Source organism: Corynebacterium sp., from assembly GCF_030532195.1.
Taxonomy (GTDB): domain Bacteria; phylum Actinomycetota; class Actinomycetes; order Mycobacteriales; family Mycobacteriaceae; genus Corynebacterium.
This window is the reverse complement of sequence record NZ_JAUNLP010000001.1, coordinates 525161-582831: the sequence shown is the minus strand read 5'-3', so window position 1 is coordinate 582831 and position 57671 is coordinate 525161. Positions and strand designations below refer to the sequence as shown.

The window sequence follows — 57671 nt, the reverse complement described above, 5'->3', positions numbered from 1 at the left end:
TCCATAGGCATCAACCATGACAGCAGTACCACGTTGCAGCACAGCCTGAAACGGCACCGCATGGCCATTGTCGTAGCCGTGATTGGTAACCCATGTATCCTGCCGCAGAACCACAGGCGTGAGCGAGGTGACATACCGCGGCACGTCAGCTGCATTGATCCCGATACCCTCGGCAAACGCGGCGTTGAGGTCGCTGTTGTTCTGGAGATTGGAAACCAGCGCTGCGGCATCGCAAACGCTGAGCTCACCGGTTCCGCCGTAAATATTGGGATCGCTACCGGCAACAGCTCCCTGAGGAGACGTGTTAACCAGATAGGGATTGTCCGAGGATGGAGCCGCATCGGTATTGACCGTGGAATCCATAAATGGATCCGGTCCCGGGTCTTCGCTGGAGATATACGACATTGCGGCAAGGCTCTTGCCGCCACCGGTGACGAAATATGCAGTGGTGCCTCCGGCAATTACCACGACAATAACCGCGACTATTGCGAGTACTTTGCCATTGAAGTTGAACTTCTTCTTACCGGACGATGGCTTTGATGATGCCAGCTGAAAACGCAGGGGATCGAATTGCGAAGATTCAGGTACGGCTGGACCAGGGCGATTCTCACTTTCCGCGTTTGGTGGAAGCGTCCACGCATCGGAATTGTTCTGCTCCGGTGGTGGGAGCTCCCAGGGGTTGTTACTCATTAAGGTGCCTTAAATCCGTTAAGAAAAGTTGATTCCTTAATGGAGTTTACCGACTACACCATCGGCCAGATACACATAACCTGCGTAAATACCGCTACAACGACGGAAGTCTAGGCGCAATGGCCGTCGTAAAGCGCGAAAGCGAAAGCGCCGAAGCTACAGCCACTTGTTGCGGCGGAGCAGCCAAATCAAGAACGCGACGATCGCAAACATGATGGCGAGCACGATGAAATAGCCGTACTCCCAATGCAACTCGGGCATCTTGTCGAAGTTCATGCCGTAGATACCAGCCAGCGCGGTGGGCACAGCCAGAATCGCCGCGTATGCCGAGATGGTACGCATGTCCTGGTTTTGCTGGATTTGGATTTTGACGGCGGCGGCGTCGATGAGGGCGGAGAGGCGCTCATCAAGTCCAGCGACGAGGTCCGCGGCGACCAGCTGGTGGTCAAGCACGTCGGAAAGGTAACGGCTGATTTCCTTCGGCATCATGTCCTCACGCAGATTCATCAGCGAACGCAGCGCGGGCGTCAGCGGCATGATAGCGTGGCGCATCTCCAGAATCTCACGCTTGAGGATGTACACCTCCTCAATATCCGACTCCGACTTCACTTCGAAGACGGCGTCTTCCATAATTTCAACGCGGTCTTCCAGCTGGTAGGCAATGCGCAGGTACGCGTCCACGAGGTTGTCCGTCAGCGCCCACAGCACACCGGCGGGGCCGTAGTCGATGGCGTCGGTGGTGTTTTCCACGCGATTGCTAATCCGCTGCATATCCGAGCTGGGCATGCCCATACGGATGGTAATCACGTACTCCGGGCCGATGACAATCATCAGCTGACCAGAGCGAATGATCTCATTTTCGTCATCCGCGAGGCCCTCCGGAGAGTAGTGGATAGAGCGGACCACGAACACCACGTGATCTTCGTGAATCTCAATCTTTGGGCGCTGACGATTGGTCAGCGCGTCCTCCACCGTCAGGTCATCGAGGCCGTAGAGCTCCGCAATGGCATCCATCTGAGTGGCGTTCGGGCGCGATAGCGACAGCCAGGTAAAGCCCTCGCCGAAACGCCGTACCTCCGCCAGCCCCGAACGATGATCGTACGTGCCGGGCAGACGCTTGCCGCCGATGTACACACCGCAGTCACGCAACGCGCTGCGTACTGTTTCAGCAGTCGGCGTTACTTCGCTTGACGACGAATTGTTGCTGCGCGTCACCTTCGAGACAGCAGTCTTCGCCACTGTCTTTGCGGCCGTTGTCGCTCGGGCCGTTTTGCTGGGCTTTGCAGCCTGCGTAGATCGCGGATTGCGAGCTTCATTAGCGGCATTTTCGCTGCTGTTATTCTCCGCTGTCATTGGGAGACCTCACAATCCGTTCGTAGGTTACGCTGTATATCGATGATTAATTCTAGACGTGCTCACGCTCGACTCCACTTTCGCCTGGGAAAGGTGGGGGAAAGGGGTAAAAACAGCCCCTCTACCTGGGGTTTTAAAGTGGTAATTAGCGGTCTTGTGGCCGGGCTAAGCCTCGGGGCTGGACTAACGGCGTGCGCGTCTCAAGATCCGCAGATGCCTGTGCCTTCGCAACAGCAGGCTGTCGTTACCGTTGGGGCCGATTTGAGCGATCCCGAGCAGGCAGTGCTGGCCGAGGTGTATGCGCAGAGCTTTGCCAACAGTGGCCGTGCTGGAAAGGTCGTCGGCCTCAAGGATGGTGTGGACCGTCTGACAGCTGTTCGTAATGGGGCAGTGCTGGTCTCATTTGGCTGCACCGGAGAGTTATTAGGCCTCAGCGATCCCGCCTCAGCCAGGGAACTGGCGCAGGAATACGCCGCTGATACCACTCCGGACAAGAAGTACAGCCCCAAGTGGCGTGACCGCGTCTATGATGCTTTCTCGCGCTCCCTGCCAGGCGAGGTCATGGCCACCGATGCCGGCATGGCTCAGGCCTGCGCGGATGTGCCATCGTCTAATCCTGGGGCTGACCTGCCGCAATGGTTGGTGCCTTTCTACATTAAGCCGGCTCTTGACCGCGATGATCGCGTGAAGGTCCTCAATGAGATTGCTGGATCGCTCAGTACTGAGGACTTGAAGGAGATGACCAGGTTGGTTGCCAGTGGGGAAGATGCCACAGCTGTGGCTAACCACTGGACGATGCAGCAGTATTTAGTAGTTTTAGCGGGGGAGGTTTCGTTGATTGTGACTTGCAGCTTGTGACTTGCAGCTTGTAACTTGTGCGGCCTGCAACCGGTGGCTGCCGGTTCCCGGCTCCCGACTTTCTCGCTGCCCTAAGCAATAAAAAGGCTCCCACCATGTGGTGGGAGCCTTTCGTGGCTTACGACTCTAGGTAAGCATCAGACTGCGGGGCTTAGCCGAGGTTAGCTGGGTTTAGCTGAAAGCCTCTTCCAGCAGCGCCTTCTCCTCAATCTGGTGGACCTTGGCCACACCAGTTGCGGTGGAGGACTGAGCACGACGGGAAACGCGAGTCAGCTTCGGCATATCCGGCAGAACCTCTGGGAGGTTCAGAGCCAGGAACGGCCATGGGCCCTGGTTAGCTGGCTCATCCTGAACCCAGCGGACTTCCTCGAGGTCCGGGTAGGACTCGAACAGCTCACGCAGACGGTTGTGCGGCAGCGGGTGCAGCATCTCCAGGCGAGCGATAGCGATATCGTCGCGCTTTTCCTTCTTGCGCTTCTTCTCCATCTCCCAGTAGATCTTGCCGGAGCAGAGCAGTAGGCGCTTGATGCCGGACTTGTCCTTGGAGGCAAAGTGCGGGTCATCAATGACGGAGCGGAACTTGTTCGGGTTGGTGAAGTCCTCGACAGAAGAGGTTGCCAGCTTGTTGCGCAGCATCGACTTCGGCGAGAACACAACCAGCGGACGGTGCAGGTCGGACAGAACGTGGCGACGCAGCAGGTGGAAGTAGTTAGCCGGTTCAGACGGCTGAGCCACCGTGTAGGAGCCCTCAGCAGCAAGCTGCAGGAAGCGCTCAATGCGTGCCGACGAGTGGTCCGGACCCATGCCCTCGTAACCGTGCGGCAGCAGGAGGATCAGCTTGGAAGTCTGACCCCACTTGGCCTCACCGGAGGCAACGTACTGGTCAATGGTGGTCTGAGCACCGTTGGCGAAGTCACCGAACTGTGCCTCCCAGAACACTGCTGCATCCGGGTTACCCAGGGTGTAGCCGTATTCGAAGCCCATGCCTGCATACTCGGTCAGTGCCGAGTTGTAGATCATGAAGCGGCCGCCATTCTTGGACTTACCGTAAGCGTCAATTGGGTTGTACTCCGAGCCGTCTTCGGCATCGACAAGCACTGCGTGGCGAGACGTGAAGGTACCGCGGCGGACATCCTCACCAGCGAAGCGGACGTCGATGCCGGCACCGGTGAAGGAACCGATAGCCAGCAGCTCGGCCATACCCCAGTCGATGCCGCCTTCCTGCGTCATCTCAGCGCGCTTCTTAGCGACCGGCGCAACACGCGGGTGAACCTTGAAGCCCTCTGGGACGTTGACGTAGGACTGGCCGATTTCCATGATCTCGGCCTTGTCGATGCCGGTCTTGAGACCGTGCGGCAGCGGCTGAGAACCGGCGATACCGGTCTGGTCGCCCGGCTTGGCATCCTGAGCAGCACGAACTTCGTTGAAGACGGCTTCCATCTGATCGTGGAAATCGCGGCGTACTGCCTCGTACTCCTCTTCGGAGATATCACCACGACCGATGAGGTCCTCGGTGTACTGAGCGCGGACGCTTTCCTTATCATCGATGATCTTGTACATCAGCGGCTGAGTCATCGACGGGTCGTCGGCCTCGTTGTGGCCGCGCTTGCGGTAGCAAACCAGGTCGATGAAGACGTCCTTGCCGAAGCGGTTGCGGTACTCCACAGCCAGCTGGCCAACCCAGACAACAGCCTCTGGGTCGTCGCCGTTGACGTGGAAGACCGGGCAGCCGTAGGTCTTGGCAATGTCGGTTGCGTAGTAAGAGGAGCGACCGGAGTCCGGGGAAGTGGTGAAACCAATCTGGTTGTTGACCACGATGTGGACGGTACCGCCGACCTTGTAACCACGCAGGGCCTGCAAGTTCAGGGTCTCCTGGACGATGCCCAGGCCAGCGAAGGAGGCGTCACCGTGCAGCAGCAGCGGCATGACGGAGTAGCCCTCTTCGCCCTTGTTGATCAGGTCCTGGCGAGCACGTGCCAGACCCTCCACAACTGGGTTAACAGCTTCGAGGTGAGACGGGTTAGCGGTCAGGGTGACGTCAATCTCGCCATCGCCGAACATCTGCAGGTGACGGCCGGTAGTACCAAGGTGGTACTTAACGTCGCCCGAGCCACCGATCTGAGCTGGGTCGATGTTGCCTTCGAACTCAGTGAAAATCTGGCGCAGCGGCTTGCCGACGATGTTTGCGAGAACATTGAGACGTCCTCGGTGCGGCATACCGATGACAACCTCGTCCAGACCAGCGCCAGCGGCGGTGTCAATGACGGAGTCCATCAGCGGAATCATTGCCTCAGCACCCTCAAGGGAGAAGCGCTTCTGGCCGACGTACTTGGTCTGCAGGAAGTTCTCAAAAGCCTCAGCAGCGTTGAGCTTCTGCAGGATGTACTTCTGCTCAGCGTGAGATGGCTTCGGCTGACCGCCCTCAATACGGGCCTCCAGCCACTCGCGCTCTTCGCGGTCGAGGATGTGGGTGTACTCGGAGCCGACCTTCAGGCAGTAGGCGTTGCGCAGGCGAGAGAGCACCTCGCGCAGGGTCATCTTCTCCTTGCCACCGAAACCACCGACGTTGAAGGTGCGGTCCAAATCCCACAGAGTCAGGCCGTGCTCGTGGATATCCAGGTCTGCGTGGTTCGGAGCAGCCATATTCGGCTGGTCATAACGCAGCGGGTCGATGTCAGCCAGGAGGTGACCGCGGGAGCGGTAAGCCTCAATCAGGCGCATAACGCGGGTGTTCTTATCGATGCCCGTGTTCGGCAGATCCTGTGCCCAACGAATTGGGGTGTAAGGAACCTGCATGGTCTGGAAGATGTGATCCCAGAACTTGTCATCAATGAGCAGGTTGCTCATGGTGCGGAGGAATTCACCGGACTCCGCGCCCTGAATAATGCGGTGGTCGTAAGTAGAGGTGATGGTCACCAGCTTGCCGATGCCCATCTCTGCCAAACGGTCCGCGGAAGCACCGGCGTACTGTGCCGGGTAATCCATAGCGCCGACACCGATAATGGCACCCTGGCCCTTGGTCAGACGCGGGACAGAGTGGCGAGTGCCGATACCGCCCGGGTTGGTCAGGGAAATGGTGACACCCTGGAAATCCTTGCCGGTCAGCTTGCCGTGGCGAGCACGAACGACAATGTCTTCGTAAGCGTCAACGAATTCCTTGAAGGTCAGGTTCTCACACTCGCGGATAGCAGCAACCACGAGGGAACGAGAGCCGTCCTTTGCTGGCATATCAATTGCCAGACCCAGGTTAATGTGTTCCGGCGTAACCAGAGTCGGCTTGCCGTCAACAACCTTGTAGTTGTTGTTCATGTCCGGGTGGAGCATGACTGCCTTCACCATGGCGTAGCCAATGATGTGGGTGAAGGAAATCTTGCCACCGCGGGTACGCGCCAGGTGGTTGTTCACCAGGGTGCGGTTTTCGAACATAAGTCGAGCCGGCATGTCGCGGACCGAAGTTGCCGTCGGCATCTCCAGCGAGACATCCATATTCTTAGCGATAGCTCGGGCAGCGCCCTTCAGCTGAGTTTCGCCGGATTCAACTGCCTCGGCCTTCGCCGCGGCATCCATCGGAGATTGCTTGGGCTTACGCGTCTTGGACTTGTTCGGGTTCTTAGGACCGTCGACGCCCTTGGACTCGCGGCGCCCAGTGGCCTGTGCTTCCTCCTTCGTGGCTGCTGCGGGCTTTGCCAAAGCGGAAAGATCCTCGCCCTTTTGGGACGGAGTATAGGTTGCGAAGAATTCGCGCCATTCCTGACCCACGTTTTGTGGATCCTTCTGGAATTGCTGGTACATCTCGTCGACCAGCCATTCGTTCTGGCCGAAGCTCATGTCGCTGCTCACGGCAGGTACTCGCCTCTTTTCGTCGTAGTTTTACTAACTCACGTTTATTCTAATGAGCGCAAGCTTTGAAGTGTCATTCAAGGATAACGAAGATTCTGAATTGCTACACCACAGCGCTCCCCATATGGTACTTGCTCCACAGCTCAGAGTAGTGGCCGCTTGCCTTTAATAGTTCATCATGGGAGCCATCTTCGACAATACGCCCGTGGTCGAGAACCAAAATTCGGTCGGCCCGAGCTGCGGTTGCGAGTCGGTGAGCCACGATAATTGCAGAGCGTTGGCGCGAAGCGCGGTCGGTAGCTTCCAGGATTGCCAACTCAGTTGCGGGATCCAGGGTCGCGGTGGCTTCGTCGAGAAGCAGCAGCTCAGGGCGCATCATTTCGGCTCGTGCGAGGGCAATTAGCTGGCGTTGGCCGGAGGAGAGACCGCGTCCGTCAGGGCCGACTGGGTGATGAAAACCACCCGGCAAGCTGGCGATGGTGCTCAAGGCGCCGACGTTTTTAGCTGCGCGCTGGATGTCAGCGTGGCTGCTGCCCGGCAGACCGTAGGAAATATTTGTTGCTACTGTCCCCGAAAATAGGTGTGATTCTTGGGGGACATAACCGAGGGTGCGTCGCCAATCGGTCAGCGGGAAGTCTCGAATGTCGGTTTCTGACGCGCGAACGGCGCCGTCGACGGGGTCGTAGAAGCGGGCGAAGAGCTTGATGATGGTGGACTTACCGGCACCGGTAGATCCTACGATGGCAACTGTTTCACCCGCAGTAATCGTGAGGTCCAACTCGTCGAGGACTTGTGGACGCTTCGTGGCTGCATCCGTTACGGGGTACGTGAAGGTCACCTTGTCCAGGCGAAGATCGCCCGCGGCGGCGTCAGCGGCACCGGTTAAAGTGCCGTGGTCGGGCATCGGCTCAGTCTGCAGCAAATCGCTAATGCGGTTCAGACCGACCTTGGCCTGCTGATAACCATCGAACACCTGTGACAGCTGCTGCACGGGGCCAAAGAGCATTCCCAGATACAAAGTGAAGGCAACTAGCACGCCAGCACTAGTGGTGCCAGCCGCCACTTGGCCTGCACCCACAGCCAACACTGCAGCTGTGGCAATTTCAGAGACGAAGTTGATGCCGGGGAAGAACAGCGCCACAGCGAACTGAGCGCGCTGCCTGATGCGACGGTACTTGTTGGATTCATCGGCGAAGGACTGTTCAATATCCTCGACGCGGTGGTACATCTGAATCTCGCGCAGACCACCGATAGTTTCCTGGAAGTCCGCGTTGACCAACGACAGCTGCTCACGGGCGGCCTTGTACAACCGCGAGGAGACTCGCCGGAAAACCAGAGTGGCGACCACGATAATCGGCAGCGTTAAAAGTGCGACGGCGGCAAGGGAAAGCTGAGTAGCAATAAGCAGACCAGAGACACCAATAAGCGTAAAGGTGGCAATGGCGCCTTGCGCAAGGCCCGTTTGCAGGAACGAGGACAGAGCATCAATGTCCGTCGTCATGCGCGTCATTATCGCGCCCGACCGGTTTGCCTCGAAGTAGTTGATGCCCAGTGATTGCAGGTGGCGATAGCAGCGCACACGCAGGGCATAGAGAAGCCGCTCGCCGGTGCGGGCGGTGACGACGGCATTGGTGGCGACAGCGAGCCAACTGATAAGCACCGTCGCCAAACCGCCAGCTGCGCAGGCCCACAAAATAGCCTCGTTGCGTTCACTAATGCCGTGGTCGATGGCGTAGCGGACAAGCATGGGGAAGGCCAGGTCCGCAACGGCAATGAGAGCCAGCAGTGCGATGACAGCGGCAAAGAGGCCACGGACGTAAGAAAGCAGCCGAGTCAGAGAGAATGCCTCGGAATTGTCGATTGCAGCTGCGGGAACTCGTGGCTTCTCGTCAGCCGGTGGGAGATTCCGGACGCGCTCGAGCAGTTCTGGCGTGGCCGGAGCATTGGCCAGGGCTGCGCCCATGCCGCCACGACCACCGCCGGGACGACGGCCATGACCTCCACCATTGCTGCTGGGACCGCCTGCGTTCCTGACCCCCGCACCGTTGCGGCGTCGTAAAGCAGATGCGTCAGTGGTGTCTGCGTCATCGTTGCTCGGCCAGAGTTCCTCGACGCTGGGCTCTTCGAAGTCGATGGGGTCGAGGACGAGGTTTTCGATCTCGGGGTAGTCGTTGCGGTCGATGTCCATGAGCTCGGTGAAGCGTGGGTGAGTGGCGATGAGCTCGTTTTTGGTGCCGATGCCGGTGATCGCGCCGTCTTCAAACACAGCAATTTCGTCAGCCTGCTCCAACGTGGAGGAACGGTGCGCGACGATGACAATCGTGGTGTCGGCAAGATCTCGCGACAGAGCGTTAAAAATATTCAGCTCGGTGGCGGCATCAATCGCGGAGGTGGCATCATCGAGAACCAAGATGCGTGGCTGGGCGAGGAAAGCGCGGGCAAGCGCCACACGCTGTGCCTGACCACCGGAGAGATTGTGACCGCGCTCGCCAATGGCGGTGTCCCAACCCTGTGGGAGTTCATCGATGAAATTGACCTGCGCTGCTGCTGCCGCGGCGGCAATCTCCTCGTCGGAGGCTTCTGGATTGGCAAAAGCGATGTTTTCGCGCAGTGTGCCGGCAAACAGATATGGCGTATCAGGCACGACAGTAATGGCCTGATATACGTCATCCGACAGCATCTGCGCGGTATCGGCAGAAGTGTCCTGACCAGGTGCATCGATGGTAATCGTGCCGGAATCGGGCAGGTAGTGCCGTGCCAGGAGCTCGGTTGCGATGGTCTTGCCGGAACCTGGCGGGCCGATGAGAGCCAACGTGGATCCCGGGGCGACGGTGAAAGAGACATCATCAATCAAGACCCGGCCACCGCGGTGGTGCGTGACGTTGTTGAAGCTCACGCCGACGGGGCCCTGCGGAAGTGGCAGAGGGCTGGTGGGCTCGGGGTTATCCGGACGTGCGTCGATGACCTCGCTGATGCGGTCGATGCTGGCGGATGTCAGCTGCATCGAAATCACCATGTTGGATACCAGGCGCGACAGTGTGGTCAAGCTGGTCAAATAAGTCGCAAATGCCACAAACGTGCCTATAGTGATGTGTCCGTGAATGGCCAGCCAACCACCGACAGCAATGTTTCCAACCAGCGAGAGTTGTGGTAGCGACTGCAGCGCCGGTTGGAACCGAGCGCTCAACTTCGCAGCTCGCAGACGCAGCGAGTAGAGCAGGGAGGAGTTGCGCTCCATCTTCGCAACTTCATTGTCTTCCTGCGCAAACGCCTTGACTACACGAACCCCCGACACCGTCTCCTCGACATGCCCGGCAATTTCGCCAGCCTGCTGCTGAGCGGACCATGTTGCCGCATGCAGTTTGTCGCGCGAGCGCACGGCAATCGCCACAATTACAGGGGTCACGGCGAGCCCAACCAACGTCAGCGGCAGCGACAGAGCAATCATGATGCCGACGGTGATTACCAGCTTTACGACGGACCCAAGTGTCAGCGGCAACATTGCCAACAAGCCAGACACCGCTTGCAGATCCGAGATAGAGCGGGACACGACCTGGCCTTTATTGACACGGTCTTGAGCAGGGCCGTCCAGCCTCTGGAGTGAGCTCAGGATTTTTAAGCGCAGGTCATGCTGAACATCAATGGACAGTTTGCCCGAGAAAAAGCGGCGACCTGCCTGAGCTGCAAATCGTGCCACTGCAACAATCAGGAAAACCGTAATAACAGCCTGAAGCGGAGTCAGGCTTGGCAATAGGCTAGCGGGAACTCCACCATCAGAAGCGCCCGTTGCCACATCGATGGCATCACGGGTGAGCAGCGGCAGGACAGACTCCAGGCTCACAACAATCAACGCCGCGACTATGACGCAGTAGAGCGGCAGCGGTCGCTGCTGAGACTGCTTCCACAGAAACCTCATGGTTGAAGGTTGTGAGGTGCGAGTTTTTGCCATGTGATTATCGCTCTTCCGTGGAGTTCGTCTCTAGTGAGCCGAATGTCTGTTACTTATTCTTCTCGGCCTTGTTCTTTGACCGCTTCAGTGCCTTGGGCAGCGGGAATCCAGATGATTTCTTGGAGCCATCGGCAGTGGCGGGAAGCTTGCGCTCAAATTCTGTCCAGTCACCTGGCAGCGGCCCCAGAGAGGCACGCGTCGAGTTAATCAAAATGCCACCGAGCTTTCGGTTTGCCGAGGCGCCGACAAAGGCGCCGACACCGAAGGGCAGCAGCTTACCGACAAGTGCCAGGCGAGCATTCTTCATAATGCGCTTCTGTGCCTGCTTAATCAGCATTCGATTGGCAGCGCCCAGCTGAGGCAACCCCAGACGGGGAAGTACAGAGCTCACAGACGTCTGCGAGCGCTTTCGCAAAGACTCTTCCCCGAGAAGGGAGGCCATGATTGCGGTGCCCTCGGCGCCACTCATGGCAGCAAGAATAAGAGTTCGCCGCCTGCGGGGATCGGTGATATCGATATTGCGCAAGGTAGCGGACGCCAGTGTGTGCCAAGCGGCAGCTTCTAAGAACACCAGTGACTCACTTGTCACTGCAGCCAGGCCGGTAATGAGGCCGACTCCAGGCAGGATGGCACTGCCGCCAGCGGCGCCACCAGTGCCTGTGACCAGGTTGATGAAGTGCTTATCAATACGCTTTTGGACTTCTGCAGGGGTGTCGTCCTTCTTATTTTTGTGAAGACCCTCTACGTATGCCGTGATAGCGGAGGATTGCCAGCGCATGGTCTGGTCAAGGGTCTGAATGAGCAAGGTTCCCAATTTGCCGGCGTCTCGCTCGATTGCTTCGGGAGTCGAGTTCACCGCATCGGTTACGGTGTGATTGGACTCATTCTTCTTCTTGCGGAACAAAGTGTTAAACCTCCTGCGCAGGTTACTGTGAGGTATCGGTGCCTATTCAAACAAATTTGAAGTGCGGAACATTCCGTCGCTATCTGTAACGGACGAGGTCGGCATCGAGTGCCGCAGAGTTGGAGTGAATTGGTGCACATGCTGCTTTCGCACGGCGGCAGCGCTATTTTCAGAAAAGGATCAAACCTGTGAATGACATCACCAGTGGTGCTCAACTCGCACCCGAATATTCCCACATGATGTCGGAGTTTCCGCGGTTTTCGGCTGACTTGATTCCACATGATGGAGCCCGAGAGTGGAAGCCCTCAGCCGATGCGGTCAATGAGGGGATCATTGCTGGACGCAAGCTTTTTCCTATGCCTGAAGTCGAACGGGATATTCGATTCCAGGCGCAGCTGTGGTGGTGGTCCATGTGCGGAGTATTGGTGGGGCCGTCGCTTGCGTGCATTCTCGTCACCGATCGAGGTCCCGTATGGCAGTGGGACAAATGGAACGCATTTTCTCGCGACGACTATTGGGTCGGGTTTCAGGCACAGGAATTTGTCGATGTTGCTGCAGATGATGCCGACCAGGTGCGAGATTGCGGTGAAGCACTGGCAAGATTCTTGGTGCCTTTGGCAGATGCCGTGGCCGAGGTAGGAGACATCAAGCCTGCGCCACTGTGGGCGGTAGCCGCTGATGCTATTGCCAATGCCGCTATCGCCGCCGGGAATGAATTGATGGAGCCTTGGCGTGGGGCGCTTCTGGGCACATGGATGGTTGAGGGCATGCAGCGCGTGCATAAAGTTCCGCTGCCACGATATGTCGATGCTTGCGACGGCGAAGTGCGCCCGTGGAACGAAGATGCTGCAGCCGCTGGGGAAGAGCCTGACTTTGACCTGGTGACGCATTTGGAACGAACTACGTGCTGCATGATTTTGCATAGTCCAGTAGCCGATCTGTGTGTCTCGTGTCCTAAGCGCTCGCGCGAGGAGCGGCATCAACTGTGGGCTTCCAGCTACTAGACGCATGTTTGCCGGGGGCATAGCCAGCCCCACCCGAGTGCATTTGTGGTTACGATTGGCTGCGGGTAGAGGTGACTTATCTTTAAAGGGAGGATTCCACCCATGAGCTTCTTCGAGCAGATTGCTGCGGCGTTGGACCGCGAGGGCATCGAAAGCCGTGTCAACGATGACACCCTTTTCGTTCCCATTACCTCTGATTTGGAAGTCCAGTTCGTCACTATCGACGAAGACATCCCGGCAGCTGAGGTCTACGTAGCTGCGGCTGATGTGGATGATGAGGATGACGAATTCGAAGCTGTCCTGGTCTCCGCCGTGTTCTCTGTCGAAGATGCTGTCGCTGCAGTTGCACACCATGTGGCTACCGACCAGGTGGTTGGTCTGCTGCGAACATTGCTGGATGGAGATGATGACCGTCTCGCAGATCTCGAATTTGAGCAGGACCCGGAAGAGGCAACTCTGGTAACTGCCGAGGTGGGGCAGTCCTCCCTGGTACAGGTGCTTGTCACCGCCCACAATAACTCGCCGAGTGCGCATGTGCGCTTCATCTCGCAGGACGCAAACTTGGACGACATCGTCGACCAAGCAATTGCGGAGTTCTGGGATTCTGACACCGAGACCGTCTTGACCGACGATGATCGCCGCAAGATGTTCGCGGACCTCTACGCCGATGTTCAGAGTCTCCGAAATGAGATTCTGGCACTGGGTGCCTTCACTGACTTTGACAAACTTCTCGACGTGCTTGCACTCGTTGTCGACCGCGCGGAAGAGTGGGAAGACCAGCTGGCGCCGGTTGATGATGGGTATGCGGAGTACATCTATTCGGATCACGTTGCCGCCTTGGGGGATGAGGATGAGGACGATGATGACGAGGATGATGATGACCTCTACGACGAGGGCGACTACGACGACTATGATGACGACGACGAAGATGCCGCCGACGCCGAGGAGTAGTATGACGGCGACGCGGACGACGAGGACGAGGATGACGGCGACGACGATGAGGATGATGACTCCGAGGAAGACGACTAGTCTGTCGTAGTCCGTCCTGCGGAGCTCCTTAAAGTAGTGCTATGCCGCCGATGACCGCGGCGAGAAGAGCTCTGCTGGGCACGGCAGTGGCTTTATATTCTGGGTGCCGAGCCAACTAAAACGGCGCCCAGGAAGGGTCAGGTCCGTGCCATTTTCGTATATATTGTGCGCATCTTGAGGTCGGTGCAGAGCTTCTGCCACCGCCCGAGTGCGCCGCCTGTTTTGCGCACGCGTATGGTTCGTACCACCAATCCCGCGGACAACTACCTCTGAGGTGGAATCCACCTTGATAGAGACGGAGTACATGTAAATCGGCTTGTCCTTCAGGATGAAGTACTCCACGTAGTCGTCGGCAAGCTGATTGATCAATGCGTGAGGCACCCTGATACGAGATGCACGGACGGTGACCCCGTGCCCGTCGGGAAGCGTGAAGCTGTGGTCGAGCGCGCCTGGACTGCGCCGTCGCCCGATGCTCGGATGATAGAGGATTGCGCGGATGAGGCCGAGATCCTCGGCACAATATGCGCGATATTGCGCTGACAGTGGGGGAAGCGGACGGTGGAGATTGGTGCGGAAGTCGTGTGTGTTGGTCATGGCCCGTAATTTATCGAACACGTCGGATGAGCAATTCGAAAAGGCGAACACGTGTTCGAATGTCTGTAATAGTCCTCCCAGATAGGGGTAACCCTTTGGTGCAGGTGATCTGTTAGTGCAGGGGATAATGGGGTAGTTGAAACGATTTGATAACAACTTTTTTAAAAGGCCAGGACGTTCGAAAAACTGCAATTCAGAGGATGGGTAAGTGCGTTAGGGTATGGCGTAGACCCCACGTAAAACTAATAATTTGAAAGAGCTATCTTATGAGGCACACTCGAAGCCGGGTTTTGACCGCGGCTTTCGCAGCGCTTTTTGCAATGGTGACTCCGGCGGTGGCAAACGCAGTGGTCGTTGGGCCGGGAGATCCTATTCGTACTCCGATGGAAGCAAGCCCGTGGAATGGCTTTCGGCATGTAAATTCGCCGATGTGCTCAGCTGGCGTTCCTGGTACGGTCACTGATTACTACGGTCAGGAACATCGGGTGATGTTGACCGCGGGGCACTGCCTGAATTCGGATCCGGTGCCTGGGCTGCCAATCGTCACTGGTGAAGTTTATGTACCGACCACGGAGGGCGATAAGCATATCGGTACAGCGGGTGCGCACCGCTGGGAAACGCCACCGGAAGATGGTGGGCTTGAAATGATTCCAGCTGCGTTCAATGGTGCTGACTATGGAGTTATTGTCCTTGATTCGGATGTGGAAACCACCGCAGCCAGCTATTCCATCGACGAGTATGGTCAGAGTCGCGGTGAGCCTGTAGTGATGACGGGCATCCAAGACAATCCGGATCTTGAGCGGGGAGAGGTTTCCTTCGATAACCTCGGCAAACCTATTTGCAAGGATGGAACCCGTACCGGTCGTGCCTGTGGCTACCAGGTCTTCCGCGCTCGTAACGGAATTTGGACGGTTGGAATCGGGGTGGATCACGGAGACTCCGGCGGAAACGCCTATGACCCGACCACAAATGAGGTTATCGGTATGAATTCGATGGTCATCGGCCCAGTCTCTCGTGTTCAGCCGGCCGATATTGCTATTGAAGAGGCCTATGGAATTCCGGACGGAGAGGTTAACGATCACTTCCAAGTTTCGGATTCGACCGCTCAGCGTGACTCTACTTACCGCACGCTGGATGAGGATATGACGGCCGATCAGGAATACTACGAGCAGAATAATCCTCAGCCGACGCTTGAGGATGTTGTCCCAGGATTGGGGGAGCTGAAAGAGCAGCTGCCAGAGTTACCAGAGGGGCTAGAGTCACCACAGGTTCCAAAGTTGCCAGAGTTGCAGGAGTTGTCAGAGTTTCCGCAGGTAAATGACCTAAAGCTGCCGGAGCTCACAGTGTAGTTAGCGCTACCCCCGAAATCCGTAAAGTGCCGGAATCATCAGTATTTGATGGTTCCGGCTTTTTCATTGCAGATGAGTCGGGGTTTTTCGTTAACTGCGATTGCAGTACGCATCGTTGAACAAAACTGAACAGCCGTGAAAACTCCCCTCACTTCCAAAAAAGAGACGCATTGATAAGCAGTCACTAATACACTGTGCCGTACACACTTTCTGTTCGAAATGGAGTACCGCACGATATGAAAAATTCGAAGAAGGCCGTCGTCCTAACCACAGCCCTGGCGGCCGCTGCGGGTGGCTTCGTACCGGGATTGGCGCCTGCCACCGCAGCACCGACGAGCTCGGATGTGGTAGTTGGTCCAGGCTCGCCGATGCGTATGCCGTTCCCCAGCAATGAGAAGGTCGAAGGCCGCCACGTGGGAACGCCAATGTGTTCGCTGGGCGTTCCGGGAACAATCGTGGATCAGAACGGCGTATCTCACCGCGTGATTATGACCGCTGGTCATTGCGTCATGGCTGAGGACATGGAAACCGGTGAGAAGGTCACTGGCCAGTTCTACATTCCCACCAAGGATGGCGACAAGCTGCTGAGCAAGGACTGGGTCGGAACCGACATCATGCCGAGTGAGTCGGAAATTGAGGCAACCGAAGACCCGGCAGAGTTCTTCAACATGCTCTTCAACAGCCCAGACTACGGTGTCATCGAGGTTCAGGATGATGTGAAAACCACCTCGATGTCTCACTCCGTTGACGAATTCGGTGGTGTCCACGGCGAGCCAGTGCAGATCGTAGGCATTGAAGATAAGCGCACACTGGAGCCGATGGAGATTTCCATCGATAACCTCGGTGAGCCAGTGTGCACCGATGGTTCTCGCACTGGTCGCGGCTGTGGTTTCCAGGTATTCCGCGTTCGCAATGGCGTGTGGGCAATCTCCCCGATTGACCACGGCGATTCCGGCGGAAATGCGTACAACCCGGAAACCCGCGAGGCCATTGGCGTCAACTCCATGGGCATTGGTCCGCTGAGCCGCTTCCAGCCAATCGATGTCGCGCTGGAGGAACAGTACGGTATTCCAGATGGCCAGGTCAACGACCACTTCAAGGTGGAAACCGCCACCGAGCCACAGTCTGAGTTCCGCACCATCGAAGAGGACTCGCAGTTCACCCTGGAGCACACCAAGCCGGAGATGCCGGATCTTGGTCCAATTGGTGATTTGATTCCGGAAAGCCCAGCGCTTCCGGAACTGCCGGAGATTCCGGAACTCGATTCCCCGAATCTGCCGATTGCTGGCGCTGAGACCGCTCCGCAGCTCAACGTCTCCAACGTCCGCCAGCAGGCTCACGACACCGTCAACAACCTCACCTCTCAGGCAGGTCTGCCGAGCCTGTTCTAGTCGGCTCGCCGTAGTCTCACAGATACGGTCTTTGCTTGACGACGAACCCAGCAACCCCCTTCTCGCCAATGCGGCGGGGAGGGGGTTCGTAGTTTAAAGTTTATTTATGCAAAATACTTTGAATGGTTACGATCCTGAGGTTGAAAAGATACGGTCGCTAATCCGTGAAGCTGACCCTAATGGGGATCGATTCGCCAAAGTATTTAGGGAGACCTACTACCTGCTATATAACGGCCAGAAAACGGGCCGCTATCGTTGGGAGCAGCTGTACAAGACTGAGAAGACTCATTTCGGCACATTAATTGAAATTGCTATCCGGCATGAGTTTTCAGATCTGATTGACGACGGTATACAGAAGCACCTTGATTATCGGATCGGTGGAATCGATGTCGACTGCAAGTTCTCGATGAACAAGGGGGCCTGGATGATCCCTATTGAAGCCGAGAATGAGATCATTATTGGTTTGCATTCGTCTGATGAAGATTCCTGCTTCAGTGTTTGTGTCGAGCGAGCGTCTTCGGACAAATTAACTAAAGGTGGGAATCGAGACAGAAAGCGTACGTTTACTCAGGCGGCAAGATCTGGCATTGAATGGATTTTTGACGATGCCCCGCTTCCTGTCAATCAACTGCTTCATTTGTCTGATGGAGCACGTGCGAAGATTTTTGCTAATCGTTCTGGCCAGGCGCGTGTTAATGAGTTTCTTCGACAGGCGCTGGGGCTGGTTATTAATAGAGAAGAAATTGCGACTGTAGCTCAACAACGTGACTATATGAAACGAGTGCGTGGCAATGGTGGTGCGCGAACTGCTCTGGCTGCTGAGGGGGTAATAATTTTGACGGGGGCGTACAAGCGGCAGATGGAAATTGCGCAGCAGTTGGCAGGGGTGTACTTGTGCACCGATGAGCTGATTGCACTGAGGGTTGTGCCGGTTGATGATGTATCTAGCCATGGGGCCACTGCTCAGATTGACGGGCAAAGCTGGCGTCTGGCATCGAGTGCTGATCCAGTGGTGCAGGCACCTGTAACCTTCTAACCAGGGGTGTTGACCTGTAGGTCAATTGGGATAGTAGGGTAGATAACGCTATCAAGCATGGTGTCGAATGGGTGTTCGAATAGCATCTCTTGGTGAATCCGAACCATCAGATAGCTTCCAGTTCGAAGGACCATTGGCTGGCGATGTAGGAGGTGGCGTTAGAGATGAGTGGATTCACATCGCTAGAGATTTGCGCCGGTGCTGGCGGCCAAGCTTTGGGGCTTGAGCAAGCCGGTTTCCATCATGTTTGCACAGTGGAAAATGACCCTGATGCCTGCAACACACTTCGTCTGAATAGAGATAACGACCTCGTTCCGGTGAAAAAGCGTTGGAACGTTCGCGAAGATGACGTTCATAATCTAAACGGTGCGGATTTCAGAGGTATTGATTTAGTAGCCGGTGGTGTGCCATGCCCGCCGTTCTCAATTGCCGGAAAACAGCTTGGTGCCGATGATGAGAGAGACCTTTTTCCGAAGGCGCTTGAAATCATTGCTTTGGCAGATCCGAAGGCTGTGCTGTTGGAGAATGTGAAGGGACTATCGCAGCCGCGATTTAAGACGTACCGTGCATCAGTGTTGAGTGAGCTTCATAGGCTCGGGTATGAGCCGCATTGGCGGTTGATCTATGCTTCGGAGCACGGCGTGCCACAACTTCGTCCTCGATTCGTGCTGGTTGCCGTAAAGCAGGAGTTTGCTCCGTTTTTCCATTGGCCTGAGCCACAAGGCCAAGCGCCGACTGTTGGTGAAACATTGTATCCGGAGATGGCTTCTCGAGGTTGGCCAGGCGCGGAGAGCTGGGCTGAGAATGCGAATAAGATTGCGCCTACTCTAGTAGGTGGCTCCAAAAAGCATGGTGGACCGGACGTAGGCCCCTCGCGTGCAAGAGAAGCTTGGGCCAAACTGGGAGTTAAGGGATCATCTATTGCAGAGCATCCACCTGCAGCCGATGATCCAGTTGATCAGCCCCCAAGGCTCACAGTAGCTATGGGTGCACTGATCCAGGGCTTTCCCCCGGAGTGGAAAATTTCTGGAAAGAAGACTGCTGCTTGGAGGCAGGTTGGCAACGCGTTTCCTCCGCCAGTAGCAAGGGCTTTGGGCAACTCAATTTCGAATGCGTTGAATAAGACTGCAGTACCGGTGTCGATTCAAGAGGTCATCGCCGTTTAAGGTTTTAGTCTTTTGATGATTTCGGTCTGCTAAGCAAGAAAGGACCGTTACCTTGTCACCTTCCCGTTCGCGCGACATGCTTCGTCGTAAAGCAAAGTGCGAATCTCAGCCAGACATTTCGTCCGAGGTGGGAAGTAAAACACAAGTTTCGGCACCTGAGCCGACCGCGCCGGATCCGAAGAAGCAGCCAATTCCTCGGGAAATCTGGATTTTGGTCAGCGCGGCGTTCATCATCGCCCTGGGCTTCGGTCTGATTGCACCGATTCTGCCGCAGTACGCGCGCAGCTTCGATGTGGGCGTGTTCGCGGCCAGCTTCGTGGTCAGCTCGTTTTCCATTTTCCGGTTGATCTTTGCGCCGGCGTCGGGCTCGTTAGTAGAGAAGATTGGATACCGTCGCACGTATCTAACGGGCATTAGTATCGTCGCTATCTCGACGTTGCTCGTGGGCGTTGCGCAAACGTATTGGCAGCTGCTGGCGTTCCGCGCGCTCGGTGGCATCGGTTCGACGATGTTCACGGTCTCGGCAATGGGGCTAATCGTGCGCATCTCGCCACCGGCGATTCGTGGTAAGAGCTCGGCGGCCTATGGTTCGGCATTCCTGCTTGGCAATATCTTCGGGCCAATCATCGGCGCTGCAATGGGTGCGTGGGGTATGCGCGTGCCGTTCTTTATTTACGGCGGTGCGTTGATTATCGCGACATTCGTGGTGGGCACAATGCTCAGCGCTGAGCATTTGCGCCACGTTGTGCCCAAGCGCACCTCGCCGGTGCTGCGCTTTAGGGAGGCAATTAAGGACTCCGCCTACCGCAGTGCTTTGGTCTCGGCGTTTGCCAATGGTTGGTCCAACTTCGGTGTGCGCGTGGCAATTGTGCCGCTTTTCGCTGCGGCAGTACTCTCTAGCGCCAGCACTCCGGAGCCGGGCAGTGATGGGGCAGTGGCGGCAACTGCGACAGCAGGTTTTGCGTTGACGGCCTTCGCAATCGGTAACGTCACGGCACTGCAGTTTTCCGGTCGTCTGTCTGACCGCATTGGCCGTCGCCCGCTGTTGATTACGGGCTTGCTTATCAACGGTGTCTTCACCGGTGCCATTGGCTTTAGCAGCGGCGCAGTTCCGCTCCTCGTTCTGTCCGTTCTCGCGGGCTTCGGCGCCGGCATGATTAACCCGTCGCAACAGGCCGTGCTTGCCGATGTCATCGGTGCTAACCGTCAAGGTGGCAAGGTGCTCGCCAATTTCCAGATGGCGCAGGATCTCGGAGCTATCTCGGGCCCGCTGATTGTCGGCGCAATTGTGGACGCAGCTGGATTCAAGGCAGGTTTCGTGGTCTGCGGTGTGATCTCGCTAGTTGCGATGGTCGGCTGGATCTTTGGTCGAGAGACGCTACCGACGCATTCGTCCAACCACGTGTTGAAGCCGTAGACGGCGCTAGGCGTCCAACTTTTTGTCTTCATCCAGCTTGCGGCAAATGGCTACGTAAATAGCGCCGGTGATGTTGTGCACCACGGCGGCCACCGCACCCGGCAGCGCCGCTTCAGGAGTAAAGAACTTCGCAGACATACCAGAAGCCAAACCAGCGGACTGTGTGCCCACTTCTACTGCGAGAGTGCGCTTGCCGGAGGTAGGCATACCCACCAGTCGGCCCGCGAGGAAGCCCAGCACATAGCCCAGAATGTTTTGGACAATCACTGCGACAAAGACAATCAAACCAATGTGCGCCAGGCTCTCGGCATTTTTGGCGACAGCGCCGAAGACGACGCCACCGATTCCCAGGATGGAAATCCACGGCAGAATCGGCAGAATCTTGTCAATAAATTTGTCCGCCACAAAGCGAATTGCCAGGCCACCAATCACCGGCAGTAGGACAGTCTGGCACAGCGACCACGCCATCCCCAGTCCGTCGACCTCCGTGTGCGCGTCGGCAAGCATGAGCATGAGAAACGGCGTCATGATTGGCGAGACCAGCGTCGACACACTGGTCATGGCGACGGACAGTGCGACGTCGCCGCGCGCGAGGTACGCGATGACGTTCGAGGACGTACCACCGGGGACGGATCCGAGCATCAGCAGACCGACGGCGAGTGCCGGGTTGAGCCCCAGCATCTTCGCCACGGCGATGGCCAGCAGCGGCATAATCACAAACTGTGCGATGACACCGAACAGAATTGCCAGCGGACGCTTCGCCACTTGCTTGAAGTCCGGGATGGTTAGGGTCAGTCCCATCGCGAACATGATGATCATCAGGAAGTAATTGATGTAGTTCGTCAGCGGCGTAAATAGCGCGGGGAAGAAGAATGCCAATGCCGAACCCGCCAGAATAAAACCGGGGAAACCGAGAACTTCAATCAGTGCCGAGGCTTTGGACGGCTGATTTGGGGTCTCGTGAGTTCCCATGTCATTCCCAGATGGAATCTGGTTGGAATGTGGGTTTTGTGGGCAGCTCTCGGGGGATGGTGACTTTGCTGAAGAAGGTGGGGTAGTGCTGGACATGTTTTCTAAAAGCCTTGTGTCGTTGGGTTTTAGCGCCAGATGGTGGGTGTTCCGAAAGCGGCAAATAATTGATATGTGTACAAATCTGTAAACAAAATGTTAACTGCGTCACCCCCTGTATTTGCAAGGCGATTACCCTGAAGTGGGTGCATTTTCATCGCTTTACGACGGCTGTAGCGTTTCAGCCGGGTTGCGTCAACCGGTAACCCTGATATGTGACATTGCCTACCTGGAATGGTTTTTTATGCGGTGGTGGCGTAGCCTAACAAGTCGGTGTTTAATGCTGTCGACTATGTCGCAGAGATTCTGACAGCGGTAAAAATGTGCTGGTGAAACGCTAGATAGTGCATAGTGCATGAGCGCGCGTCCGCCGTGAGTGGCAGACAAAATCTGGGAAGCGATGCGGACGCGAATTTTTTGAAATATGTGCAGTTAGCGATGTCATCGCTGTACCGATGTGTGAGCACTTAGGAAAAATAACTATCGATTGGGCGGGTCAAGATGTGCGACCCATTTGTGAGTAAAAACTGTGAGTAATGAGTGTGCGGGCAATAAGGCCCAGGAAGAGCCCCAAATGGCCAATAATGAAATGAATGACAGCGTCGACGAGGTCCGCGAGGAAAACCGCGAAGAAAACCTCACCACAAAAAATGAGGACGTAAACGCCAAGGTCGACGAAGTGCAGGCCAAGGCCAAGAACAACAACGCTGAGAACAACAACGCTGGCGATGCCAAGGAAACCGAAGAACGAGTCGGTTTTGAAGACCTCAACCTGCCAGAGGACATTGTCAATGCTGTCCGCAAGGTTGGATTTGAGACTCCATCGCCAATTCAGGCAGCAACTATCCCGACTCTGATGACCGGCCGCGACGTTGTCGGCCTGGCTCAGACCGGTACGGGTAAGACCGCGGCTTTCGCGCTGCCGATTCTGGCTCGCATTGACCGCTCCGTGCGTGCACCGCAGGCACTGGTTCTGGCTCCGACTCGTGAGCTGGCGCTGCAGGTCGCGGACTCTTTCCAGTCCTTTGCAGACCACCTGGGCAAGATTCACGTCCTGCCGATCTACGGTGGTCAGGCATACGGAGTACAGCTGTCGGGTCTGCGACGTGGCGCGCAGATTATCGTCGGCACGCCTGGTCGTGTCATCGACCACCTGGAGAAGGGTTCCCTGGACATCTCGGACCTGCGCTTCCTGGTGCTGGATGAGGCCGATGAGATGCTGCAGATGGGCTTCCAGGAGGATGTCGAGCGCATTCTGGCCGACACTCCGGATGAGAAGCAGGTGGCACTGTTCTCCGCAACGATGCCGGCTGCCATCCGCCGCCTGTCCAAGCAGTACCTGTCGGAGCCGGAAGAGATTACCGTCAAGTCCCAGACTCGCACGGCCGACAACATCCGTCAGCGCTTCCTGATGGTCAGCCACCGCAACAAGCTGGACGCTCTGACCCGAATCCTCGAGGTCGAGGAATTCGAAGCGATGATTATGTTCGTGCGCACCAAGCACGAGACTGAGGAGCTTGCCGAGAAGCTGCGTGCCCGTGGTTTCTCCGCAGCCGCCATCAACGGTGATATTCCGCAGACCCTGCGTGAGCGCACCATTGACCAGCTCAAGGACGGCCGCCTGGACATCCTGGTGGCAACTGATGTCGCCGCTCGTGGCCTGGACGTCGACCGCATTTCGCATGTGGTCAACTTCGACATCCCGCACGACACCGAGTCCTACGTCCACCGCATTGGTCGTACCGGTCGCGCTGGTCGCTCCGGTGAGGCGCTGCTGTTTGTCACTCCGCGCGAGGGCCGTCTGCTGCGCCAGATTGAGCGCGCCACTAAGTCCCAGCTGCACGAGATGAAGCTGCCGACCGTGGACGAGGTCAATGAGTCCCGTAAGCAGAAGTTCTCCGATGATCTGACCGAGGCCCTGGCCGATCCGCAGGTGCCGGTGTTCCGCGAGCTCATTGAGGAGTATGCAGAGGAGCACGACACTCCGCTGGTGGACATTGCCGCTGCAATTGCCGCACAGGCACAGTCCGGTGACTTCCTGATGAAGGAACCGCCGCGTGGTCGTCGCAATGACCGCGACCGAGACCGCTTTGAGCGCGACCGCAACCGTGGTCGTGACGGTCGCTCCCGCGGTGAGCGTGGGCAGGGCAAGCGCGCTGATCTGGTCGAGTTCGATCGCGAGGGCACTGCCACCTATCGCATCAACGTCGGTCGTCGTCAGCACGTCCGCCCGGGCGCTATCGTCGGCGCGATCGCCAACGAGGGCGGCCTGTCTTCCAAGGACTTCGGTCACATTGACATCCGCGGCGATCACACGCTGGTCGAGCTGCCGGCAAACCTGCCGCAGGAAGTCATTGACAACCTCGCCGACACGCGCATCTCCGGTCAGCTGATTGGTCTGACGCTTGACGACGGCACCTCAGTTGATGACGGCGATGGTTACCGCGGCGGCCGCGGTGGATACCGCGATGATCGTCGAGGTGGCCGTGGCGGTTACCGTGGCGGCCGTGGTCGTGGTGATCGCCGTGGTGGTCGTGGCGGTCGCGGTGGCTACCGCGGAGACCGTGATGGCTTCGGTGACCGTGACCGTGGAGACCGCGGCGGCCGTGGTCGCGGCGGATACCGCGGCGGCCGTGATGACCGTCGTGGTGGCTTCCGCGGGGGCCGTCGCTAAGCCTTGCCTGCCCGAGGCCCTGACGCAGAGTCTCGATTGCGCATAGCAAAACTGCCGGTGTGTAGGAACGTCGAGCCGTGATTTCTTGGCTTTATAGTTCCGTCCACACTGGCAGTTTGTTTTTTATGTGCCGCAAACCGGCTGCGGCACAAACGCTCTATTGCGCGCTGATTAGATGAAGAACATCAAAATGCCGGCGATAACCCACAGCAGGGAGAAGATGCCGGAGAACATAGCCAGCTGGCCCTTCTGCTTCTCCCAGTCCAGCTCCTCGGCCTTCTTGCGACGCTCAACGAACTCCGGATCATCCAAATCCTCGTCCTCACCAGCGATGCCGAGACCAGCCATCATCAGACGCTGACGCGGGATGACCAGGAAGAACAGCAGCGCCCAGGCAATGATGGCCAGCAGGATAGCGGCGTGCATTGCGCCGGACTTCATGTAGGTGGACACATCGGTGAACATGACACCGAAGCCGAGCAGCGGCACCAGCAGCGACCACATACCGTACGTGCGCGAAATGGCGTGCATGGTGCGAGCGGCGCCGACTGTTCCAGCCTCTCCGCCGCGGGCTGCAAGCGCGAGCTTCGGGAACATCGAAATTGCGACGGTCACCGGTCCCAGCAGCAGAATTGCCGCCAGAACGTGAACCATAAGAACTACGTTTTGCACGTATAACCTTTCCACGTCTATCAATGAGCCCCGAGTAAACGGGGTAAAAATAGCCTTGTTAGCGAAAACAAAGGCCCCACCTAACTTAACGCGCTGCGTCTGCTTTTTCTATTCCGCATGCTGTGGCTATGGCCTCCCAATCTGCAACGGAGACTGGTAAGTCCCACTTAATCGCCACGGCCAAATAGCGGTGCGAATAGTTGCAGGCTTCGTCAGCTTCGGGGAGCCATTCCGCAGGGCTGGCATCGCCCTTGTCACGATTGACCGCGCTTCGAGTGGGAACGAGGTTTGCCGCCATGTCGTTGCCAAATTCTCGACGCCGCGAATTGTCCCAAGCGTAGGCACCAAAATCCCACGCGGCCGCCAGCGGATAGATGTGGTCGATATCGACCTCGTGGGATCCGACCGGGTCACCGGTATAGGGGTCTGGGATGTCGCGCTGGGTGCCGTCGTCAAGCGAACATGCGGTGCCCCCAAACCACGTCGCCAGTACCTTGTCGCGCGTATCGCAGTCGGCGGGACCGTCCCAGACGGAGAAACGCTCGCGTTTGTAACCGGTAACGGTGGGGCGCGCGGTGACGACGCGAACTCCGCGTAGCTGCTTTACGACGGCTTCTGCGTCGGCCTGGGCAGGGGAGTGGACCAGGGCGCGCGTAGCCGAAAAGGAGAGGATGAACAGGGCGAGAATGAGAGTGGAAAATAAAAAAGAGCGCATATCTAGTTGGGCGCGAAACTTGCCGTTTCGGTTCCCTTTTAGATATGCGCTCTACAAGCGTTCGGGGGTAGCGAACTAGGTCTTAAACAAGAGCCTCAGTCGCTGCGCGATCGAACTCTTCGCGAATCTTCTGACCCGGCTCCTTGGTTGCCAGGGTGACAACAACCATGACGATGGTGGCTGCCAGGAAGCCCGGAACAATCTCGTAGAGAGTGTCGGTCAGCGGGCTCATGCCCCATGCGAAGGAGACAACTGCACCGGTGATCATGCCGGCAGCAGCGCCCGGAACGTTCAGGCGTGGCCAGTACAGAGCGGCCAGCAAAACCGGACCGAATGCGGAGCCGAAGCCTGCCCAGGCAAAGCCGACCAGATCCAGAATGGAGCTGTTCGGGTTAGCTGCGATGAGTGCGGCGATAACAGCAATCAAAGCGACCGCCACGCGGGAGAGCGTCATGTAGGTCTTCGGACGCAGGGACTTATTGACCGTTGCCTTGAACAAGTCCTCAATCAGCGCGGAGGAGGACACCAGCAGCTGCGAGGAAATCGTGGACATGATGGCAGCCAGAACTGCGGTCAGAATCAGACCTGCAATCAGCGGGTGGAACAGGACGCGAGTCATGTCCAGGAAGATGGTCTCGTAGGACTGAGCGTCGGTGACGGACGCATCCGGGTTGGTGGTGAAGAAGACCGTCGCAGTCAGCGCCACGAAGACGGAGCCGACCATGCACAGTGCCTGCCAGCCGACGCCCCAACGGCGTCCCTCGGTTGCGTCCTTCGCGCTACGCAGGGCCATGAAGCGGACAATAATGTGCGGCTGACCGAAGTAGCCGAGGCCCCAGCCCAGTAGACCGATGATGGTAATCAGCGGAATACCTGCAAATGGGTTGAAGAAGTCAGGTACCGGCTGGCCTTCGCTACCCGGGTACGGGTTCTCAGCGGCGAAGCTGAAGATCTCGGAGAAGGGCGTGCCGTTGCTGGTCAGGTAAATGATGCCGGCAATCGGGACGGCCAGCAGCGCGATGAACATGATGATGCCCTGCACCGTATCGGTGTAGGACACTGCCAAAAAGCCGCCGAACAGGGTGTAGGCGACGGTAATAGCAGCTACTAGCAGCATGCCGGTCAGGTAGTTGCCCCCGAAGGTGGACTCCCAGTAGCGACCGCCAGCGACCATACCGGAGGAGACATAGAAGGTGAAGAACAGCAGAATAATCAGGCCAGCGGCAACGCGCAGGACCCTGGACTTATCGTGCAGGCGGTTCTCCAGGAACGACGGCACGGTAATCGAGTTACGAGCAATCTTGGTGTAACTACGCAGACGCGGGGCAGTGAACTTCCAGTTCATCCAAGCTCCCACTACCAGACCGATTGCAATCCAGGTCTGGTTCAGGCCGGACAGGTAGATGGCACCTGGCAGACCCATCAGCAGCCAGCCGGACATGTCTGACGCGCCTGCTGACAGCGCCGCGACAAATGGGTGCAAGCCACGGCCGCCAATCATGTATTCGTCATACTCTGCGGTCTTCTTCCACCCGGTCCAACCGATGTAGATCATCAACAGCAGATAAATGACTAGCGCGATAATGAACCATGTGTGTTGGTCCACAGGGCAACTCCTCATTCATTGTTGTGTGGTCATTTCGGACTCGCGCTCTCACATGGCACACCGACGGCACACCAGCGCATAGCATTTTGCTTTACGACGTAAATTGCGCTCTCATAGCTGCCCTTCACACGGTGGCGGACAGCATTTATCGCGGTCATCACCTGGTGGGTGCCTGCAGATGCCTGCGGCGAATGCCGACCTTTGGGCGACTCCAGGCGACATCCGGTGATTTCCAGCGACTTTTGGCGACCGTTGGCTAGGCCGCTGTTAGTCCGTAATCCGTACGTGGGCCTGGCCAACCTGAAGGGGGACAAAAGCCCACCCTGAAAGTCAACCGCGAGAGCGAAGTATTACGCGAGTCACACAGATTTACTTTTCGTAGCTCATAAGACGTTTGCATGTGACGCGCTGCATTGCAAGGTAAACGCCGAAGAAAGTTCGCATAAAAATCGGTTAAGAGTGGCCAAACATCGTGTAGAAGCGGGGTTTTGGATATTTTTGAAAATTTATCGAATTGGCATCAAATTATCAGGAAACCCCATAAATACTTTTAGTGGCGAAGGTAAAAACACTGGTACTTAGCGATGTCAATTCGAACATGTGTTCTAGTATTGGGGGTGTGATTACAGGCGGAGTCCGGGGTGCGTGGCACAATCATCATGGAATCGAAAGCGTCCCCGTGGCGCTGTAGAAGCTACCTAGTTAATTAGTCACCAGTAAGAGCACGGCAGTGGGGGAGGAAGTAATGGAAGAAGTTGCTCAGCCAGCGGCACCGTTGCTACTGCATGCGGTCTGGAAGGAGGATTCGGGTCTCCACCTATGGGTAGAGCGGCCGGAGGGGCACCGCATTATTTCAGAAGTGGACTTGTTGGAGGTCCCGGCTCATCAGCGGCGGCTTTTTGCTGTCCTCGACCAGGGGCAGAGGGCGCAGCTGTCTTTAAAGCTGCGAACGCCGAAGGGGCGGCCGGTGGAGAAGGTTGTACCAACCTGGTCATTTCCGCCTTGGTCGGCGGTGAAAGTGCTGGTTTCTCTCCAGGAAGATGTCACGTCTGCTGCCATGGCACCGGACTTGCGCTTCTTCGTTGACGTGGTGCGTGGGTTAGATGTTTTCGCACGCTCTGGACGGGCATTAATTGCTCTGACGTGGGAGGACAATCAGTGGTGGCCAACGTGGCGGATGTCGGAGGGGCTTGCTGAAATTGGTTGGCAGACTCAGGTGATTTCTCGGACGCCACCGGTATTGATTGATAACGGGGGCGCGACAATCGCCGAAGACTTCATCAACCGGATGTTCCATTGGGTGACTAATGCCCTGTTGTCAGATCTCGATGAACCAGCACCGCAACGCCAGAACTTTGTGCGTGCGCTGCTGCAGTCGGAGGCACTTGACCGTGCGGCACCTGGAATTGCTCAGGCTCTTGCTCGTTGGCGGCTGTCAGCTGACGGGGAAGATGTCCGCCTGCAGTTTATGATTCAGGAACCAGTTGGTTTTGAAGGACAATTGGAAAACCTGCCAGATGCGGATTTGCCACAGCTGCTTGATATTCGTGGCCGCGAAGACGAAGCGGACCAGGCAGTAACGCGCTTTCACCCGCGTGCTGCTGTAGCGGACCATGAAACGCTATGGCCACTGCGTATGTATTACCGCGTAGGCGTCGCAGCTCCGGAGCGGCTCAATCCGGATATGTGTCGGCGTTCGGTACTGTCGCTGCTCCGCCCCCAATTGCTCGATGCCCAAGAGGCATTCCCACCGTTGAAGGAAGCCAAATCTGCTGGTCCTGGGGCTGGGCTGGACTTGTTGCTGACCTCGGAGCAATTGGTAGACCTCATGAGTAACGGCGTCTCTGAGCTGGCGAAGGTCGGTATTGATGTCATGCTGCCGCCAAATTGGAAGACTGTGGAACCAACATTGCAGCTTCATACATCGGTGCCACAGCTTGATCCCACAGGGCCAGCAGGCCGTAGAGCAGAGCCAAAGCTCGGCTTCGACCAGTTGGTGGATTATGAGTGGAAGCTGGCGGTGGGCGACGCTGTGCTCACTGAAGCGGAGATGCGTCAGCTCGCAGCATCGAGCACGGGGCTCGTGCGCCTGCGTGATCACTGGATTCACGCCAATCCCACAGTGGCTCGAGAAGCCCTCAAGTTCTTAGTGGAGCAAACTAAGGCGGGCGAGGAAACCGGTCGCGGACAGGCCACTTTAAAGGAGCTTGTTTTTGACGGCGGTATGGAAGCCAAAGCGCCGGCGCCGGTGCCAGTTGCTCCACGTGACCCATCGTGGTTGAAGGCATTGGTGTCCAAGTATTCAGAGGGCACACCGGGAGAGTCCGAAAAGGTGGAGGTGCCACCGACCTTTACTGGGCAACTGCGCGACTACCAGCAGCATGGTGTGGAATGGCTTGCCGATATGTCACACCGCGGTTTTGGAGTCATTCTCGCCGACGACATGGGGTTGGGAAAGACTATCCAGATTCTGGCGCTGTTGGAATACGAACGGTGTCGTCGTGAAGCAGCTGGCGGAAGTGGCGGTGCAGAGCACAAGACATCGTTGCTGGTTGTCCCGACCGGTGTGCTGCGAAATTGGGCTGCGGAGGCAATTAAGTTCACCCCGGAGCTGAAAGTGGGGCTGCTCCACGGGTCGGGGCGTCCGCACGGTGATGACTTACAGCGCTTTGTCGCGGAGCATGATGTTGTAGTGACCACCTATGGTGTGGCGACGCGTGACCGCGATGAGTTGGCGCACTTCCAGTGGGATCACATTATTGCGGATGAAGCGCAGGCCATTAAGAACCCAAATGCGCAGGTCTCTAGGGCGTTACGGAGCTTGCGCTCCCGGCACAATATCGCAATGACGGGCACGCCAGTGGAAAATGATTTGGGTGAGCTGCGCGCGATTATGGATTTTTGCAATCCGGGCATGCTTGGCTCAGCCAATGCGTTCCGCAATAAGTTCGCCATTCCCATCGAACGGGATGGCAACGCCGAGATGCTTTTGCAACTGCAGTCAATTACTGCGCCGTTTATCCTGCGCAGGCTGAAGTCTGACCCGAAGATTGCGCCTGATCTGCCAAAGAAGAATGAGCAGGTTGAAATGGTTCCGCTGACAGCTGAACAGGCGTTTTTGTACCAAGAAGCGGTCCGCGATTTGGAAGCAAAGCTCAAGCGCGCCAAAAAAGGCCGGACGGGCAATTTTGGCCGCAAGAGTGTCATTTTGAGCGGCATCATGAAGCTGAAGCAAATTTGCAATCACCCAGCTCACTATCAAAATGATGGCTCTGGTTTGCTGGACCACGGCAAGCACCGCTCGGGCAAGGTCGCTCGGTTGGAAGAGCTTGTTGATGACATCGTCCAAAGCGGTGAACGCGCGCTGATTTTCACGCAGTTTGTGGAGTTCGGAAAAATGCTCGCGCCGTATTTCAGCAAACGGTTGGGCGTGGACATCCCATTTATTGAAGGTTCAATGACACCAATGCAGCGTGAACGCGTGGTGCAGGAGTTCAATTCTCCCGAGGGGCCGCCGATTATCCTGCTGTCCACTCTTGCCGCGGGCGTCGGCATTAACTTGGTGGCGGCAAACCATGTCATTCATGTTGATCGGTGGTGGAACCCGGCGGTAGAAAACCAAGCAACCGACCGCTCCTACCGTATTGGTCAGAGCAAGGACGTCCACGTTCACAAACTGGTCAGCGTGGGAACGCTCGAAGAGCGTATCGACGAATTGATTTTTGAAAAATCGGAACTGGCAGATGCAGTCGTGCGCGCTGGAGAGACCAAGTTGACGGAGATGGATTTCCACCGACTTCGTTCCCTGTGGCAATTGGATAAGGAGAAAATTAAAACACTGCGGCAGGAAATGAATAAGAGATCGGCGTTGGAGGCAGCAGCCCAGCCGGAACCCGAACCAGAGCTGGAGTCCGAGGAAATTCCAGATAACGTTACGCCGTTTACATCGCGGAAGAGGTGGTACTGATGGCCGACAATGAGGATGTGACATGGGGCGACAACGTCATCTACGCCGAGTTCGGAAAAGGTCCTTCAGGTAAACGCCGCGGTCGGCGGTCGAAGGTTCGTCCAAAACCACCAACCAGCTCGACGATTGAGAAGCTCCTTGCCACTCAGGATTGGGCAGGTGCATTCACTGCGCAGCCGAGGAGGGGAACCACAGCTAAGGCTGCGGTTGAACCGCGTACGACCTTTGCCAGGTGGATTTGGGAATTTATTATCCGAGGCGCCGACGCAGGTCGTGTCCACCGAGGAGAAAAGTACCGCTTTGATGGAAATGTACTTGGCATTCGCGTCGCCGAAGGCTATGTCATTGGGGAGGTCCAAGGCAGCCAGCCCGAACCCTTTTCAGTGTTCATTCGCTTTCCGCGCAGGGACCACAAGCAGGTCGAAGAGGTCCTGCGGTGGTTGGTCAACAACCCGTCATCATTTACTGAATTTGAACGCGGTGAGTTGCCATTCGCGCAGATGGAGAAACTTTTCTGCGACGGTGATGAACATGTCTACAGCGAATGCACCTGTCCGGATCCAGCTCCAGTGTGCAAGCACACCGTCGCAGTGGCAGCTCAACTAATAGCTGAAATTGACCAAGACCCGTTGTCGTCAATGCAATTGCGCGGGTACACACAGCGAGAGCTGCAACGCAGGTTGCAAGAACTCACCGCACTGCGCAACCGAAGTGCACCAAAACGGCTGGGGCTTGGCGGCGTTGTGCGGGAAGAAAATAAGGACAAGCCGCAGCCCGAAACGGAATCCAGCAATCAGGAAGCAAACCTTTTTGCAGTTGAAGCCGATTATTGGGGCAATGACTTGGAACGTGTCGAAATACCGTCGTTGGACATCATCGAGCCGTTGGTCGTCACAGATCGAACTTTGCTTCACGACGCGCTACAGCCGGCCTGTGTAGTTTCGAGGGAGACAATCCGTGCCGTCGCTGACCTGGAAGATTGTTGGTACCACTTGCAGCAGTCACTGAGCCTCGGGCAGAAGGAGCTCTAGAAATGAAATTCATTCATACATCAGACTGGCAACTTGGCATGACTCGCTGGTTTTTGGAATTAGACGGCGGCGAAGCACAGGCCCGTTTTAATGAAAGCCGTCTAGATGCCATTGACCGCATTGGCGAGTTAGCCACCAGCGAAGATGCTGAATTCATCGTTGTTGCAGGTGACGTGTTTGATTCCAATACGCTGCCGGAGAAGGTATTTCTGCGAGCGCTGGATAGAATCGCCAAGTTGCCCGTGCCGGTCTACCTCCTACCAGGCAACCATGATGCGCTGGATGCTTCGTCAATCTACCGTCGTAAAGCGTTTGAATCCCTTGAGCAGCAGGGAGTTTATGTGCTGCGAGACACCAATCCCATAGCAATTCGTGAGGGCGTGGAGCTCGTTGGTGTGCCGGTGCGTGGCAAGTATTCGGCGGATGACATCGTGGCGGAGGCTGCTGCGGAGCTCGAACCGACGGATGGAATTCGTGTCATGGTGGCGCACGGTCAGGTGGAGGGCTTTGGTGATGAAGGTGGTGCCACGATTGATCTGGCCAGCCTTGAGCACGCCATAGAGCGAGGCGCCCTGCATTATGTAGCGCTTGGGGATTCGCACTCGACAAGTCAGCTCGACGGCTCTGGGCGCGTGTTTTTCTCCGGGGCGCATGAGACCACGGCGTATGACGACAAGGAGCGGGGCTCGGGCAACGTACTTGTTGTGGACATCGCAGAAAGCGGACCTGATCGGGGCGAGGTGACTGTGGTCCCGCACCGAGTGGGAAAGTGGTCGTTTCACGCTATTGATATGCATATCTCGAGTGCGGAAGATGTTGACGCATTCTTCGCTGAGCTTGATGGGATCGAATCCAAAACTGATACAGCCGTGAAGTACTCCCTGCGTGGCACCGTCACGCTGTCGGAGTCAACCAAATTTGAGTCTCGTCTTGAGCGCTATCAGCAACTTTTTGCGGCACTCTATCGTCGCGGTAGCGGCAGCGACCTGACCGTAGTTCCGTCAGAAGGCGATATTGCCAATCTCAATCTCACTGGATACCCGCTCCAAGCTGCGGAAAAACTCAGTGAAATCAGTAAGGGGCGCACTGAAACAGGTGTGCTGATTTCCGAAGCGGATGCCACGGCAGCCGCCGATGCACTGCGGTTGCTGGCTCGGTTGGTCGGAGAAAAGGAGTAACTCGTGCGCTTTCACGACATCGAATTACAACATGTACGCGCAATTGATTCGCTTTCGATTACAGGGCTGGCGAATCGCGGTGTCACGGTTATCTCTGGCGAAAACGAGTCCGGTAAAACCACTATTGCGAAGGCAATCCACGTTGCTCTGACGACAAAGTGGAAGTCCCGCGCAGCCGAGGCAACGAGTTTGAGCAGCCATCACAGTCAGGAGAAGCCACGGGTCAAGGTCCGTATGGAGCTTGATGGCTACGAGTTCACGCTCGACAAAATCTTCGGTACCACCAAAGACACCGGCACCATCGTGACGGTACATTCTCCGACGGCTGAGGTATTCAAGGATGACCAAGCCGAGGAATGGTTGGCGGCCCGCATGCAAAGCGCGGATACCAAGAACCTGTGGCAAGTATTTGTCGCCGAGCAGGGGCAGGCACAAAAGACCTTGTCCCTCGGCGGATTTGCCCATGTCACCAGCGCTTTGCAGTCAGCTTCCGGTCAGCGCTCCGACACCCCGGAGGAGATTGGGCTCTTCGAGGCTGTCCAGGCAGAGTACGACCGGTACTACCAAAAGAACGGTAAAGAAAAGAAGCTCCTTACTGAGGCTGACGCACAGTTGAAAGATGCTCAGCAGGCTCATGCCGAAAAAGCGGCAAAGGTGAAGGAATTCGACTCGCTAAACGTGAAAGCGGCTCGGAATGAGGAAAGCCAGCGCAATCAGCGCGAGTTGCTCCCGGAGGCCAAGCAAGAGGTTGATCGGTGGGCTGCGGCGCTGGAAGAGCTTGAGAAGTTCCGCGACGCCGTGAACCAGGCTACGGAGGTCTCGGTTGCCTCAAGTAAGCTACTGGAGTCAGCGAAGGAAGCCAAGGTTGAGCGAGAGAACCTCATTGAGAAGGCAAAGACAACTGCAGATGAGGCGGCGGCAAAGGCCGCGAAAGTTGCAGAGCTCAAAGAGTCCTTCGAGGCAGAATCTGCTGCACTGAAAAAAGCACAGGAGTCCCGCGATGCCGTAGCACATACCTACCGCGAGGCGCGCAAACGCGAAGAGCTCGCCGCAGCTGAGGTGACTTTGGGGGAGAAGCGGAGCTTGGTGGCGGCGTTGTCGCAGCGCGTTGGCAAGGTTGAAAAGCTCCGTGAGCAGTTAGCCGAGCACAAGGAAGTCATCGCTCGCAATAACGTGACTGATACTGCACTCGAAAAATTGCTTGGCTGTGAACGAGAGGTCACAACGTCTGCTGCAATTTTGAAGGCTTCGAGTCCGAGTGTGCAACTGACAGCCAAGAAGAAAACGCAGGTCACAGTTGATGGCGAAAGTGTAGAACTGTCTCCGGAGGCTGAGGCGGTTGAAAGGGCAGTAACTAAGCCGCTGGCAGTTGATGTCGGAGATGTGACAGTTGCCATTCAGCCCGGTGATGGATCGGAGTCCCACCAGCGCAGATTGGAAAAAGCAAAGCAGCTGATGCGGGAGCAGTTAGAGGCTGCAGGAGTGGACTCGGTTACTGCGGCGCAGGAGGCGCATTCGCGACGTCGTGAAGCAGAAAAAGCGAAGTTCCAAGTGGAGGCAGCTATTGATGCTGTGTCTGATGGTGCGGAATACCATCAGCTCACCGAAGAGCTGGATAACGCGAAGGAAGAAGTGCGTGTTTATGGCGAGCGTTACCGCGAGCTTGCGGGCGAAGAGGCTCCGGAGAACATCGATGTAGCGGAAGCCAAGGAACGGTTGGAGGCTGCAGGAAGACAGCGTCGGGAAGCAGAAGCAGAGCGTGATAATGCCGATTTGCGCTTGTCAAAGCTGGAAAAGCGTCCTGCGCACGCTGCCTATACAGAGGCCAGCAGTCAGTTGGAAGGTTTGCGCTCGACAGAGAAGGTGTGGTCCGAATCGCTGATGCAAGCGCGGGAGAAGGCAACTGACGCTGCAATTTTTGCAGCAGTTGAAAACCGGCAGCGTGACTTTGAAACGGCAGAGAAGCTGCTTGCTGAAAAGCGCACTGAGCTGGCAAAGCGGGATGCTGACGATGTGGAGGCCTCTCTGGCCGGTGCACGACAGCGAAAGGAGACCCTGGAACAGCGTCTGGCGAAGTTGGAGCATGAGCGTCAGGAAATCGCAGTTCATCTGGAGTACTTTGTCAGTGCCAATGAGGATTTGGCAGCTGCGAAAAGTGCGGTGCAGCGTGCAGAGCGTAAACAGCAGTCGCTGCGTAGGCGAGCTTTAGCTGCGAAGGTACTTCACCAGGCCATGTCGGAGGCGCGGTCTGAGTCGCGCGATGCGCTGGCGGAGCCATTGCTGCGAAAGATGGATGAATACGGTGGCAGCGTGTTCGGTCCGGGCACCGAGTTTGTGATGAATTCCAACCTGGAAATTGAGTCTCGCTCCAATGCTGATGGCAAATTCAAGGTCACCGAGCTGTCGGGTGGTGCGCAAGAGCAGCTGGATATTTTGTTGCGTTTGGCCGTAGCCGGTGTGATGGAGGGCGGCCAAGGTGCGCCGGTGATTATTGATGATGCGCTGGGATACTCTGATGAACACCGTTTGCGGAAGATGAACAACGCTCTATCTAAGGCCGGCCGAGATATGCAGGTCATTGTTCTCACATGCGATGAAAGTCGATTCGATCGCGTGACAGGAGCGGAGTTTTTGCAAATTCAAGATTTAGTCTCTAGATAGTATGCTCGGTAAACATGCAAGATATCCAGTGGTTAACTGAGGAAGAACAGGGGCTTTGGCGTTCAATCCTGAACGCAAAAAGGGCTGTTGATAGGTCGATTGACCTGCAGTTGCAAGATTCTCTCGATATCTCCACTGCAGATTTTTCGGTTCTTGTCGTTCTTTCCGAGGCCGAAGGTCATGTAGTGCGCATGCGTGCCCTCTGTGAGGCCCTCGACTGGGATCGCAGCCGCATGTCGCACCAAATCACTCGCATGGAGCGTCGCGGGCTGGTCACCAAGGAGCGCTGTGCCTGCGACAATCGCGGTATCGATGTCGCATTGACTGATCATGGTCTGAAGGTTATCCAGCAGGCGGCACCGAGCCACGTGAATCTCGTGCGCCACGTCGTGTTTGATGTTCTCGGTGAGAATATTGATTACCAGGGAATTTCTGCAGTGTTAGACAAGATTGCAGAGACCGCCGACGCAGAGCGTGAAAAGCTGGACTCGTAGTTAGCGTAGGTCAGGTTCGTAGCTAAAGGTTGCGAACCAGCATCTACGACCACAGGGTTCCGATGCACACACGCGGGTCCGATGCGCACGCGGGGAGGGGGCGGGGCGTCATCTGCGTGCCCCACGGGGGTTTAAGGATTCCGCAGAATTCTCTAACGCTTATTCTCGCAATTGCCTTCTGTGAACAGGCTTGCACCATTAGCCTAGGGAAGTATGAACCCAAATGAGTGGCTCACTGATGACGAACAGAACTTCTGGCAGACGATGGTGCAAACCTTCCGCGAGGTGGAGCGCAATATTGAGCGCAGCCTACGTCAGCGGACAGGAATGACTTTCGCAGATTTCACGCTGCTTATCGCATTGCATGAGACCGAAGATGGAATCCTGCACGTCGACCAGATTTGTGACCGTCTGAAGTGGAACCATCCTCGCGCCCTGCTGCATACCAATCGCCTGGAAAAGCGCGGATTTATTCACACCGAAGAACATGGTGAAGATCCCGATTCCGATTATGTTGTTGTCCTCACCGGTGTCGGTCGAACGGTATTTGCCGAGGCAGCGCCGGATTATGTCGACACTGTCCGCACCGAAGTTATCGAGCCATTGGCGGATGTTGACCGCGAAATGATGATGAAATGCTTCCACGCGGTCCTTGGGAGGTAGTAGTTGTGGCCACGCTCGCTCGCCCGCTTGCAGCTAAGACCCATGCGCCTTGCTGCATAGCGCTGATGCTCTCAAGCGCACCTACACCCATCAATGGTTAGTTTTTACCCCCACGAATTTCTTAAAGCCCTGCTCAACCAGTTGGTAGAGCAGGGCCTCTTTTCTATCAATAAATTGAAATGTAAGGTAAGGCACGCCTAAGGCTAAAGGGTTAGCAAAGGGTACCCAAAAGCCAATAATCCCATTTCTGAATCCTAGAACTAAACAACTAACGAGGAATTCGCACACCGATGAAACTGACCAAGACATTCGCAGCGCTCGGCTGCGCGGCCTTGAGCTTCGTTGCCGCAGCGTGCGGTGCCGACGCAGGATCCGCAGAGCAGAGCGACAAGGCAGCAGGCGCAAATGGTAACGGAGCAGCTCTCAGCGTTACTGATGTAGCCGGCCGTACTGTTGACTTCGACAAAGCGCCCGAACGAGTTGTGCTCGGCGAAGGCCGCGCAATGTTCGCTACCTCGCTTTTGAATAAGGACAATCCAGGTGAAAACATTGTCGCAATCGGCAGCGACCTGCACCAGGCAGCCCCATCCTTCGAGGCCAAGCTCTTTGAGGCCAAGCCGGAGCTGAAAGATCTGCCGACCATCGGAAGCATTGCCAAGGGCGATGTCACAGTCGAAAATCTGATTGCGCAGAAGCCCGACGTCGTGGTGATGACACTGGACCACAAGAAGGCTGCCGAACAGTCCGGCTTCCTGACCAAGCTCGACCAAGCAGGCCTGAAGTACGTCTTCACCGACTTCCGCCAGAAGCCACTGGAGAATACCTCCAAGTCCGTCGAACTACTCGGCCAGATTCTGGGTGAAGAGGACAATGCCAAGAAGTTCACCGATTTCTACACCGAGCGCGTCAACGAAATCACCGAGCGCGCCGCAAAAATTGACGACAAGCCAAAGACCTTCATCTGGCGTGCAGCCGGCATGAAGGACTGCTGTGCCACTGTCAACAAGTCCAACCTCGGCGATCTGGTCACCGCAGCTGGCGGCGAGAACCTCGGCGACAGCCTGCTGGATACCGAATCCGGCGACGTGACTGCCGAAAAGGTCCTCTCCGTCCAGCCAGAACAGATCATCGCCACCGGCGGTTCGTGGGCGCTCGACCCGAAGAAGCCGGAAGTCCTGCCGCATGTCGAACTGGGCTACACCGCCGAGCCCGCAACCGCCGAGCGCACCCTCGAAGGGCTGCTCAAGACCCCGGGCTTTGACACTCTTACCGCGCCGAAGGATGGCAATCTCCACGCCGCGTTCCACCAGTTCTACGACTCGCCATACAACGTCTTCGCCCTGGAGCAGTTCGCAAAGTGGCTCCATCCGAACGAATTCGCCGACCTCGACCCGGCCGCCGACTTCGCCAAGTTCCACGACGACTACCTGCCGTTTAAGTACAGCGGCACCTTCTTCACCTCCTTGGAGCCCACCAAGTAACCCACCGACATCACCCACAAAGTCAGGATTTTGATGACGTACACCGACCTCCGCGCGCAGGGCGCATCGCTTGACGACGGCCCCAGCGAGCACACCTCCACAAACACCAGTGGCACGCCTCAGCGGCAACAGGCTGACAGCCAGCCGGACTCGGCGACACGCTACCGACGTCGTTCAGCGAAGAAACTCTTCATCATTGCTGTACTGACCGGACTTGCTGTGTGTGCCTTTGTCATCGCCACGATTGTGGGGCCGGTGCCGCTAACGGTGGGGGACGTTGTGCGCGGCATCTTCAATCCGAGCTCCGTCGATGAGACCACGCACACTGTGCTGTGGAAGCTACGCCTGCCGGCATCGGTCATGGCGGTCCTGATTGGTGCTGGACTCTCGCTGGCGGGCGCGCAGATGCAGACCATTCTGGACAACCCGCTTGCCGAGCCCTTCACCCTCGGCATCTCTGCAGCCGCTGCCTTCGGTGGTGCGGCCTCGATTGTGCTGGGGTGGGTCATCATTCCGCATGCGCAGTTCAATCTCGCAGCGGTGGCGTGGGTGTCATCGATCATTGCCGTCGCCATTGTCGCGGCCGCATCCGTGTGGCGTGGCTCGGGTAAAGAATCGATGATTCTGTTGGGCATCGGCTTAGTGTTCCTATTCCAGGCACTCCTGGCGCTGCTGCAGTACCGCGCCACCACCGAGGCTCTGCAACAGATTGTGTTTTGGACGATGGGCTCATTGCAGCGCGCAACGTGGGTGGCCAATGGCATCATCGCAGTCTCACTGCTTATCGCGATTCCGTTTACCATTCGCTACGCCTGGGCACTGACTGCGCTCCGGCTGGGCGATGCCCGTGCCAAGGCACTCGGTATCAACGTCGATCGGCTGCGCATCGCAACCTTGGTTGTGGCCTCGCTACTGGCTGCAACCGCAGTGGCCTTCGCCGGCATTATCGGCTTCATCGGCCTGGTCGGGCCGCATATTGCTCGCATGCTGGTCGGGGAGGAACAGCGCTTCTTCGCGCCTGCTTCCATGGCGGCCGGTGCAGCGCTGCTGGCGGGCGCACACGCAGTTTCCATCACGGTGGTTCCGGGAGTAGCGGTGCCAATCGGCATTATCACCGCGATTGTTGGTGTCCCATTCTTTGTCGGGCTGATTTTCATGCGCAAGAGGACGGTGTGGAACTAATGAGTGTTGTCCTTAATGTCAATGACGTGGTTGCCGGCTATGGCAGGCGACAGGTCTTGCAAGGCGCGTCGTTAAGCACGCTGAAACCGGGGACGGTGACGGGCCTGCTGGGGCCAAATGCGGCGGGCAAATCGACGCTGATGACAACCCTTGCGGGGATTCGCAAGCCGATGTCCGGCGAGATTGCCGTGACTCGCGACGACGAGCGCATTACTGGCTCTGATCTGCGAAACGTCGTGGGCTATGTCCCGCAGGACCTGCCCTCTGGGGCATCGCTCACCGCCTTTGAGTCGGTGCTGGTCTCAGGGCGACGCGCCGGGCGGCTGCGCGTGCGCGGCACAGAGATTGAGCACACGGCGGCAATTCTTCGAAAAGTCGGTATTGAGCACCTTGCCGACCGCTACGTCGGTGAGCTCTCCGGCGGTCAGCGGCAGCTGGTCGCGGTTGCGCAGATGCTGGTGCGCGACCCGGAGGTCATGCTTCTCGACGAGCCCACCTCCGCCCTCGACCTGCGTCATCAAGTGGAGTTGCTGCAGCTCATTCGCGCGGAAGTCTCCTCCCGGAGCTGCCTCGCGCTGGTCGCCATTCACGATCTCAATCTCGCCGCCCGTTACTGCGATGAGGTCGTCGTGCTTGCCGACGGTCACGTGGTGGCCCAAGGAACGCCTGCTGATGTTCTCACTCCGGAGCTTCTGGCTCGCGCTTATGGAATTCGGGCGCGTGTTCTGGATGATGGTGGCGTACCCGTGGTGTGCCCAGTCGCAGAAGAAGCTACTGCTGATGTCTTTGGCGCGTAGTAGGGGCATTTAGCTAATCGCAATGCGCTAGTGGTAACATCCATGTTCGTTGCACTAGTTGCATGCGCCCCCGTAGCTCAGTGGATAGAGCGCCGGTTTCCGGTACCGAAGGTCGGAGGTTCGACTCCTCTCGGGGGCACTATTCATCCCTTAAGCGATTGGGTTTCCCGGTCGCTTAAGGGGGTTTTTGCGTTTGGCGGGGGCTGCGGGGCGGATCAGCCTGGACAAGGACGGCTTCCGCTTCACCAAAACGGGTTTAGTGTGCAGCGACAGGCTGCTGGTGAAGCGCAAGCCGTCCCCGTCGCGTGCGTGATGGCCGATTAATTGTCCGAGGGGCGACGAACCGTGCCATCGGGATAGCGGGCAAAGCGGCCCTGTTCAAATGGCGCGACCGGATCGGTGGAATCAAACGGCCATGCGCCAAACTCGCCACGCTGGTAGGCATCGAATGCCGCAATGAGCTCTTCGCGGCTATTCGCAACAAATGGGCCGTGCTGATAGACGGGGGCACCAATTGGTCGGCCTTGGAGGACAAGTGCGAAAGCGCCATTGTCACCTGCAGCGATGTCCACAGGTTCAGTTGAGCGCAGTACTGCCCCTTCTTGCTTTAAGGTCTCACTGTCGACAGTGAGGCTGCCGCGCAGAGAGTAGAGAGTGCGAATCGTCTCTGCATGGTTGGTTGGCGGCAGAGTCAGCTGCGCGCCCGGCTGCAGGCGCAGCACCCACACGGCAACATCGGAATCCGGGTTGGAGGCCCAGGACTCCGGCGGTGGTGCAAGTGGCTGAGTATCGCCGAATGCGCCGGCGATGACCTTTACGTCGTAGCCGTTGCCATTGTCATCAGTGCCGGTAACGTGTGGAGTCTCCTCGGCCCAAAACATCTGGAAGTGTGGCTTTGCGCGCTTGCCCTCCGGCGGCAGGTTCAGCCAAATCTGGAACATGTGGTGGGGATTCGGGCCGTCGCTATGCAAGAGTGGGAACATCTCTGCGTGTGCTGTACCTGCGCCTGTGGTCAGCCACTGCGTGTCGCCCTCACCGTAACGAGCCTGTGCGCCCTCGGCATCGGTGTGGTCGACAAAGCCTTCCTCGACGATTGAGATGGTTTCAAAGCCGCGGTGCGGGTGAGAGGGGAAGCCGGGAACGGTCGTGCCGTGGTACATGGACCAGCCGTCCTTTTCGGAAAAGTCCATGCCGATATTGCGGCCGAGAAGTGAGGCATCGGGGGTCATAGTTTGACCCTTGGCCTGCGGGTATAGGTCATAATGGTGGACGGCAAACAGAAATGGGTCCATGCCGGGAAGTTGTGGATTACCGGCTACCGAAAATTTTTGAATGATTGCGCTCACGACGAACTCCTTTAACCTGCTGGTCGGTTAGTCTCATTTTGTACAACGCAATGTTGACATGTCAATATTCCGGCAGTCTGTTGAAACGCTGTGACGATTCGGGGGGGGGGCTAACCTGGAAAATATGACGAAAGCGCAAGTAACACAGAAACAGCCCAAAAGCTCGAGCTCGGTATGGGGACAAGCAGTAATCTATGCTGCCATTTTCGGGTTCTTGTCCGGAGTCATTGCATGGGCGGGATTGACAACTAAGTGGGCTTTTCCCGGTGTGTTGCTACTAATCGCGGTTCAGTTCGTTTTTGATTACCGCAATAGGGAAGGGGTCTTTGACTCGAACTGGGCGGACAATGCCTTTAAATGGGACAAGAAAGCGAAACAAAGCTGGGGCGCCGTCCTTGCGCTGGTTGCTGTGCTGCTGATTGCGCCGAATGTGCCGCGGCACAATGTTGGCGCTACCGCCGCGGTGACAATCGTAGCGGTAGCGCTGATGCTCTTTGTGTCAGTTAAAAAGTACTGGCCAGGGAAATAGTCGCGATAGCGGCGATAGCGACGGTCGTGGGGAGAATTCGCCGCTAGCCAGCAATAATCACAATCAAGGTACGAGGGCCGTGGACGCCCTCGACGCGGGAAAGCTCGATATCCGACGTTGCAGAAGGCCCGGAAATCATAGTGATCGGGGCCGTGGGGTCAGTCTCTCGCAAGCGGGAAATCGCCTCCGGAATGCCATAGACAATCGTCTCAGCTGGAACAACACAAATATGCTTGTCCGGTACCAAGGTCAGAGCGCGGCGCCCAGAAGTGGCCGAACCGTCTAGGAAAATGGTGCCGGTTTCCGCACAGGTGACTGCAGAGCTGGTGACAATAGCATCGAGCTCGTCCAACTCGCGCGCGTCAAAACCATTGTCCACGCGGATTTCGGTCGCGCCTTCACCGGCGACCTCGTCAGAGCCAAGCCCCGCAACCCAGGAGCGGTCCAGGCCCTCTGGAATACCGATCAGCGAGGCCCCGGCATCAGCAATAGCTTTCTTTACAGCTTCATTGATTTCAGTTGCCGAGCTGCCACAGCGGCGCACATCGGCTTTGTAATCGGCGATGCGTTCGTCGGCAAGCGAAACGATGTCCTTGTGAGGCAGCTGTGAACTGCGCTCATAGTCACGGGGGACGGTAAAGTGCGCGCCGGGCTCGCCGGTGATAATGCCGACGTCGGAGGCCAAATCACGGCCTTGAAAAGCAATCTTCTGCGCATTGCGGATGCGACCTAGGATGTCGTTCTTGGCTGCAGAATTGGTCATCACTAGGACTCCTTTTCGCTTCGACCATTGATGTTGGTGGGCACCTGATGGGCCGATTCGCGGGCCAGCTGCGCCGAGAGATCCTCAGAACCCCACAGGGAACGGAACGGCTTCTTCGGCGGCACGGGCGTATCGCGCGCATCGGACCACCCACTGAGGAATAGCGGCAGGGCGTGCATCTCGCCATCTTTCAGTCCCAGCACACGAGCCAGCGAAGCCATCTTCACCGTCATATTCCACAGCTTCTGGTTGCCCATGATGAACCCGAGTGTGGCAAAGAGCTTGCCCTCCACCGGCGGACGGTGCTCCGTGACCTTGCGATGCCGCAGCTCCAGCAGCGCAGCGGGGATATCAATCCGCACTGGGCACACCTCAAAACAGGCACCACACAGTGACGACGCATACGGCAGCGACGCATTCGGGTCATCGTAGGAATCCATACCGGTTAGCTGCGGGGACAAAATCGCACCAATCGGCCCCGGATAGACCGAGCCATAGGCGTGACCGCCGACATGCTCATAAACCGGACAGATATTCAGGCATGCTGAGCATCGAATGCATTTCAGCGCCTCGCGCCCAATCGGATCAGCCAGCGTCGCCGAGCGGCCATTATCCAGCAGCACAATATGGAAATTCTTCGGACCATCGCCGTTTGTGGTCCCCGTCCACAGGGAGGTGTAGGGGTTCATGCGCTCGCCTGTCGACGACCGCGGCAGCAACTGCAAGAAAACTTCCAAATCCTGGAAGGTGGGAATCAGTTTTTCAATACCCATCACTGAAATCAGTGTCTCCGGCAGTGTCAGACACATACGGCCGTTGCCCTCAGACTCGACGACAGCCACCGTGCCGGTTTCGGCCACACCGAAGTTGGCGCCGGAAATCGCGACCTTTGCCTCCATAAACTGTTGGCGCAAAAACTTGCGGGAGGCCTCAGCCAAATCGGCCGGATTGGCCTGCAAATTTGGGTCCACTCCAGGAATTCCGTTTAAGAAAATCTCCCGGATATCCTCACGATTGCGGTGAATAGCAGGAACGAGGATGTGACTCGGCATATCGTCGGCAAGCTGAACGATGAGCTCGGCGAGATCGGTCTCACGCGCGGTGATTCCCGCCCTGGCCAGCGCTTCGTTCAGGCCAATCTCCTGCGTCGCCATCGACTTGATCTTGACGACCTTCTCCTCGCCGGTCTCCTTGACCAGGTCAGTAATGATGCGGTTGGCCTCGGCAGCATCGCGCGCCCAGTGCACATGCCCACCGGCGGCCGTGACAGCCTCCTCGAACTGCTCTAACAGCTCCGGCAACCGCGCCATGACATCGCGCTTGATATGGCTGCCCGCCAAGCGAAGCTGTTCCCAGTCATTCTTCTCCGCGACCACCTTCGCGCGCTTTGCGCGAATGCTGTGTGTGGCATGGCCGACGTTTTCGCGCATGCGAGTATTTCGTAGCTCATTGTGGGCAGCGGCGGTAAAACCGCGTTCCCCACGCAGATGTCCAACCCCGTACGGTGCGCGTGGGGGAAGGGCTGGCATGCCGACGTTAATTGCGACCATTACTTCTCACCTCGCAGTGGAACTTCCTGGCGATTGTGCAGGTTGAAAGGGGCATCCTTAGTGGAGGCCAGAATCTCCGCCAAGTGGATGGCGTGGACTCCGGCGTTCTGGCGGCGCAGGGCTCCGCCGATGTTGAGCAGGCACGAGGCATCGCCAGCGGTGACAAACTCTGCCTCTGTCGAGCGAATATTGGCCGTTTTATCAGCGACCATTGCAGCTGAAGTCTCAGCGTTTTTCACCGAGAAAGTGCCGCCGAAACCGCAGCACTCCGCTGCGCCGGGCAGCTCGCGCAGATCAATGCCCTCGACAGCGCTCAGCAACTTCCAGGGGCGGTCACCGACCTTGAGCACGCGCAAGCTGTGGCAGGTGGAGTGGTAGGTCACCGAGTGTGGGAAGTAGGCGCCGACATCCGTGACGCCTGCGATGTCAACAATGAATTCGGAGATGTCAAGCGTCTTGCCCGCGCAGGCCTGCGCCGCATGCGTCTGCGACCGTGTGCCGTAGCGAGCCGCAATCATCGGGTGCTGATGGCGAACCGCGCCAGCGCAAGAGCCAGAGGGCGCGACCACGTACTCAATCGAAGGATCTGCGAAGGCATCCGCGTAATTATCCAGTTGGGGCAGGATTTCCTTCTGATACCCAGTGTTCACATGCATCTGGCCACAACAGGTTTGCTGCGGTGGGAAGACGACTTGGCAGCCAAGACGGGTGAGAATTCTGGCTGTCGCAGCGACGGCATCCGGAAACATGGTGTCGCCGATGCAGGTTGCAAATAGAGCTACCTTCACGGTGCCTCCAAAACAATTGTGGAAAGGAGCGGTTTTCCTACCCAAATGGTACCCCCAAACGCGGATTGAGCTGGATCGTAAAAGCGGCGCGAGGGCAGTGGCAGTACAGCGGCACTGCGGACGCGCAGGGGAGGTACGTTGGGGAGGTGAACCCCAAGCTTTTGGTAGCTGATGTGTCGAAGAGCTCGCCTACCTAATAGGATAGGCAATCGTGAATCCTGCTGATCTTGCTGTACTAGTCCGAAAAGTCACCATCGATGTGCTGACTTCCCACGATGCCGATGTTTCTATCGTGCCGGAGAACCCGACCGTGGAGCGTCCGCGTAACCCTGAACACGGCGACTACGCAACCAATATCGCCATGCAGCTGGGCAAGCGCGTTGGCATGGTGCCGCGCGACTTGGCAACCGAAATCGCCACCGCGCTCGGTGCCGCCGACGGTATCGACGAGGCAACGATTGCAGGCCCGGGCTTCATTAACATCCGTCTGGCTTCCGACGCGCAGGGCAAGATTGTTGCCGAGGTGCTGGAAGCAGGTGCCAAGTGGGGCCACGCTGACTTCAACTCCGACCTCAATGTGAACCTGGAGTTCGTCTCTGCCAACCCAACTGGCCCAATTCACCTGGGTGGTACCCGCTGGGCTGCTGTCGGTGATGCGCTGGGTCGCGTTTTGACGGCAACTGGTGCCAAGGTCACCCGTGAGTACTACTTCAACGATCACGGCCGTCAGATTGACCGCTTCTCCAACTCGTTGGTCGCCGCAGCAAAGGGCGAGCCGACTCCGGAGGATGGCTACGGCGGAGACTACATCCAGGACATCGCCGCTGCCGTGATGGAGAAGAACCCGCAGGCACTCGAGGGTTCCGAGGATGAGGTCCGCGAGAACTTCCGCGCCATCGGTGTGGACATGATGTTCGACCACATCAAGAAGTCCCTGCACGAGTTCGGCACCGACTTCGATGTCTACTTCCACGAAAACTCCCTGTTCGAGTCCGGTGAAGTCGAAGCGGCCGTCAACTACCTGAAGGAAAACGGCAAGCTCTACGAATCCGAGGGCGCCTGGTGGCTGAAGTCCACCGACTACGGTGATGACAAGGACCGCGTGGTCATTAAGTCCAACGGTGACGCCGCCTACATCGCCGGCGACATCGCCTACGTCAAGAACAAGTTCGACCGTGGCCACAACCTGTGCATCTACATGCTCGGTGCCGATCACCACGGCTATATCGCACGTCTGCGCGCCGCTGCAGCCGCCCTTGGCTACAACGCCGATGGCGTCGAGGTGCTGATTGGTCAGATGGTCAATTTGCTTCGCGACGGCAAGGCTGTCCGGATGTCCAAGCGTGCGGGTACCGTAGTGACCTTGGACGACTTGGTTGAGGCCATTGGTGTCGATGCCGCTCGTTACTCTCTGATTCGTTCGTCGGTTGATTCGAGCCTGGACATCGATCTCGGACTGTGGGCCTCGCAGTCCAGCGACAACCCGGTCTACTACGTCCAGTACGGTCACGCCCGTCTGTGCTCCATCGGCCGTCGCGCCGAGGAAGCCGGAGTTATTAGCCAGGGCGCTGACTTCTCCCTGCTGGTCGAGGACCGCGAAGGTGAGCTCATCCGCACCATTGGTGAGTTCCCAGCCGTTATCAAGTCGGCAGCCGACCTGCGTGAACCGCATCGTATTGCTCGCTACGCCGAGCAGCTGGCCGGTGTTTTCCACCGCTTCTACGACACCTGCCAGATTCTGCCGAAGGCCGATGAGGAGCCGACCAATCTGCACCGCGCCCGCCTGGGCCTGGCGGAGGCAACCCGCCAGACGCTGGCCAATGCGCTGGAGCTGCTCGGTGTTACGGCTCCGGAGCGCATGTAGTAACAAGCGCTTGTAGAACACCCCACCTGCGCGGCGTGCCGCGCACAAGAAAGAGAGCTGTTTCGTGCCTATTCTCGGCAATGGTTTTGAAATGGGCGGGTACTCCCGCCCAGATGCCACCGAATTCAATGAACTGCCAGCACACGTCTGGCCGACAACTGCCCGCCGTCGCGGTGACGGCGAAGAGCGCCCGGGATCCGTTGAAATCGGCGGCGTTTCGCTGGCGGATATTGCCGAGGAATTTGGCACCCCAGTTTTCGTTGTCGACGAAGAGGATTTCCGCTCTCGCTGTCGCGCTATGGCAGCGGCATTCCGCGGTGCGGAAAATGTTCACTATGCCTCCAAGGCTTTCCTGTCCAAGACCATTGCCCGCTGGGTAATGGAGGAGGGGTTGCACCTCGATGTCGCCTCCGGCAACGAGATGGCGGTGGCGCTGGCAGCTGGTTTCCCAGCCAAGGACATGACCTTCCACGGCAATAACAAGTCCACGGCTGAGCTACGCGATGCCATCGATGCAGGTGTCGGCAAGATTGTGCTGGATTCCTTCTCGGAGCTGCGCCGTCTGTCCGAGGTCGCTGCGGAAGCTGGTGTTGTCCAGGATGTCTTGGTGCGCGTCAAGCCGGGTGTGGAGGCACATACCCACGAGTTCATCGCGACGGCTCACGAAGACCAAAAGTTCGGATTCTCCCTGGCATCGGGCTCGGCGCTGAAAGCCGCCGATGCAGTGGAAGCCGACGAGAACTTGCGCCTGATTGGTCTGCACTGCCACATCGGTTCCCAGATTGTCGATGCCGATGGCTTCATCCTCGCGGCAGAGCGTGTCTTTGGCCTGGTTGAGCAGCTGGTAGAGCGCCACGGAACGGAGATTTCTGAGCACTTCAGCACCCTCGACCTCGGTGGCGGCTTCGGCATTGCCTACACGGCGGGGGAGCAACCATTGGAGGTTGCACCGCTGGCAGATGAGATTCTCGCTGCCGTCGAAAAGCTGGCGCGTCGTATCGGAATTCCCACGCCGACCGTTGCCGTCGAGCCGGGTCGCGCGATTGTCGGGCCGTCGATGGTCACGGTGTATGAGGTGGGCACACTGAAGGACGTCACCGTCGATGATGGTGTCACCAGGCGCTACATCTCGGTTGATGGCGGAATGAGTGACAATATCCGCCCAGCGCTCTACAGCTCTGTCTATGATGGTCGCGTTGTCAATCGGTCTGTTTCTGGTTCCAGGATTCCGACTCGTGTCGTCGGCAAGCACTGCGAATCCGGAGACATTCTGATCAATGACGCGCAGTACCCGGACGACATTGCCGAGGGTGATCTGTTCGCCCTGGCCGCAACTGGTGCATACTGTTACGCAATGGCTAGTCGCTACAACATGCTGACCCGCCCACCGGTGGTGTCGGTCCGCGATGGCCGTGTAACTCAAATGTTGAGACGAGAAACCGTACAAGACCTACTAAGCCTGGAGTGTGAAACGCCACAATGACAGCCGCAACGAATAATCCTGGAAAGGGCGAGGGCCAGAAGGTTGGCGTCGCGATTTTAGGTCTTGGCACCGTCGGCACTCAGGTCTACCGCCTGCTCAATGAGAAGGCCGAGGACTTCGAACGCCGCATTGGCGGTCCGGTCGAGGTCGTAGGCATTGCCGTTAGTGACAAGTCCAAGCCGCGCCCGAACGTGGATCAAGACCTCATCACTGATGACGCGTTTACGCTGGTTCAGCGCGATGATGTCGACCTGGTCGTCGAGGTTATCGGCGGTATCGATTACCCACGCCGCGTTGTGCTGGAGGCTCTGCGCGCCGGCAAGTCCGTGGTCACCGCGAATAAGGCACTCGTCGCAGCACACGGCGCTGAGCTTTCCGACGCTGCCGATTCTTCCGGTGTTGACCTGTTCTTCGAAGCAGCCGTCGCTGCCGCAATTCCAGTTGTTGGCCCGCTGCGCCGCTCACTGGCCGGTGACACAGTCAACAAGGTCATGGGCATTGTCAACGGCACCACCAACTTCATCCTCGACGCAATGGATTCCACCGGCGCGGACTACGAGGAGATGCTGGCAGAGGCCACTCGCCTGGGCTACGCCGAGGCTGACCCGACTGCCGATGTCGAGGGCCACGATGCCGCATCCAAGGCAGCCATCCTGGCAGGTCTGGCATTCCACACTCGCGTGACCGCGGACGATGTCTACTGCGAGGGCATCACCAAGATCACCGCTGATGACATTGCGGCTGCTAAGAGCGCAGATTGCACCATTAAGCTGCTGGCTACCTGTGAGCGCGTCAAGGACGAAAACGGCAAGGAAGCTATCTCCGCCCGCGTCTACCCTGCACTGATTCCGCGCCGTCACCCGCTGGCAACTGTGCGCGAGTCTTTCAACGCTGTGTTCATTGAGGCTGAGGCCGCAGGTCGCCTGATGTTCTACGGCAACGGCGCCGGCGGAAACCCGACTGCTTCGGCAGTGCTCGGTGACCTGGTCGCAGCTGCTCGCAACATTGTCCACGGCGGTCGCGCACCGGGAGATTCCACCTACGCCAACCTGCCGATCCTGGACTTCGGTGAGGTTCGCACTCGCTACCACATCGATCTGCACGTTGATGATCGCGTTGGGGTGCTGGCAGACGTCGCGCGCACCTTCGCTGATCACAACATCTCCCTGCGCACCGTGCGCCAGGAAGAGGGCGAAAACGGCGCGCGCCTGGTCATCGTCACCCACAAGGCCCTGGAGAAGGACCTCGAGGCCACCGTTGATGAGCTGCGCGCTAACGACGCCGTGCTGGAGATCAACAACGTCATTCGTATCGAGGGAATGGATATCTAAATGGCTCAGGAACTTTTCCCAGGCCAAAAGGTGAAGGTCACCGTCGCAGGTTCGTCTGCGAACTTGGGCCCTGGCTTCGACACGCTCGGACTGGCCGTTGCACTCTACGACATCGTCGAGGTGGAGGTCATTGAGTCCGGTGTCGTTGTGGAAATCCACGGCGAGGGCGAAGTAGACCTGCCACGCAACGAGTCCCACCTGGTTATCCGCGCCATCCGTGCTGGTCTGCGCGCCGCAGGCGTCGAGGCCCCGGGGCTGAAGGTCGTGTGCCACAACACCATTCCGCAGTCCCGCGGTCTGGGGTCGTCCGCCGCAGCTGCTGTTGCAGGCGTTGCTGCCGCCAACGGTCTGGCGGGCTTTCCGCTTACCGACGAGCAGGTTATTCAGGAATCCTCCGTCTTTGAGGGCCACCCCGACAACGCCGCTGCATCTGTCCTCGGTGGGGCAGTGGTGAGCTGGACTGACAAGCCGGTCGACGGCCGCACCGCACCGCAGTACCACGCGGTGGGCATCCCGGTGCACAAGGACATTCGCGCCACCGCACTCGTGCCGGCGTTCCACGCCTCCACCAATGCCGTGCGCCAGGTGCTGCCGAGCGACGTTTCGCATGTCGACGCTCGCTTTAATGTCTCCCGCACTGCGGTCATGACCGCCGCATTGCAGTCTCACCCAGAGCTGCTGTGGGAAGGCACCCGCGATCGTCTCCACCAGCCGTACCGCTCCGATGTACTGCCGGTGACTGCTGAGTGGGTTAACCGCTTGCGCAACCGTGGTTATGCAGCTTTCCTCTCGGGTGCTGGCCCGACCTGTATGGTGCTGGGTACCACCGCTGTCGATGACAAAATCCTCGACGATGCTCGCGAAGCTGGCATCAAGGTTATGGAGCTGGGCATCGGCGAGCCGGTCAAGGTTGAGGTCGAGGGCTAGCGGCTAAAGCGCTGGTCCCGCCCCTGGTGGGAGGTTATTTTTCGCCGGGCCCCTTCAACTTAATGATGTCGAATTTGCCTGCGCTCAAGTACGAGCGCAGGTCTTTTTTGTCGAACTTGCCCACGGACGTCTTATCGATGGAGTCCACAAAGGCCCAGTACTCCGGCAGCATCCACTTTGGCAGCTTGGGGCGCAGCTGATCGCGCAGCTGCTCTGCAGTTTCCTTGGTCGGTTCGATGCCGGGCAACAGAACGGTAACCGCTAGCGGGCGTTCACCCCACTTCTTATCCGGCATGCCGATAATCGCGCACTCGAGTACGCCGGTGTTCTCCATGACAAAGTTCTCCAGCTGAGCTGAGTAAATCCACTCACCACCAGAGCGAATGACATCACGAGCGCGGTCCTGAATGGTCAGGTAACCGTCGTGAGTAATGGAGCCGACATCGCCCGTGCGCAGCCAGCCGTCATCAGTGAACTGCTCGTTGGCATCGGTGACCTCATTACCGCGGAAGAACTCCGCGGTGCCACCGGACTCCTCGGCGGGTGAGTGGTAGTAGCTCGAGGTCACTGTGTTGCCACGGACTTGGAGCTCACCCTGATTGCGGTCGTGCAAATCCAACACGCGATCATTGTCGTCGACAATGCGGAACTGCATGATGTCGGGGAAGCGCCCCTGGCTGGCGCGATAGCGTTCACGGGCCTCACCGGAGGCGCCGTACGGAGGCCGTGCCACAGTGCCGATAGGCGAGGTCTCCGTCATGCCCCAGAAATGAATGACATCCACACCGTAGCGTTCCTCCCACAGACGAATGAGTGCCGGTGGAACAGGAGAACCACCTGCGAAAATCTCCTGCAGGCTCATGCGCTTTGGCGGGTGATTCAAGTAGTGCGCCATGAGGTTAATCCACAGTGTCGGCACGCCTTGGCCGACACGCGGCATCGAGGTCTCAATGATTTCCGCAAGCCTTGGCGCGGACAAATCCGGACCGGGGAAAATCAGCGATGCGCCGCACATGAAGGATGCCAGCGGCACGCCCCAGGACAGCACGTGATAAATCGGTACACAGCACAACCAGGGATTACCGTGCGAGATGGCAAAGGAATCGGTGGTGCGCATATTCAGACTGTGCAAGTACAGCGACCGATGGCTGTAGACCACGCCCTTTGGTGCCCCTTCGGTGCCGGTGGAGTAGCACATGGCAGCGCCGGATTCCTCATCCAATTCTGGCCAGTCATAACGGCTGGGGCGACCGTCGAGAAGCGCTTCGTAGGAGTACCACGCCATGCCCTCTGGCAGGCGCTCAGCCACCTTCGTCAAATCCTCAATACCGATGAAAATGATGGCACGCACGCCGGGGCAGTGCGGTAGAACCTCCGCCAAAAGCTCGATTTCGCTGGGATCTACGATAATGACCTGGTCATCGGCATGGTTGATAATGTGCACAATCTGGTCTGGCATCAGCTGCTTATTCAGCGGTTGAAAGACCGCCCCCATGGATGCCACGCCCAAGAACGTTTCCAAATGCTCCGCGCAGTTATACATAAGCGTGCCAATGCGCTGGTCACTGTCGATGCCGAGCTCGTCGTGAAGCGCATGGGCAAGCGCACTCGCGCGGGCGGCAATGGAAGCGAACGTTGTGGTTTCGGGGCCATCGGCATTCCATGACGTCACCGGAGTGCGGCCGTGAATCTTGCGACCGTACTCAACAATTTGAGCGACGTTGAGTGGAATGTGGGGCATCGTACTGCGCATAGGTTCTACAGTACCGACTTCGAACACTGTGACCTAGATATCCGGTGGCTATCTGACGGGCTGGTGTTGCTACCTGACTATTAGGTGACTATTCTTTATCTCTAGGTCGTTTTCAATCGGCGGTTCATTGCATCGACGCTATGGGGGATTTCCCATAAGTGCACCCGCAAATCACAGTGACCGCGAAAGAGCTCCAGCTTGCCGGTGATGGCGAATCTGAAGCATTGAAAACACGTTTATGCAGTATTGCGGCTGGTTTTTGTGTCGGGATGCTGTGGGCCTACTTTTTCCTTACAGTCTGGACTCGAAAGATGCTCGAGTCTCAAGATGCGGAATTTTGCAGGCAGGAAGCCTCATATAGCAGTAGTCGTGAGACCTTTTTGCCTGGCTTTTTCGATAATTTCCTGTCATATACCCGCGCATTTTCCGGCGCAGAAATGAAATTGGCGGCGGTGTACACGCGGGTCGGCGGGGAAATGAGTGCGAAAAAGTGTCAATGACATACCCCCTGCAAAATTGACTTCAGGGAACGTCGATGAAAGGACATCCGTGACCGATACGGACACCACTGCCAAGGCAGGCGGCCCAGAAAATCTTGCGGCCCTCCGAATGGCAGAATTGCGTGAAATCGCTTCGAGTAAGGGCATCCGTGGCATCTCCGCTATGCGCAAGCATGAGCTGATTGAAGCCATTAAGAATGGTGCTCCTGCAGCCGGTTCCGCTCCCGCGCGCAAAACTCGCGCGCGCAAGGCCGCCGAGCCGAAGGGGGATGCCGACAGCACCGCAAAGGATGCCAAGGATTCGACGTCGCAAAGCGCAAAGCGCAATGATCAGGGCGACGCGAGCGACAAGTCCGCCGAGGCGTCCAATGATAAGGCCAAGAACAAGGGCTCCGATAAGGGCTCGGATAAGCCTGACGACGGCAAGCCGGAGGGGCGCGAGGAAATGTCCCGCTCGCAGCAGCGCCGAAACCGTCGAAACCGCGCTCGACAGCGCGAGCAGGAGAATAACGAGCACCGAGATAATCGCGACCGCGATAACCGGGACGACTCTGATAACCGTGATAACCGCGACAACCGAGATAACCGCGACGATCACAAGGATCGCGACGACCGCGATAATCGCAACAACCGCAACAATGATCGCGGCGATCGTAATAACAAGAATGACCGCGACAATGACGATGATGGCCATGGCAATCGCAACCGCGGCGGCCGCAATCGTCGCAACAATGACCGCCACAATGATGGCGATAACCGCAATCGCCGAGGCCGCCGCAACCGTCGTGATCGCCGCGGCCGCGACAACCATGGTGGGGGACATGGTGGTCAGGACGAGATTCGCGAGGACGATGTCCTGCAGCCGGTTGCCGGTATCGTCGACCTGCTGGACAACAAGTCCGCTTTCGTCCGCACCTCCGGCTACCTGCCGGGCCCGAATGATGTCCTGGTAAGCGCACAGATGGTGCGCAAGTACGGCCTGCGCAAGGGCGATGCTATTACCGGCCAGGTGCGCATGCCGCGTGAAAACGGCTCTGGCCAGGTCACTCACGGCAACGGACGCAACCGCCGCAAGTACAATCCACTGGTCAAAGTCGAAAGCGTCAACGGCCTTGATCCGGAGCAGGCAAAGCAGCGCCGAGAGTTTTCCAAGCTCACGCCGTTGTACCCGAACCGCCGTCTGCGTCTTGAGACCGAGCAGAAGATTCTCACCACTCGCGTCATCGATCTGATTATGCCGATTGGTAAGGGCCAGCGTGCGTTGATTGTCTCGCCGCCGAAGGCCGGTAAGACCACGATCCTGCAGAACATCGCCAACGCTATTGCGACGAACAACCCCGAGTGCTACATGATGGTCGTGCTTGTCGACGAGCGCCCGGAGGAAGTCACCGACATGCAGCGCAGTGTCCGTGGCGAGGTTATTGCCTCCACCTTCGACCGCCCGCCGTCAGATCACACCGCAGTGGCCGAGCTGGCAATTGAGCGTGCGAAGCGCTTGGTCGAGCAGGGCCAAGACGTTGTTGTCCTGCTGGACTCGATTACTCGTCTGGGCCGTGCGTACAACAACTCTTCGCCGGCATCGGGCCGAATCCTCTCCGGTGGTGTGGACTCCAACGCGCTCTACCCGCCGAAGCGCTTCCTGGGTGCTGCCCGCAACATTGAAGAGGGCGGCAGCCTGACCATCATCGCCACTGCGATGGTGGAGACCGGCTCTGCTGGCGACACCGTGATCTTCGAGGAGTTCAAGGGCACCGGTAACGCGGAGCTGAAGCTCGACCGTAAGATTTCCGAGCGCCGCGTCTTCCCGGCAGTTGACGTCAACCCGTCGGGTACCCGCAAGGATGAGTTGCTACTGGCACCGGACGAGGCCCGCGTGATGCACAAGCTGCGTCGCATCCTGTCCGCACTGGAGTCGCAGGCTGCAATTGATCTGCTGATTAAGCAGCTGAAGAAGACCCGTAATAACCAGGGATTCCTGATGCAGGTCGCGTCATCTGCGCCGATGGCCGCCGATGTTGATGTGGACGACATGCTCTAGCTGGGGTTAGCCAACGTCCAAGCGCAAAAGCTAAGTCCAACAACACATACATCGAAATTGAGGAATGACTAATGGCTAATCAGGTTTCCGCAGTCGACGACATCCTTTCTGAGTACCACGGTTTGGAAGCACAGCTGGCCGATCCCGAGCTGCACAATGATCCGAAGGCTGCTCGCAAGGTCGGTAAGCGCTTCAATGAGCTGCAGCCGATCATCCAGACTCACAAGAAGCTGACCCAGGTTCAGGAGGATCTGGAGGCTGCTCGCGAGATGGCCTACGAGGACTCCGAGTTTGCAGCTGAGGCCGACCGCCTGGCTGAGGAGTCCGAGGAACTGGAGGAAAAGCTCGCTGACCTGCTGGCGCCGCGCGATCCGCACGATGGCGACGATATCGTCATGGAGATTAAGTCCGGTGCCGGCGGCGAAGAGGCATCGCTGTTTGCCGGTGAACTTGCCCGCATGTACCAGCGCTACGCCGAAAAGCACGGCTTCAGCACCGAAATTCTGGGTCTGTCCGAGTCGGATCTGGGCGGTGTGAAGGACATGACTATGTCCATTCGCGCTAAGAACCCGTCCCGCGACGGTGCCTGGAGCGTGTTCAAGTTCGAAGGTGGCGTGCACCGCGTCCAGCGCGTGCCGGTCACCGAGTCGCAGGGTCGCATCCAGACCTCCGCCGCCGGTGTGCTGGTCTACCCAGAACCTGACGAAGTCGAAGATGTCCACATCGAAGACAAGGATTTGCGTGTGGACGTCTACCGTTCCTCTGGTAAGGGCGGTCAGGGCGTTAACACCACTGACTCCGCAGTTCGTCTGACCCACTTGCCGACTGGCCTGGTTGTTACCTGCCAGAAAGAGCGCTCGCAGATTCAGAATAAGGCCCGTGCCATGCAGGTGCTGGCTGCTCGTCTGCAGCAGATGAAGGAAGAGGAAGCTGCTGAGGCCGCTTCTGACCAGCGCAAGTCGCAGGTGCGCAACATGGATCGCTCCGAGCGCATCCGCACCTACAACTTCCCGGAGAACCGTATCTCCGATCACCGCATCAACTACAAGGCGCACAACTTGGATTCCGTCCTTGGCGGTGACATGGATGACCTGCTCAAGGCCCTCCACGACGCGGAACGCGCTGAGCGCCTTGAGTCCGAGTAAGCGAAGCGCCAACACCGAAAACTCGCCGACACTGCCGGATACCGTCCGCACCCTCGGCGAGTTATTTCGCTATGCGCGCACCGTGCTTAACGACGCCGCGCTGACCTCCCCGGACGCAGACGCTCGAGCGCTCTTTGCAGCCGCTACAGGTGCGGGGCCAGGTGACATCATTTTCCGCGGTGATGAACCGTATACCGATTCTGCGGGACGTGCTCGACTAGTCCACATGCTTGCGCGGCGAGTAGCCCGCGAGCCATTGCAGCATATTCTCGGCACTGCTCCGATGATGAGCCTGGAGCTCAAAGTTGGGCCGGGTGTCTTTGTTCCTCGACCAGAGACGGAGCTCCTTGCGCAGTGGGCTATTGAACGAGCCGGTGAATTGGTCGCAAGTGACGTCGTTAAGCCCAAGATCGTCGATCTGTGCACGGGATCGGGGGCGCTTGCGCTTGCGATTGCCGACGCCCTGCCAGAAGCACAGGTCGTAGCAGTGGAACTGTCGGCGGCGGCGCGAAAGTGGGCGGAGCAGAATATCGCGGCATACGGCGATGGGCGCGTGCGTCTGCTTGCCGGGGACGTGACCGATTGCGAGCTGATCGGTGCTGACGGTGCATTGGCCCAGTGGGCGGGGCAGACCGACATCGTTGTATCCAACCCGCCGTATGTACCGGAGGCCACGGAAGTGGCCCCGGAGGTGCGCGCCGATCCGCATGATGCGGTATTTGGCGGCGACGATGGTTTGGATGTCATTCGTCCTATGATGAATCTGGTAGATGGTCTGGTGCGACCTGGGGGATTCGTCGGTATTGAACACGATGATTCTTCAGGTGGTGATGTCAGTGCATTGCTGGCAGATAGCTGGCACTACGCTGATGTGAGAGTTCACCA

The 57671-nt window shown here is 57.7% G+C and carries 42 protein-coding genes and 1 tRNA gene (2 of these 43 running past the window's edge); 28 read left to right on the top strand and 15 right to left on the bottom strand.

What is annotated here, in order from left to right; genetic code table 11:
* Both Q4E11_RS02565 and Q4E11_RS02560 read right to left on the bottom strand, forming a co-directional pair.
* Nucleotides 1–690: the 5' end (the start) of a DUF6777 domain-containing protein gene (locus tag Q4E11_RS02565; protein ID WP_303163351.1), read on the bottom strand. It extends 918 nt beyond the left edge of the window; the window shows 690 of its 1608 coding nt (coding positions 1–690); its start codon is at nucleotides 688–690; the stop codon falls past the left edge of the window.
* A gap of 156 nt (nucleotides 691–846) precedes the next feature.
* Nucleotides 847–2043, bottom strand: a complete 1197-nt coding sequence (locus tag Q4E11_RS02560; protein WP_303163349.1) for a magnesium and cobalt transport protein CorA — start codon at nucleotides 2041–2043, stop codon at nucleotides 847–849.
* Nucleotides 2044–2256: 213 nt separating this feature from the next.
* On the opposite strand from Q4E11_RS02560, the gene Q4E11_RS02555 reads away from it, so the two are divergent.
* Entirely contained in the window at nucleotides 2257–2901 is a 645-nt protein-coding gene (locus Q4E11_RS02555; RefSeq protein WP_303163346.1) for a hypothetical protein, read from the top strand.
* Between the two features lie 171 nt (nucleotides 2902–3072).
* On the opposite strand, the gene Q4E11_RS02550 is transcribed toward Q4E11_RS02555, so the two are convergent.
* From Q4E11_RS02550 to Q4E11_RS02540, 3 genes are all read right to left on the bottom strand, one after another.
* Nucleotides 3073–6741: a multifunctional oxoglutarate decarboxylase/oxoglutarate dehydrogenase thiamine pyrophosphate-binding subunit/dihydrolipoyllysine-residue succinyltransferase subunit gene (locus Q4E11_RS02550; protein ID WP_303163344.1), complete on the bottom strand. Its 3669-nt coding sequence runs from the start codon at nucleotides 6739–6741 to the stop codon at nucleotides 3073–3075.
* A gap of 103 nt (nucleotides 6742–6844) precedes the next feature.
* Complete coding sequence (locus Q4E11_RS02545) at nucleotides 6845–10657, bottom strand: ABC transporter ATP-binding protein (protein WP_303163343.1); 3813 nt, start codon at nucleotides 10655–10657, stop codon at nucleotides 6845–6847.
* 82 nt (nucleotides 10658–10739) lie between these two features.
* Entirely contained in the window at nucleotides 10740–11594 is an 855-nt protein-coding gene (locus Q4E11_RS02540) for a hypothetical protein (RefSeq protein ID WP_303163342.1), read from the bottom strand.
* 356 nt (nucleotides 11595–11950) lie between these two features.
* Here Q4E11_RS02540 and Q4E11_RS02535 point away from each other — a divergent pair, with 356 nt between their 5' ends.
* Nucleotides 11951–12598: a (2Fe-2S)-binding protein gene (locus Q4E11_RS02535; RefSeq protein WP_303163340.1), complete on the top strand. Its 648-nt coding sequence runs from the start codon at nucleotides 11951–11953 to the stop codon at nucleotides 12596–12598.
* Between the two features lie 102 nt (nucleotides 12599–12700).
* The gene (locus Q4E11_RS02530) at nucleotides 12701–13549 is read left to right on the top strand and encodes a hypothetical protein (RefSeq protein WP_303163338.1); all 849 of its coding nucleotides are present in this window, start codon (nucleotides 12701–12703) and stop codon (nucleotides 13547–13549) included.
* Between the two features lie 117 nt (nucleotides 13550–13666).
* On the opposite strand, the gene Q4E11_RS02525 is transcribed toward Q4E11_RS02530, so the two are convergent.
* Nucleotides 13667–14221, bottom strand: a complete 555-nt coding sequence (locus Q4E11_RS02525; RefSeq protein ID WP_303163337.1) for a hypothetical protein — start codon at nucleotides 14219–14221, stop codon at nucleotides 13667–13669.
* Nucleotides 14222–14487: 266 nt separating this feature from the next.
* Here Q4E11_RS02525 and Q4E11_RS02520 point away from each other — a divergent pair, with 266 nt between their 5' ends.
* The 5 genes from Q4E11_RS02520 to Q4E11_RS02500 all read left to right on the top strand — a co-directional run bounded on the left by Q4E11_RS02520 (nucleotide 14488) and on the right by Q4E11_RS02500 (nucleotide 20580).
* Nucleotides 14488–15570: a hypothetical protein gene (locus Q4E11_RS02520; protein WP_303163335.1), complete on the top strand. Its 1083-nt coding sequence runs from the start codon at nucleotides 14488–14490 to the stop codon at nucleotides 15568–15570.
* Nucleotides 15571–15806: 236 nt separating this feature from the next.
* On the top strand, nucleotides 15807–16961 hold the full coding sequence (locus Q4E11_RS02515) for a hypothetical protein (protein ID WP_303163333.1): 1155 nt from the start codon (nucleotides 15807–15809) through the stop codon (nucleotides 16959–16961).
* Nucleotides 16962–17067: 106 nt separating this feature from the next.
* Entirely contained in the window at nucleotides 17068–17997 is a 930-nt protein-coding gene (locus tag Q4E11_RS02510) for a NaeI family type II restriction endonuclease (RefSeq protein ID WP_303163331.1), read from the top strand.
* Between the two features lie 164 nt (nucleotides 17998–18161).
* Nucleotides 18162–19163 (top strand): DNA cytosine methyltransferase, encoded by a 1002-nt coding sequence (locus Q4E11_RS02505; RefSeq protein ID WP_303163330.1) that lies wholly within the window; start codon nucleotides 18162–18164, stop codon nucleotides 19161–19163.
* Nucleotides 19164–19215: 52 nt separating this feature from the next.
* The gene (locus Q4E11_RS02500) at nucleotides 19216–20580 is read left to right on the top strand and encodes an MFS transporter (RefSeq protein ID WP_303163329.1); all 1365 of its coding nucleotides are present in this window, start codon (nucleotides 19216–19218) and stop codon (nucleotides 20578–20580) included.
* 6 nt (nucleotides 20581–20586) lie between these two features.
* On the opposite strand, the gene Q4E11_RS02495 is transcribed toward Q4E11_RS02500, so the two are convergent.
* Nucleotides 20587–21552 carry a bile acid:sodium symporter family protein gene (locus tag Q4E11_RS02495; RefSeq protein WP_303163328.1) on the bottom strand — a complete coding sequence of 322 codons (966 nt, stop codon included), beginning with the start codon at nucleotides 21550–21552 and terminating at the stop codon, nucleotides 20587–20589.
* Between the two features lie 670 nt (nucleotides 21553–22222).
* Between Q4E11_RS02495 and Q4E11_RS02490 the strand changes: the two genes are divergently transcribed.
* Nucleotides 22223–24322, top strand: coding sequence for a DEAD/DEAH box helicase (locus Q4E11_RS02490; RefSeq protein ID WP_303163327.1), 2100 nt, complete (start codon nucleotides 22223–22225; stop codon nucleotides 24320–24322).
* 171 nt (nucleotides 24323–24493) lie between these two features.
* Here the strand turns inward: Q4E11_RS02490 and Q4E11_RS02485 are convergent, their stop codons facing one another.
* From Q4E11_RS02485 to putP, 3 genes are all read right to left on the bottom strand, one after another.
* Nucleotides 24494–24994 carry a DUF2269 domain-containing protein gene (locus Q4E11_RS02485; protein ID WP_303163326.1) on the bottom strand — a complete coding sequence of 167 codons (501 nt, stop codon included), beginning with the start codon at nucleotides 24992–24994 and terminating at the stop codon, nucleotides 24494–24496.
* Nucleotides 24995–25079: 85 nt separating this feature from the next.
* On the bottom strand, nucleotides 25080–25709 hold the full coding sequence (locus tag Q4E11_RS02480) for an HNH endonuclease family protein (RefSeq protein WP_303163325.1): 630 nt from the start codon (nucleotides 25707–25709) through the stop codon (nucleotides 25080–25082).
* An 82-nt stretch (nucleotides 25710–25791) separates the two neighbouring features.
* Nucleotides 25792–27315 (bottom strand): sodium/proline symporter PutP, encoded by a 1524-nt coding sequence (gene putP, locus Q4E11_RS02475; protein WP_303163324.1) that lies wholly within the window; start codon nucleotides 27313–27315, stop codon nucleotides 25792–25794.
* 730 nt (nucleotides 27316–28045) lie between these two features.
* Between putP and Q4E11_RS02470 the strand changes: the two genes are divergently transcribed.
* The 10 genes from Q4E11_RS02470 to Q4E11_RS02425 all read left to right on the top strand — a co-directional run bounded on the left by Q4E11_RS02470 (nucleotide 28046) and on the right by Q4E11_RS02425 (nucleotide 40908).
* On the top strand, nucleotides 28046–31282 hold the full coding sequence (locus tag Q4E11_RS02470) for a DEAD/DEAH box helicase (RefSeq protein WP_303163322.1): 3237 nt from the start codon (nucleotides 28046–28048) through the stop codon (nucleotides 31280–31282).
* The gene (locus tag Q4E11_RS02465; RefSeq protein ID WP_303163320.1) at nucleotides 31282–32313 is read left to right on the top strand and encodes a hypothetical protein; all 1032 of its coding nucleotides are present in this window, start codon (nucleotides 31282–31284) and stop codon (nucleotides 32311–32313) included. The genes Q4E11_RS02470 and Q4E11_RS02465 overlap by 1 nt, the downstream gene beginning before the upstream one ends.
* A gap of 2 nt (nucleotides 32314–32315) precedes the next feature.
* Nucleotides 32316–33491 carry a DNA repair exonuclease gene (locus tag Q4E11_RS02460; RefSeq protein ID WP_303163318.1) on the top strand — a complete coding sequence of 392 codons (1176 nt, stop codon included), beginning with the start codon at nucleotides 32316–32318 and terminating at the stop codon, nucleotides 33489–33491.
* Between the two features lie 3 nt (nucleotides 33492–33494).
* Nucleotides 33495–36152 carry an ATP-binding protein gene (locus Q4E11_RS02455; protein ID WP_303163316.1) on the top strand — a complete coding sequence of 886 codons (2658 nt, stop codon included), beginning with the start codon at nucleotides 33495–33497 and terminating at the stop codon, nucleotides 36150–36152.
* Nucleotides 36153–36166: 14 nt separating this feature from the next.
* Complete coding sequence (locus Q4E11_RS02450; protein ID WP_303163315.1) at nucleotides 36167–36646, top strand: MarR family winged helix-turn-helix transcriptional regulator; 480 nt, start codon at nucleotides 36167–36169, stop codon at nucleotides 36644–36646.
* A 213-nt stretch (nucleotides 36647–36859) separates the two neighbouring features.
* Nucleotides 36860–37309 (top strand): MarR family winged helix-turn-helix transcriptional regulator, encoded by a 450-nt coding sequence (locus Q4E11_RS02445; RefSeq protein ID WP_303163314.1) that lies wholly within the window; start codon nucleotides 36860–36862, stop codon nucleotides 37307–37309.
* 290 nt (nucleotides 37310–37599) lie between these two features.
* Nucleotides 37600–38790, top strand: a complete 1191-nt coding sequence (locus tag Q4E11_RS02440; protein ID WP_303163312.1) for an ABC transporter substrate-binding protein — start codon at nucleotides 37600–37602, stop codon at nucleotides 38788–38790.
* Between the two features lie 33 nt (nucleotides 38791–38823).
* Nucleotides 38824–39972: an iron ABC transporter permease gene (locus Q4E11_RS02435; protein WP_303163311.1), complete on the top strand. Its 1149-nt coding sequence runs from the start codon at nucleotides 38824–38826 to the stop codon at nucleotides 39970–39972.
* Entirely contained in the window at nucleotides 39972–40769 is a 798-nt protein-coding gene (locus Q4E11_RS02430; protein WP_303163309.1) for an ABC transporter ATP-binding protein, read from the top strand. Before Q4E11_RS02435 ends, Q4E11_RS02430 begins: the two co-directional genes overlap by 1 nt.
* 66 nt (nucleotides 40770–40835) lie before the next feature.
* Nucleotides 40836–40908, top strand: a tRNA-Arg gene (locus Q4E11_RS02425).
* A 181-nt stretch (nucleotides 40909–41089) separates the two neighbouring features.
* On the opposite strand, the gene Q4E11_RS02420 is transcribed toward Q4E11_RS02425, so the two are convergent.
* Nucleotides 41090–42115 carry a pirin family protein gene (locus tag Q4E11_RS02420; RefSeq protein WP_303163308.1) on the bottom strand — a complete coding sequence of 342 codons (1026 nt, stop codon included), beginning with the start codon at nucleotides 42113–42115 and terminating at the stop codon, nucleotides 41090–41092.
* Between the two features lie 124 nt (nucleotides 42116–42239).
* Here Q4E11_RS02420 and Q4E11_RS02415 point away from each other — a divergent pair, with 124 nt between their 5' ends.
* A complete protein-coding gene (locus Q4E11_RS02415; RefSeq protein ID WP_303163306.1) occupies nucleotides 42240–42644 on the top strand; it encodes a hypothetical protein in 405 nt (134 codons plus the stop codon).
* A gap of 43 nt (nucleotides 42645–42687) precedes the next feature.
* Here Q4E11_RS02415 and Q4E11_RS02410 read toward each other — a convergent pair whose 3' ends face one another.
* The 3 genes from Q4E11_RS02410 to Q4E11_RS02400 are packed head-to-tail and all read right to left on the bottom strand — an operon-like array spanning nucleotide 42688 to nucleotide 45745.
* Nucleotides 42688–43407, bottom strand: a complete 720-nt coding sequence (locus tag Q4E11_RS02410) for an LUD domain-containing protein (protein WP_303163304.1) — start codon at nucleotides 43405–43407, stop codon at nucleotides 42688–42690.
* A 2-nt stretch (nucleotides 43408–43409) separates the two neighbouring features.
* Nucleotides 43410–44957, bottom strand: a complete 1548-nt coding sequence (locus Q4E11_RS02405; protein WP_303163303.1) for a LutB/LldF family L-lactate oxidation iron-sulfur protein — start codon at nucleotides 44955–44957, stop codon at nucleotides 43410–43412.
* Nucleotides 44957–45745 (bottom strand): (Fe-S)-binding protein, encoded by a 789-nt coding sequence (locus Q4E11_RS02400; RefSeq protein WP_303163301.1) that lies wholly within the window; start codon nucleotides 45743–45745, stop codon nucleotides 44957–44959. The genes Q4E11_RS02405 and Q4E11_RS02400 overlap by 1 nt, the downstream gene beginning before the upstream one ends.
* 211 nt (nucleotides 45746–45956) lie before the next feature.
* Here Q4E11_RS02400 and argS point away from each other — a divergent pair, with 211 nt between their 5' ends.
* The 4 genes from argS to thrB all read left to right on the top strand — a co-directional run bounded on the left by argS (nucleotide 45957) and on the right by thrB (nucleotide 51350).
* Nucleotides 45957–47609, top strand: coding sequence for an arginine--tRNA ligase (gene argS / locus Q4E11_RS02395; protein WP_303163300.1), 1653 nt, complete (start codon nucleotides 45957–45959; stop codon nucleotides 47607–47609).
* Between the two features lie 91 nt (nucleotides 47610–47700).
* The gene (lysA, locus tag Q4E11_RS02390; protein WP_303163488.1) at nucleotides 47701–49092 is read left to right on the top strand and encodes a diaminopimelate decarboxylase; all 1392 of its coding nucleotides are present in this window, start codon (nucleotides 47701–47703) and stop codon (nucleotides 49090–49092) included.
* The gene (locus tag Q4E11_RS02385; protein ID WP_303163298.1) at nucleotides 49089–50423 is read left to right on the top strand and encodes a homoserine dehydrogenase; all 1335 of its coding nucleotides are present in this window, start codon (nucleotides 49089–49091) and stop codon (nucleotides 50421–50423) included. The genes lysA and Q4E11_RS02385 overlap by 4 nt, the downstream gene beginning before the upstream one ends.
* The gene (gene thrB / locus Q4E11_RS02380) at nucleotides 50424–51350 is read left to right on the top strand and encodes a homoserine kinase (protein WP_303163296.1); all 927 of its coding nucleotides are present in this window, start codon (nucleotides 50424–50426) and stop codon (nucleotides 51348–51350) included.
* A gap of 34 nt (nucleotides 51351–51384) precedes the next feature.
* Here thrB and Q4E11_RS02375 read toward each other — a convergent pair whose 3' ends face one another.
* Nucleotides 51385–53103: a long-chain fatty-acid--CoA ligase gene (locus tag Q4E11_RS02375; protein WP_303163294.1), complete on the bottom strand. Its 1719-nt coding sequence runs from the start codon at nucleotides 53101–53103 to the stop codon at nucleotides 51385–51387.
* Nucleotides 53104–53261: 158 nt separating this feature from the next.
* Here Q4E11_RS02375 and Q4E11_RS02370 point away from each other — a divergent pair, with 158 nt between their 5' ends.
* The 4 genes from Q4E11_RS02370 to prmC all read left to right on the top strand — a co-directional run.
* On the top strand, nucleotides 53262–53603 hold the full coding sequence (locus tag Q4E11_RS02370) for a hypothetical protein (protein ID WP_303163291.1): 342 nt from the start codon (nucleotides 53262–53264) through the stop codon (nucleotides 53601–53603).
* Between the two features lie 49 nt (nucleotides 53604–53652).
* Complete coding sequence (gene rho / locus Q4E11_RS02365) at nucleotides 53653–55641, top strand: transcription termination factor Rho (protein ID WP_303163288.1); 1989 nt, start codon at nucleotides 53653–53655, stop codon at nucleotides 55639–55641.
* Between the two features lie 71 nt (nucleotides 55642–55712).
* Nucleotides 55713–56786 (top strand): peptide chain release factor 1, encoded by a 1074-nt coding sequence (gene prfA, locus Q4E11_RS02360; RefSeq protein ID WP_303163285.1) that lies wholly within the window; start codon nucleotides 55713–55715, stop codon nucleotides 56784–56786.
* Nucleotides 56773–57671: the 5' portion of a peptide chain release factor N(5)-glutamine methyltransferase gene (gene prmC / locus Q4E11_RS02355; RefSeq protein WP_303163283.1), read on the top strand. Its footprint extends 52 nt past the window's final position; the window shows 899 of its 951 coding nt (coding positions 1–899); its start codon is at nucleotides 56773–56775; the stop codon falls past the right edge of the window. Before prfA ends, prmC begins: the two co-directional genes overlap by 14 nt.

What these genes read in the sequence shown, in the direction of transcription:
- Q4E11_RS02560 (WP_303163349.1), bottom strand. Translation starts at nt 2,043, where the DNA reads ATGACAGCGGAGAATAACAGCAGCGAAAATGCCGCTAATGAAGCTCGC.
- Q4E11_RS02555 (WP_303163346.1), top strand. Translation starts at nt 2,257, where the DNA reads ATGCCTGTGCCTTCGCAACAGCAGGCTGTCGTTACCGTTGGGGCCGAT.
- Q4E11_RS02545 (WP_303163343.1), bottom strand. Translation starts at nt 10,657, where the DNA reads ATGAGGTTTCTGTGGAAGCAGTCTCAGCAGCGACCGCTGCCGCTCTAC.
- Q4E11_RS02535 (WP_303163340.1), top strand. Translation starts at nt 11,951, where the DNA reads ATGCCTGAAGTCGAACGGGATATTCGATTCCAGGCGCAGCTGTGGTGG.
- Q4E11_RS02530 (WP_303163338.1), top strand. Translation starts at nt 12,701, where the DNA reads ATGAGCTTCTTCGAGCAGATTGCTGCGGCGTTGGACCGCGAGGGCATC.
- Q4E11_RS02525 (WP_303163337.1), bottom strand. Translation starts at nt 14,221, where the DNA reads ATGACCAACACACACGACTTCCGCACCAATCTCCACCGTCCGCTTCCC.
- Q4E11_RS02520 (WP_303163335.1), top strand. Translation starts at nt 14,488, where the DNA reads ATGAGGCACACTCGAAGCCGGGTTTTGACCGCGGCTTTCGCAGCGCTT.
- Q4E11_RS02515 (WP_303163333.1), top strand. Translation starts at nt 15,807, where the DNA reads ATGAAAAATTCGAAGAAGGCCGTCGTCCTAACCACAGCCCTGGCGGCC.
- Q4E11_RS02510 (WP_303163331.1), top strand. Translation starts at nt 17,068, where the DNA reads ATGCAAAATACTTTGAATGGTTACGATCCTGAGGTTGAAAAGATACGG.
- Q4E11_RS02505 (WP_303163330.1), top strand. Translation starts at nt 18,162, where the DNA reads ATGAGTGGATTCACATCGCTAGAGATTTGCGCCGGTGCTGGCGGCCAA.
- Q4E11_RS02495 (WP_303163328.1), bottom strand. Translation starts at nt 21,552, where the DNA reads ATGGGAACTCACGAGACCCCAAATCAGCCGTCCAAAGCCTCGGCACTG.
- Q4E11_RS02490 (WP_303163327.1), top strand. Translation starts at nt 22,223, where the DNA reads ATGGCCAATAATGAAATGAATGACAGCGTCGACGAGGTCCGCGAGGAA.
- Q4E11_RS02480 (WP_303163325.1), bottom strand. Translation starts at nt 25,709, where the DNA reads ATGCGCTCTTTTTTATTTTCCACTCTCATTCTCGCCCTGTTCATCCTC.
- Q4E11_RS02465 (WP_303163320.1), top strand. Translation starts at nt 31,282, where the DNA reads ATGGCCGACAATGAGGATGTGACATGGGGCGACAACGTCATCTACGCC.
- Q4E11_RS02460 (WP_303163318.1), top strand. Translation starts at nt 32,316, where the DNA reads ATGAAATTCATTCATACATCAGACTGGCAACTTGGCATGACTCGCTGG.
- Q4E11_RS02450 (WP_303163315.1), top strand. Translation starts at nt 36,167, where the DNA reads ATGCAAGATATCCAGTGGTTAACTGAGGAAGAACAGGGGCTTTGGCGT.
- Q4E11_RS02445 (WP_303163314.1), top strand. Translation starts at nt 36,860, where the DNA reads ATGAACCCAAATGAGTGGCTCACTGATGACGAACAGAACTTCTGGCAG.
- Q4E11_RS02440 (WP_303163312.1), top strand. Translation starts at nt 37,600, where the DNA reads ATGAAACTGACCAAGACATTCGCAGCGCTCGGCTGCGCGGCCTTGAGC.
- Q4E11_RS02435 (WP_303163311.1), top strand. Translation starts at nt 38,824, where the DNA reads ATGACGTACACCGACCTCCGCGCGCAGGGCGCATCGCTTGACGACGGC.
- Q4E11_RS02430 (WP_303163309.1), top strand. Translation starts at nt 39,972, where the DNA reads ATGAGTGTTGTCCTTAATGTCAATGACGTGGTTGCCGGCTATGGCAGG.
- Q4E11_RS02415 (WP_303163306.1), top strand. Translation starts at nt 42,240, where the DNA reads ATGACGAAAGCGCAAGTAACACAGAAACAGCCCAAAAGCTCGAGCTCG.
- Q4E11_RS02410 (WP_303163304.1), bottom strand. Translation starts at nt 43,407, where the DNA reads ATGACCAATTCTGCAGCCAAGAACGACATCCTAGGTCGCATCCGCAAT.
- Q4E11_RS02405 (WP_303163303.1), bottom strand. Translation starts at nt 44,957, where the DNA reads ATGGTCGCAATTAACGTCGGCATGCCAGCCCTTCCCCCACGCGCACCG.
- lysA (WP_303163488.1), top strand. Translation starts at nt 47,701, where the DNA reads ATGGGCGGGTACTCCCGCCCAGATGCCACCGAATTCAATGAACTGCCA.
- Q4E11_RS02385 (WP_303163298.1), top strand. Translation starts at nt 49,089, where the DNA reads ATGACAGCCGCAACGAATAATCCTGGAAAGGGCGAGGGCCAGAAGGTT.
- thrB (WP_303163296.1), top strand. Translation starts at nt 50,424, where the DNA reads ATGGCTCAGGAACTTTTCCCAGGCCAAAAGGTGAAGGTCACCGTCGCA.
- Q4E11_RS02375 (WP_303163294.1), bottom strand. Translation starts at nt 53,103, where the DNA reads ATGCGCAGTACGATGCCCCACATTCCACTCAACGTCGCTCAAATTGTT.
- prfA (WP_303163285.1), top strand. Translation starts at nt 55,713, where the DNA reads ATGGCTAATCAGGTTTCCGCAGTCGACGACATCCTTTCTGAGTACCAC.